The organism is Streptomyces sp. NPDC054813 (assembly GCF_053611365.1).
In genome coordinates, this window is the sequence record NZ_JBSHAF010000008.1 from 231,745 (window position 1) to 275,928 (window position 44,184).

43 protein-coding genes and 2 pseudogenes (1 of these 45 only partly in view) are annotated in these 44,184 nt (G+C 71.2%); 25 read left to right on the forward strand and 20 right to left on the reverse strand.

Annotated elements, in window-relative coordinates:
- From ACWGJB_RS18470 to ACWGJB_RS18500, 7 genes are all read right to left on the reverse strand, one after another.
- Nucleotides 1–464 carry the beginning of a carbohydrate ABC transporter permease gene (locus tag ACWGJB_RS18470; RefSeq protein WP_453381196.1) on the reverse strand. Its footprint begins 475 nt before the window's first position, so 464 of the gene's 939 nt are visible here — the first part of the coding sequence; it begins with the start codon at nt 462–464; its stop codon lies off the left edge, out of view.
- On the reverse strand, nt 461–1,744 hold the full coding sequence (locus ACWGJB_RS18475; protein ID WP_453381197.1) for an ABC transporter substrate-binding protein: 1,284 nt from the start codon (nt 1,742–1,744) through the stop codon (nt 461–463). The genes ACWGJB_RS18470 and ACWGJB_RS18475 overlap by 4 nt, the downstream gene beginning before the upstream one ends.
- A 64-nt stretch (nt 1,745–1,808) precedes the next feature.
- Nucleotides 1,809–2,570, reverse strand: coding sequence for a cupin (locus ACWGJB_RS18480; RefSeq protein ID WP_453381198.1), 762 nt, complete (start codon nt 2,568–2,570; stop codon nt 1,809–1,811).
- 20 nt (nt 2,571–2,590) lie between these two features.
- Complete coding sequence (locus tag ACWGJB_RS18485; protein ID WP_453381199.1) at nt 2,591–3,523, reverse strand: DUF6807 domain-containing protein; 933 nt, start codon at nt 3,521–3,523, stop codon at nt 2,591–2,593.
- Complete coding sequence (locus tag ACWGJB_RS18490; protein ID WP_453381200.1) at nt 3,520–4,638, reverse strand: Gfo/Idh/MocA family protein; 1,119 nt, start codon at nt 4,636–4,638, stop codon at nt 3,520–3,522. Before ACWGJB_RS18490 ends, ACWGJB_RS18485 begins: the two co-directional genes overlap by 4 nt.
- 486 nt (nt 4,639–5,124) lie before the next feature.
- The gene (locus tag ACWGJB_RS18495; protein WP_453381201.1) at nt 5,125–6,972 is read right to left on the reverse strand and encodes a stealth family protein; all 1,848 of its coding nucleotides are present in this window, start codon (nt 6,970–6,972) and stop codon (nt 5,125–5,127) included.
- A 15-nt stretch (nt 6,973–6,987) separates the two neighbouring features.
- Entirely contained in the window at nt 6,988–8,685 is a 1,698-nt protein-coding gene (locus ACWGJB_RS18500; RefSeq protein WP_453381202.1) for a stealth family protein, read from the reverse strand.
- A 273-nt stretch (nt 8,686–8,958) separates the two neighbouring features.
- Here ACWGJB_RS18500 and ACWGJB_RS18505 point away from each other — a divergent pair, with 273 nt between their 5' ends.
- Nucleotides 8,959–9,756 (forward strand): GNAT family N-acetyltransferase, encoded by a 798-nt coding sequence (locus tag ACWGJB_RS18505; RefSeq protein ID WP_453381203.1) that lies wholly within the window; start codon nt 8,959–8,961, stop codon nt 9,754–9,756.
- Nucleotides 9,757–9,785: 29 nt separating this feature from the next.
- On the opposite strand, the gene ACWGJB_RS18510 is transcribed toward ACWGJB_RS18505, so the two are convergent.
- Nucleotides 9,786–10,526: an SDR family NAD(P)-dependent oxidoreductase gene (locus ACWGJB_RS18510; protein WP_453381358.1), complete on the reverse strand. Its 741-nt coding sequence runs from the start codon at nt 10,524–10,526 to the stop codon at nt 9,786–9,788.
- Between the two features lie 234 nt (nt 10,527–10,760).
- On the opposite strand from ACWGJB_RS18510, the gene ACWGJB_RS18515 reads away from it, so the two are divergent.
- Nucleotides 10,761–11,294, forward strand: a complete 534-nt coding sequence (locus tag ACWGJB_RS18515) for a GNAT family N-acetyltransferase (protein ID WP_453381204.1) — start codon at nt 10,761–10,763, stop codon at nt 11,292–11,294.
- 37 nt (nt 11,295–11,331) lie between these two features.
- On the opposite strand, the pseudogene ACWGJB_RS18520 reads toward ACWGJB_RS18515, so the two are convergent.
- A pseudogene (locus ACWGJB_RS18520) lies at nt 11,332–11,784 on the reverse strand (flavin reductase family protein); the annotation flags it as partial.
- Between the two features lie 64 nt (nt 11,785–11,848).
- On the reverse strand, nt 11,849–11,992 hold the full coding sequence (locus tag ACWGJB_RS18525) for a hypothetical protein (protein ID WP_453381205.1): 144 nt from the start codon (nt 11,990–11,992) through the stop codon (nt 11,849–11,851).
- Between the two features lie 36 nt (nt 11,993–12,028).
- Between ACWGJB_RS18525 and ACWGJB_RS18530 the strand changes: the two genes are divergently transcribed.
- Nucleotides 12,029–12,763: a cation:proton antiporter domain-containing protein gene (locus tag ACWGJB_RS18530; RefSeq protein WP_453381206.1), complete on the forward strand. Its 735-nt coding sequence runs from the start codon at nt 12,029–12,031 to the stop codon at nt 12,761–12,763.
- Nucleotides 12,764–12,818: 55 nt separating this feature from the next.
- Here ACWGJB_RS18530 and ACWGJB_RS18535 read toward each other — a convergent pair whose 3' ends face one another.
- A complete protein-coding gene (locus ACWGJB_RS18535; RefSeq protein WP_453381207.1) occupies nt 12,819–14,678 on the reverse strand; it encodes a glycoside hydrolase family 76 protein in 1,860 nt (619 codons plus the stop codon).
- A 355-nt stretch (nt 14,679–15,033) separates the two neighbouring features.
- Here ACWGJB_RS18535 and ACWGJB_RS18540 point away from each other — a divergent pair, with 355 nt between their 5' ends.
- Nucleotides 15,034–17,937, forward strand: a complete 2,904-nt coding sequence (locus tag ACWGJB_RS18540; RefSeq protein ID WP_453381208.1) for an alpha-L-rhamnosidase-related protein — start codon at nt 15,034–15,036, stop codon at nt 17,935–17,937.
- 53 nt (nt 17,938–17,990) lie between these two features.
- Here ACWGJB_RS18540 and ACWGJB_RS18545 read toward each other — a convergent pair whose 3' ends face one another.
- Both ACWGJB_RS18545 and ACWGJB_RS18550 read right to left on the reverse strand, forming a co-directional pair.
- Nucleotides 17,991–18,326 carry a hypothetical protein gene (locus ACWGJB_RS18545; protein ID WP_453381209.1) on the reverse strand — a complete coding sequence of 112 codons (336 nt, stop codon included), beginning with the start codon at nt 18,324–18,326 and terminating at the stop codon, nt 17,991–17,993.
- Nucleotides 18,327–18,567: 241 nt separating this feature from the next.
- Nucleotides 18,568–18,879, reverse strand: coding sequence for an SDR family oxidoreductase (locus ACWGJB_RS18550; RefSeq protein WP_453381210.1), 312 nt, complete (start codon nt 18,877–18,879; stop codon nt 18,568–18,570).
- A gap of 6 nt (nt 18,880–18,885) precedes the next feature.
- Here ACWGJB_RS18550 and ACWGJB_RS18555 point away from each other — a divergent pair, with 6 nt between their 5' ends.
- From ACWGJB_RS18555 to ACWGJB_RS18570, 4 genes and pseudogenes are all read left to right on the forward strand, one after another.
- Nucleotides 18,886–19,233, forward strand: coding sequence for a hypothetical protein (locus tag ACWGJB_RS18555; RefSeq protein WP_453381211.1), 348 nt, complete (start codon nt 18,886–18,888; stop codon nt 19,231–19,233).
- 98 nt (nt 19,234–19,331) lie between these two features.
- A pseudogene (locus ACWGJB_RS18560) lies at nt 19,332–20,293 on the forward strand (phosphotransferase family protein).
- Between the two features lie 336 nt (nt 20,294–20,629).
- Nucleotides 20,630–21,712, forward strand: coding sequence for an NlpC/P60 family protein (locus ACWGJB_RS18565; RefSeq protein WP_453381212.1), 1,083 nt, complete (start codon nt 20,630–20,632; stop codon nt 21,710–21,712).
- A gap of 4 nt (nt 21,713–21,716) precedes the next feature.
- Nucleotides 21,717–22,631: a hypothetical protein gene (locus ACWGJB_RS18570; RefSeq protein ID WP_453381213.1), complete on the forward strand. Its 915-nt coding sequence runs from the start codon at nt 21,717–21,719 to the stop codon at nt 22,629–22,631.
- 30 nt (nt 22,632–22,661) lie between these two features.
- On the opposite strand, the gene ACWGJB_RS18575 is transcribed toward ACWGJB_RS18570, so the two are convergent.
- On the reverse strand, nt 22,662–23,480 hold the full coding sequence (locus ACWGJB_RS18575) for an SDR family NAD(P)-dependent oxidoreductase (RefSeq protein WP_453381214.1): 819 nt from the start codon (nt 23,478–23,480) through the stop codon (nt 22,662–22,664).
- A 135-nt stretch (nt 23,481–23,615) separates the two neighbouring features.
- On the opposite strand from ACWGJB_RS18575, the gene ACWGJB_RS18580 reads away from it, so the two are divergent.
- Nucleotides 23,616–24,188 (forward strand): TetR/AcrR family transcriptional regulator, encoded by a 573-nt coding sequence (locus ACWGJB_RS18580; RefSeq protein ID WP_453381215.1) that lies wholly within the window; start codon nt 23,616–23,618, stop codon nt 24,186–24,188.
- 115 nt (nt 24,189–24,303) lie between these two features.
- Here the strand turns inward: ACWGJB_RS18580 and ACWGJB_RS18585 are convergent, their stop codons facing one another.
- The gene (locus ACWGJB_RS18585; RefSeq protein ID WP_453381216.1) at nt 24,304–24,993 is read right to left on the reverse strand and encodes a M24 family metallopeptidase; all 690 of its coding nucleotides are present in this window, start codon (nt 24,991–24,993) and stop codon (nt 24,304–24,306) included.
- Nucleotides 24,994–25,263: 270 nt separating this feature from the next.
- Here ACWGJB_RS18585 and ACWGJB_RS18590 point away from each other — a divergent pair, with 270 nt between their 5' ends.
- Both ACWGJB_RS18590 and ACWGJB_RS18595 read left to right on the forward strand, forming a co-directional pair.
- The gene (locus ACWGJB_RS18590; RefSeq protein WP_453381217.1) at nt 25,264–25,683 is read left to right on the forward strand and encodes a TOBE domain-containing protein; all 420 of its coding nucleotides are present in this window, start codon (nt 25,264–25,266) and stop codon (nt 25,681–25,683) included.
- Between the two features lie 189 nt (nt 25,684–25,872).
- Nucleotides 25,873–26,460 carry a molybdopterin-dependent oxidoreductase gene (locus tag ACWGJB_RS18595; RefSeq protein WP_453381218.1) on the forward strand — a complete coding sequence of 196 codons (588 nt, stop codon included), beginning with the start codon at nt 25,873–25,875 and terminating at the stop codon, nt 26,458–26,460.
- A 191-nt stretch (nt 26,461–26,651) separates the two neighbouring features.
- On the opposite strand, the gene ACWGJB_RS18600 is transcribed toward ACWGJB_RS18595, so the two are convergent.
- Nucleotides 26,652–27,521 carry a winged helix-turn-helix transcriptional regulator gene (locus ACWGJB_RS18600; RefSeq protein ID WP_453381219.1) on the reverse strand — a complete coding sequence of 290 codons (870 nt, stop codon included), beginning with the start codon at nt 27,519–27,521 and terminating at the stop codon, nt 26,652–26,654.
- A gap of 92 nt (nt 27,522–27,613) precedes the next feature.
- Between ACWGJB_RS18600 and eno the strand changes: the two genes are divergently transcribed.
- The gene (gene eno / locus ACWGJB_RS18605; protein WP_453381220.1) at nt 27,614–28,897 is read left to right on the forward strand and encodes a phosphopyruvate hydratase; all 1,284 of its coding nucleotides are present in this window, start codon (nt 27,614–27,616) and stop codon (nt 28,895–28,897) included.
- A gap of 114 nt (nt 28,898–29,011) precedes the next feature.
- Here the strand turns inward: eno and ACWGJB_RS18610 are convergent, their stop codons facing one another.
- Nucleotides 29,012–29,533 (reverse strand): winged helix-turn-helix transcriptional regulator, encoded by a 522-nt coding sequence (locus tag ACWGJB_RS18610; RefSeq protein ID WP_453381221.1) that lies wholly within the window; start codon nt 29,531–29,533, stop codon nt 29,012–29,014.
- Nucleotides 29,534–29,552: 19 nt separating this feature from the next.
- Between ACWGJB_RS18610 and ACWGJB_RS18615 the strand changes: the two genes are divergently transcribed.
- Nucleotides 29,553–29,708: a hypothetical protein gene (locus ACWGJB_RS18615; RefSeq protein ID WP_453381222.1), complete on the forward strand. Its 156-nt coding sequence runs from the start codon at nt 29,553–29,555 to the stop codon at nt 29,706–29,708.
- 114 nt (nt 29,709–29,822) lie between these two features.
- Here the strand turns inward: ACWGJB_RS18615 and ACWGJB_RS18620 are convergent, their stop codons facing one another.
- On the reverse strand, nt 29,823–30,320 hold the full coding sequence (locus ACWGJB_RS18620) for a PaaI family thioesterase (protein ID WP_453381223.1): 498 nt from the start codon (nt 30,318–30,320) through the stop codon (nt 29,823–29,825).
- A gap of 93 nt (nt 30,321–30,413) precedes the next feature.
- On the opposite strand from ACWGJB_RS18620, the gene ACWGJB_RS18625 reads away from it, so the two are divergent.
- Together ACWGJB_RS18625 and ACWGJB_RS18630 are read left to right on the forward strand one after the other, a co-directional pair.
- On the forward strand, nt 30,414–30,884 hold the full coding sequence (locus ACWGJB_RS18625; protein WP_453381224.1) for a winged helix-turn-helix transcriptional regulator: 471 nt from the start codon (nt 30,414–30,416) through the stop codon (nt 30,882–30,884).
- A 175-nt stretch (nt 30,885–31,059) separates the two neighbouring features.
- Nucleotides 31,060–31,896 carry a hypothetical protein gene (locus ACWGJB_RS18630; RefSeq protein ID WP_453381225.1) on the forward strand — a complete coding sequence of 279 codons (837 nt, stop codon included), beginning with the start codon at nt 31,060–31,062 and terminating at the stop codon, nt 31,894–31,896.
- 33 nt (nt 31,897–31,929) lie between these two features.
- On the opposite strand, the gene ACWGJB_RS18635 is transcribed toward ACWGJB_RS18630, so the two are convergent.
- Entirely contained in the window at nt 31,930–32,436 is a 507-nt protein-coding gene (locus tag ACWGJB_RS18635; protein WP_453381226.1) for a cupin domain-containing protein, read from the reverse strand.
- Nucleotides 32,437–32,574: 138 nt separating this feature from the next.
- On the opposite strand from ACWGJB_RS18635, the gene ACWGJB_RS18640 reads away from it, so the two are divergent.
- The 10 genes from ACWGJB_RS18640 to ACWGJB_RS18685 all read left to right on the forward strand — a co-directional run bounded on the left by ACWGJB_RS18640 (nt 32,575) and on the right by ACWGJB_RS18685 (nt 42,498).
- Nucleotides 32,575–33,009 carry an RrF2 family transcriptional regulator gene (locus ACWGJB_RS18640; RefSeq protein WP_453381227.1) on the forward strand — a complete coding sequence of 145 codons (435 nt, stop codon included), beginning with the start codon at nt 32,575–32,577 and terminating at the stop codon, nt 33,007–33,009.
- Nucleotides 33,006–33,908, forward strand: a complete 903-nt coding sequence (locus ACWGJB_RS18645; RefSeq protein ID WP_453381228.1) for a DsbA family oxidoreductase — start codon at nt 33,006–33,008, stop codon at nt 33,906–33,908. The genes ACWGJB_RS18640 and ACWGJB_RS18645 overlap by 4 nt, the downstream gene beginning before the upstream one ends.
- A 521-nt stretch (nt 33,909–34,429) precedes the next feature.
- Nucleotides 34,430–35,992 carry an ABC transporter substrate-binding protein gene (locus tag ACWGJB_RS18650; RefSeq protein ID WP_453381229.1) on the forward strand — a complete coding sequence of 521 codons (1,563 nt, stop codon included), beginning with the start codon at nt 34,430–34,432 and terminating at the stop codon, nt 35,990–35,992.
- A gap of 41 nt (nt 35,993–36,033) precedes the next feature.
- Nucleotides 36,034–37,065 (forward strand): ABC transporter permease, encoded by a 1,032-nt coding sequence (locus ACWGJB_RS18655; protein ID WP_453381230.1) that lies wholly within the window; start codon nt 36,034–36,036, stop codon nt 37,063–37,065.
- Nucleotides 37,066–37,067: 2 nt separating this feature from the next.
- A complete protein-coding gene (locus ACWGJB_RS18660) occupies nt 37,068–37,973 on the forward strand; it encodes an ABC transporter permease (RefSeq protein WP_453381231.1) in 906 nt (301 codons plus the stop codon).
- Nucleotides 37,973–38,842, forward strand: a complete 870-nt coding sequence (locus ACWGJB_RS18665; RefSeq protein WP_453381232.1) for an ABC transporter ATP-binding protein — start codon at nt 37,973–37,975, stop codon at nt 38,840–38,842. The genes ACWGJB_RS18660 and ACWGJB_RS18665 overlap by 1 nt, the downstream gene beginning before the upstream one ends.
- Entirely contained in the window at nt 38,839–39,669 is an 831-nt protein-coding gene (locus ACWGJB_RS18670) for an ABC transporter ATP-binding protein (RefSeq protein WP_453381233.1), read from the forward strand. Before ACWGJB_RS18665 ends, ACWGJB_RS18670 begins: the two co-directional genes overlap by 4 nt.
- A 45-nt stretch (nt 39,670–39,714) precedes the next feature.
- The gene (locus ACWGJB_RS18675; RefSeq protein WP_453381234.1) at nt 39,715–41,055 is read left to right on the forward strand and encodes an LLM class flavin-dependent oxidoreductase; all 1,341 of its coding nucleotides are present in this window, start codon (nt 39,715–39,717) and stop codon (nt 41,053–41,055) included.
- 98 nt (nt 41,056–41,153) lie between these two features.
- Nucleotides 41,154–41,924: an alpha/beta hydrolase gene (locus ACWGJB_RS18680; protein WP_453381235.1), complete on the forward strand. Its 771-nt coding sequence runs from the start codon at nt 41,154–41,156 to the stop codon at nt 41,922–41,924.
- Between the two features lie 58 nt (nt 41,925–41,982).
- Complete coding sequence (locus ACWGJB_RS18685; RefSeq protein WP_453381236.1) at nt 41,983–42,498, forward strand: flavin reductase family protein; 516 nt, start codon at nt 41,983–41,985, stop codon at nt 42,496–42,498.
- A gap of 104 nt (nt 42,499–42,602) precedes the next feature.
- On the opposite strand, the gene ACWGJB_RS18690 is transcribed toward ACWGJB_RS18685, so the two are convergent.
- On the reverse strand, nt 42,603–43,556 hold the full coding sequence (locus ACWGJB_RS18690) for a hypothetical protein (protein WP_453381237.1): 954 nt from the start codon (nt 43,554–43,556) through the stop codon (nt 42,603–42,605).
- Between the last annotated feature and the right edge of the window lie 628 nt (nt 43,557–44,184).

The window sequence follows — 44,184 nt, forward strand, 5'->3', positions numbered from 1 at the left end:
TGGGACACCGTGCCGCCGTCGTTGAAGATCGCCCGCCAGACGAGAGCGACGGACATGGAGGCGCCGAGCAGCGAGGGGGCGTAGAACGCGGACCGGTAGAAACCCTTGCCTCGCTTGACGGGCTTCAGGGCGAGCGCGACGCCGAGCGCGAGCGCCAGTTGCAGGGGCACGGCTATCACGACGTAGGTGAGGGTCGTGAGGACCGAACGCCAGTACCGCGGGTCCTGGGTGAACATCTGGGTGTAGTTGCGCAGGCCCACCCAGTGCGGCGGGTCGAAGAGGTTGTAGTCGGTGAACGACAGGTACAGCGAGATGGCCATCGGCAGCAGCGTCAGGACGCTCGCACCGAGGAGCCACGGGGAGAGGAACACCCAGGCGGCGCCCTGGCGTTCGCGCCTGGACCGGCGCTTCGGGGCCGCGGTGGTGGCGGGCTTCGCCGGTGTCGGGATCGCGGTGGTGGTCATGACCTCAGCTCCGCCTTCGCCTCGGTGATGTAGTCCTTGGCCGCCTTGGCGGGCGACATCAGGTCGAAGGAGACCTGGTCGTAGTCGCGCTGGAAGGTGGTCTGGAGGGAGTTGTCGCCGGGCGGCGGGGCCTGCGGCGGGTCGTCGAGGGTGCCTTCGACGGACGCCTGGTAGTCGGCGATGGTCTTGTCGAAGTCCTTCAGCAGCGGCGTGGTCTCCTTGCGGATGGCCTCGTTGACGGGGATGCCGCGGGTGGCGCCGAGGAACTTGGCCGCGTCCTCGTCGTTGATGAGGAAGTCGACCAGCTCGGCCGCCGCCTTGGCGTGGGCCGTGTGGGCGGAGATACCGAGGAACATCGACGGCTTGTAGTACTGGCCGGGTGTGCCGTCCGCGCCGGACGGCATCGGCGCGAGCGCGATGCCGGTCGGGACGAGCGCGAGATAACCGCTCGTCGGCGCGTCCCAGTTGGTGTCGGCGACCGCCTTGCCGCGGCCGAGCGGGGTGTTCTCGACCGAGCCGTCGAGCTGGGTGTTCTGCTCGGCCGGGGAGACGGCTCCCTCCCGCTGCAGCCCCTTGGTGAAGGTCCACCATCTGGCGAGATCCTCGGCGCCGAAGCCCAGTTGGCGGTCCGTGGTGTACAGGGACTTGCCCTGCCCGCGCAGCCAGACCTCGAAGGCGTCCTCGCTCCAGCCGGGGTCGGTGCCGCCGGGCTTGCCGGTCGCCTTGGCCAGGGCCCGCATGTCGTTCGCCCAGTCGTCCCAGGTCCAGCCCCGCCTGGGGAGGGGGACCCCGGAGTCCTTCCACGCCTTGACGTCGTACACGACCGTCTCGCTGCCGCGGCCCTGCGGAACGGCGTACTGGGCGTTGTCCACGCGGCCGGTGGCGAGCAGGCCGGCATCGATCTCGGAGGTGCGCAGCACGGCCTTCTGCCGGGCCAGGTCGAGCAGGACGCCACCGGAGGCGTACTGGTCGATCTGCCGGTAGTCGAGCTGCATCACGTCGGGTGCGTCGCCGCCCGTGGCCTGGACGGCGAGCTTCTGTTTGTAGGCGTTGTAGTCCGAGAACGACGTCCGCACCTGGATGTCCGGGTGCCGTTTCTCGAAGAGTGCGAGCGCCTGGTCGGTGCGCTCCGCGCGGTCGGGGTTGCCCCACCACGTGTAGCGCAGCACGACCTTGCCGCCGCCGGCCGATTCTCCGGCTCCTCCACAGCCGGCCAGCACGGTGCAGAGCACCAGTGCGAGGGCCGAAGCGCAGAACCCCTTTGTCCTGTGTTCGGGCATGCCGAGGTCACCTCATCCCTTCCTCGGTCTTCTTGACGCCCCCCATGTCCCCCTGGGAAAGCTGCTACTCGCCGCCGTAGGGGAGCGTCGTCCCCGGCAGGTTGTACTCGTCGCGGCGGCCGCACATACCGAACCCCCCGAGCCGCGTGGGCGCGGCCTCGTACGCGGTCGCCTCGCCGAGATACGACGGCTCGCCGGCCAGCAGCGCGTCGAGCTGGGCGCCGGTGCGCTCGGCGGTGGCCAGCGCGCCGGCCCGCCACAGCTCACGCCAGCGGGGCACCTTGTCGTGCACCAGCCGGGCGGCGGCCCGCTGGAACTCCGCGTACGGACCGTTGTCCCCGGCGACCAGCGCCTCACGCAGGCCGAGGTAGCCCTCGACGGCGAGGTCCCGGCGCCTGCGGGCCGCCTGCTCCACCTCGACTCCCGTGCCGGGCGGCAACGTTGCCACGGCCGCGTATCGCCCGGGGTCGGCGAGCACCTCGGGTGGGAAGGTGAAGACGGCATCCCCGGCTTCTGGCAGCCCGCTGTTCTGCATCAGCACGGTGATGCGCAGATCACCGCCCTGCACCATGCGGTGCACGGTGCCCGGCGTGAACCAGGCGACGGATCCGGGCTCCAGCGGGATGTCCCGGTAGCCGTCCGGACTGAGCGTCTGCACGGCGCCCCGGCCGCCGGTGACGACGTAGGCCTCCGTGCACACCAGATGCAGATGCGGACTGCCGCCGCAGACGCCGTCGGCCGCCTCCCAGTCGTAGGCGCTGAGGTGGGACAGCCCGACCGCGCCGGGCAGCGGGTGCGGGAGGGCGGGCTTGGGTCCGTCCGCCACGGCGGCCCCTTCAGGGGTGTTCACCACGGCAGGCCCTCCAGGTGTGCGGCGACGCGGTCGGCGTCCCAGGCGCCGTCGGCGAAGACGATCCGGTATCGGTAGGCGAAGGACTCGCCGGGCGGCAGTTCGAACTCCTCGAAGAACGCCCACGAGAACGCGGCCGTGGGGATCGGTTCGGCGCGCACGAACCAGTGCGACTCGTGGATCGCCGTCCGCGCGTCCAGGTTCTCGGGCGCGTGGGCGAAGACGATCGTGGAGTGCCCGTCCGCCTCGTCGTGCTCGGTGGTGTAGGCGAGCCAGGGGCCCTGGGTGCCCATCAGCTTCTCGGCGCCGGAGTCGGCGCCGGAGTCCGGGCCGAACGCGGTGCCGCCGGTGAAGTCACGGGGTCCGCGCCACTGGAGTCCGGTGTACCCGGCCATCTCGCGGCCTTCGGTGGTGGGGGAACCGAAGGTCAGCGGCTCGTCGCGGACGTTGGTGAGGCGGATCGACCAGTCGAGCGCCCAGGCGCCGGCCCGCTCGTCGACGGAGTGGACGGTGAGCCCGCGCACCTCCCGCGCCCACTCCGTGCCGCCGTTCTCCACCCAGGTCAGCTCCTCGGTGAAGGCGAGCCGGTCGTCCGCGACGGCGAACTCGGTGAAGCCGTCGTGCCGCATCGAGCCGACGCGCTCCGGCAGCACCAGGTAGCCCTGGCCGTGGACGTAGGTGTTGCCGCCCCAGAAGTTCTGGCCGGACAGATGGCTGGCCGTCATCTGGAGGCCCTTGTGCCAGCGGTGGTCGCTCGGCCGGTAGCCGGTGACGGTCCGTCCGGCGAGGGTGCGCACCGGGTGGGCGTACGGCTTGCGCGCCTCGTACGCCTCGGGGTCGGGGCGGTAGACGTAGCGGAGGATCTCGGTGCCGTCCGCCGCCGCGACCGCGATGTGCTCGCCGTGGACGTGGGTGACGCGGATGCTCATGCGCGCTCCTCGGTGGGGGCCCAGTGAGGGTGGTCGCCGTGCATGGCTGCGTAGTAGGGGTCGCCGGGGCCGATCTCGCCCGCGTGCACGGGGCGGCCCGTGAACGCCGACTTGTAGAGCGCGGCGGCGAATTCGAGGGTGGCGCGGGCGTCCGGGCCGCTGCCCGGCGGCCGGGCGCCGGCGTCGTGGGCGTCGAGGAGGGCGCCGAGTTGCGCGGTGTGCGAGCTGGGCACGTCCGCCTCCGGGGTGCGCCAGGCGTCGGCGCGCTCGGCGGGGACGTGCGGGGCCGGGGTGTAGACCCAGTCCTCGTTGCGGTGCCCGTACAGGTGGGTGAGTTGGACGGTGGCGTCCGCGCAGTCGACGCGGATGCGGCTCACCTCCTGTGCGGACAGCACGCTGTTGACGACGGTGGCGAGCGCGCCGTTCGCGAAACGCACGAGGGCCGTGGAGACGTCCTCGCTCTCCGTGTCGTGGACCAGGCGCGCCGCCATGGCCCGGATCTCCGTCCACGGGCCGAGCAGGTGCAGCAGCAGGTCGTACTGGTGGATGCCGTGGCCCATGGTCGGGCCGCCGCCCTCGCCGGCCCAGGTGCCGCGCCACGGTACGGCGTAGTAGGCGGCGTCCCGGTGCCACGTGGTCTGGCAGTGCGCGACCAGCGGGGCGCCCAGCTCGCCGCCCGCGACCAGCTCCCGGGCGTGCACGGCGCCGGAGCCGTAGCGGTGCTGGAAGACCACGGAGGCGTAGGCGCCGGATGCCTCCTCGGCCGCCGCGATCTCGTCGTACTCCGCGAGGGACAGGCACAGCGGCTTCTCGCACAGCACCCAGGCACCCGCCTTGAGCGCGGTGACCGTCTGCTCGCGGTGCAGGGACGGGGGTGTGCCGACGAGGACGAGGTCGGGCCGTACGGCGTCCAGCATGGCCTCGACGGAGGTGTACCCGGCGACCTGGCCGCCGGCGAGTTCCCGGAAGGCGTCGAGCCGGGCCTGGTCGACGTCGACCGCGGCGACCAGTTCGGCACGGTCGGCGTGGGCGGTGAGGGCGGGCAGATGGCTGCCGCTGACGATCGAGCCGGTGCCGACCACGGCGACACGGCGGCGGGTGTGGTGGGGGGACATGCGGTCCTCCTAGGAGTTCCGGGGACCAAGACGCGGAGAAAGCGCTTGCTCTCGGAGGGACCCTAGGTCCGGAGGAATGTCAGGACAACCCCCCGCACCGCGATGGCCGAGAGAAGCTCTTGGAAAGGTCCTGTGCCTCGGTCCTGGTCGTCTCGTGCGCTCCGGACACGACGGTGCCCCGCGAAATGGTGCAGGCGGTCGAGCGTCCGAATCGCGCGGGTCTCTGCCCGGGACGTGCGTCCGTTGCCGGTGAGTGCCCCCTGAACATGGGCAGGCCAACGCGCAAGTCTCCCTGGTGAACAGAGAGTTCGGCCCAAGGGACGCACGACGGCCTTGTCCCGGCCCGGCCTGACGCGGCTGCCGGAGGTGTCTGCGTACGGCCGACGGAGTCGAGCGACGTCTCCCGCTCCGCGGCCGGCGGCCGGCGAGTGTTCCGCTCGGCGGCCGGCGGCCTCGGGTGGGGTCCGGGCTCGGTTCCGGGCCTGTTCACTCGCGGCGCTGTGCTTCCTCCCGCGTCGGCTGGGAGGGGACTTTCGTCGTGAGCGGTGCGACAGGGCGGACGGTGCTGCGGGGTGCTCCTTCGAAGCGGCTCGGAAACGGGTACTTCCGGTCCAGGAACGTGCGGATCGCGGCCTGGGCGGCCGGTCTGGTCTCCGGGGGCGTGTCCACGTCGTTGAGGCAGAAGAAGTCGATGTCCTCGCCGGCCGTGAGGCGGGCCAGCCGGCGGCGCATGTCCGGTGTGCCCAGCTGGACGTAGCGGAAGCGGTAGTCGGCGGGGACGGCCCGGCCGGTTGCCATCGCCCAGTGGTGATGGAGCGTGGACGCGGGGGCCACGTCGGAGGTGGAACGGAAGCGCGAGTAGGCGGTCCGTTCGAGTTCCTCGATTCCGAGGCTCTCCATCTCCCGCATGACCGAGAGCAGCTGGGGATGCGGGGTGTGCAGCGACTTGTGCGTGATGTGTCTGCCGTGGAAGCGCCTGATCACCTCGCGGGCGTTCTTGCCGGCGGAGTTCGGGGCCGGTTCGAGTGGGTGCGGGGCGCCGACTCCGAGTTTCAGAGGGGACAGCGGGATACGGGCGATGCCGTTGCCGTGGAAGAAGTGCTCGGGTCCTACCGGGCGGTTGATGAAGACGTCGTCGTTGAAGTAGAGGTAGTGCTCCGACAGGCCGGGGATGCGGTGCAGGCCGCTTTCTATGGCGTGGGAGTTGAAGACGGGGAGCGCGTCGGCCGGGAGGATGTCCCGATGGTCGATCACCGTCAGGCCCTCCGCGTCAGCGTTCAGCCACGCGGGGATCTGGGAGTCGGTCACGAGGTAGACGCGCCGCACGAACCCGGCGTACATCTCCAGTGAGCGCAGCGCGTACTTCAGTTCGTCATGGCTGGTGTAACGGGAGGCGCCGGTCTCGCGCGGAGCGATGACGTTGTCGGAGAGTTCCTGATGGGCGCGGCGCTTCGCGGCCATCGCCGGGTCGTCCCCGTCGACCCAGGTGTACACGGCGTCGACGGGGAACAGCACCTCGTCGATGCCCGGCTCGGCGAACGGGGCGAACGTCGGGACGGTGCGGTGGCGCCCCGCTGCCGGTTGCCGCGCGGCCACCGGCAGCACTTCCGCCACGGGGTTGCGGCGCGGGGCGACGAGCGCCGGGCCGAAGACGTCCGGCAGCCGGCTGCCGGGCACGGTGAGCCAGGCGGGATCGGTGCCCGCGGCCGTACCCGGGGCGATGCCCGCCGCCGTGTCCGAGACGGCGCCGAGGTCCCGGCCGTGCCGCCAGAACTCGATGTCGCACCCCGTTTCGAGGCCGCTGAGCACCTGCCCTCCCGGGCCGAGGCGCACCACACCGGTGCGGAGCACCGCGGCCCGCCTCAGGGCCCGCGGCAGCCGGCCGTCGGCCCACAGCACCGCGGTCGTCACGGTGCCGTCCGGCCCGACGGCACCGACGTACCCGGCGGTGCCCGCGAAGCGCTGGGCGGCCCGGGCGAGGACCGCGCCTCGGTACGACTCCTCGACGCCCACGATCTGCCGCGGCGCGCCGTGCCCGTGGTCGGAGGGAACCAGGAAGTACGGGACCTGCAGCCCTTCCAGGAGCGTGCAGACGCGTTCGAGATCGGCTTCGACGGCGTCCGAGGCGGTGTACGCGGCGACCGTACGGCCGTACAGCCGCGTCGGTCCGAGGGTGATCCTCCGCGTTCCGGGGACGGCGGCCCGCAGGCGTCGTCGGGCCCGGGTCGTGCGCAGCGCCCAGAGCCTGGCCGACAGCCGGGTCCACAGGCGTACCAGAAGGCTGCCGGCGGCGCGCAGGCCCGCGGGCGCCGTGAGACGGTGACGGATGTCCATGCCCCCCGACCCCCGTCAGTCCTGCTTCTCGAAGGGGCTGGCGAAGGGGAAGTAGTCCTCCAGGAACTCACTCATCCGGACGCCGACCCGCTCCCGCTCCTCGGGCGGCACGTCGACGTCGTTGAGGCAGAAGAAGTCGAAGCGGCGGTTGCGGCGCAGATCGGCCAGGCGGGCCTCCGCGTCCGGGCGGCTGATGTTGACGTACCGGAAGCCGAACCGGCCCGGCACGCCGTGACCGGTCATCAGCGCGTACTGGTAGAGCAGCGGGGCCGTCAGGGCGATGTCCTGCGGCGAACGGAAGCGGGACGCCGTGGTGCGGCGGATGTCCTCCGGGAAGAGCTCCTCCAGGGCCCGCAGTGTCTCCCGCTGCTGCGGCAGCGGGGTGTGCATGAAGTTGTTCGTGGTCATCCGCCCGAACCTCTCCAGCAGCAGCCGGCGGACGTTCTTGCTCGCGGAGTTGGTCGCCGTCTCCTCGGCGTGCGGCTTGCCGACGCCGATCTTGAGCGGGGACACCGGGATCTTCATCAGACCGCTGCCGTGGAAGAAGTGCTCCGCGGTGACCCGGCGGCCGACGAACACGTCGTCGTTGAAGTAGAGGTAGTGCTCCGACAGGCCGGGGATGTGGTGCAGCCGGGTCTCGATCGCGTGCGAGTTGAACACCGGCAGGACGTCCGCCGGGAAGATGTCGCGGTGGTCGACGACCGTGATGCCCGGGGCGGTGTCGTCGAGCCAGTGCGGCTTCTGGCCGTCGGTCACGATGTAGATGTGCCGGACGAAGTCGGCGTACATGGCGAGCGAGCGCAGTGAGTACTTCAGCTCGTCGTGGCTGGTGTAGCGGGAGGCGTTGGTCTCCTTGTCCAGGATCTCGGCGGTGCCGCGCTCCTGGTACCGGGCGCGCTTGGCGCGCATCTCCGGCTCCTCGCCGTCCACCCAGGTGTATACGACGTCGACGGGGAAGGTCACGTCGTTCACGGTCGGCTGGGTGAGCGCGACGAAGCTCGGCAGTTCCCGGTCGCCGATCCGCACCATGGCCGGCTTCTGCTCGGACGCCGGCAGTACGTCCGTGATGCCGTTGTTCCGCGGCGCGACGAGGGACTCCGCGAAGATGTCCTCGGACGCCTGCGGCTGGACCGCGGCCAGGCGCCGGGGGCCCTTGTCGGAAGCGAGGAGTTCCGCCCCGTCCTCCCAGAACTCGACGTCGCAGGCGAGCTCCGGCCCGGCGAGCAGCTGGCCCGCGGGGCCCAGGAGGTTCTCCCCGACGCGCAGGACCGGGGCCGTACGCAGCGGGGCCGGCAGGACACCGTCCATGAACAGGGCGGGGTGCTTGAGCTTTCCGCCGGGCAGCGGTCTGCCGATGAACACCGCCTTCCCCGCGTTCCGCGCCTCGAGGGCGGTGAGGAAACGCTCCCGGTCGAGGGCGTTCACGCCGAGGGTGTGGCGTGTGCGCGAGGCCGGCACCAGGAAGTAGGGGATGCCCTCCTGCTCCAGCGCGGCGAGGACCAGGCCGAGGTTGGCGGCGGCCGCCTCGGCTGCGGTGAACCGGGTCACCACCCGTCCGTAGAGCTGCTGGCCGCGCACCGCCACCGGGCGGAGCACCGGGTCCGTGACCGCTGCCCTGCGGCGGCGCCGCAGGGTACGCAGCTGCCACACCTTCTCGGCGGCCTTCCGCTCGACTCGCGGTCGCACCCGCCGGGCAAAGGAACGCACCGTCACGTTCTGAGCTCCTCTACATCAACCTCTAGACACCCTTGCGTTAACCAGACGGACACCTAGGGCGGATGGTTGTAGAAACTTTCTCAGAGAATTAAGGAAACACGGATCTTGCACACACCCGCCTCATACATGTATGTGCTAAAGGTCACTGGCCCCACCGCCACCGGTGGTGGCGAGCGGCGTTTCCCGGCCGGGCCGAGCGGGGTCATGGGGGTACCTCCCGCCCGGGCGAAGCCGAGAGTGGGGGGCGTGCCGCTGCGAGGAGGCGGAGGCGTGGCCGGTCAGCCGCTGCCGCGGCGGGCGACGCGGTGCGGGCACCCCTCCGATGCCTGGGGAAATCCGGATGCGGCGGCCGGGCAGGCTGGCTACCGTCCGGGCGTGGCCCATACCTATCCCCCGCTGAACGTCGAAGTCCGCACGCCGCGTCTGACGCTGGCCGGCGCGTCCGACGAACTGCTGGAACGTCTTGTGCCGCTCGTGCGGGCCGGGGTCGCCGACGCCGAGCCGTGGCCGTTCGACGACCCGATCTCGTTCTACGCCGACAGCCCCGAACGCGAATGGCAATGGCTGCGCGCCATCTGGGCCGGCCGCGCCCGCGTGAGCCCGGACTCGTGGCGGCTGTACTTCGCCGTGCTCGTCGACGGCGAACCGGTCGGCATGCAGGACCTCATCGGCAGGAACTTCACGCGGTTCGGCACGGTGTCCAGCTTCTCGTGGCTGGCCCCCGGCAGCCGCGGACGGGGGCTCGGCAAAGAAATGCGGTCGGCGGTCCTGCAGCTGGCCTTCGCCGGGCTGGGCGCACGCGAAGCCGGCAGTGACGCCTTCATCGACAACGAAGCGTCCAACCGCGTCTCCCGTGGCCTGGGCTACGAACCGAACGGCACGGACTGGGACACCCGCCGCGGTGAGCCCGCGCGGATCCAGCAGTGGCGGCTCACTCGGGGCGCGTGGGAGCGGATCCGCCGGGACGACATCGAACTGACCGGCGTCGAGGAGTGCCTGCCCGTCCTGGGCATCGGCCAGTACGACGCCACCATCGGTGCCGAGGTGTCCGGTGGTGCAGGCACGTAGGTGATCGCGGACCGCATCGGCGTCGCAGGTCAGGCGGTGAAGCCGCCGTCGACATGGATCGAGGCTCCGGTGATGTACGCGCCGTCCGCACTTGCCAGGTGGGCGACGGTGGATGCGATCTCGGCCGGTTCCGCATAGCGGCCCACAGCCGTGAAGCCGGCGATCACCTCGGCGTTCGGCCCGTCGGCAGGGTTGGTATCCGTGTCGGTGGGGCCGGGATGCACCAGGTTGACGGTGACTCCACGCGGACCGAGTTCTCGGGCCAGGCCCTTCGTCATCCCGACCAGAGCCGTCTTGCTCATCGAGTACAGCGCCAGTCCGGGGAAGACCGCACGCTCGGCGACATTGCTGCCGATGCTGATGATGCGGCCGCCCTGGCCCATGTGACGCGCTGCCGCCCGGGACGCCGCGAACGGCGCCCGGACGTTCACCGCCAGGGTGCGATCGATCTCTGCCGGCCCCAGGTCCTCGAGTGGCCCGACGAGGAAGACCCCGGCGTTGTTGACCAGGATGTCAAGTCCGCCGAACATCGCGGCTGTCTCGTCCACCGCGGCGGTGAGTGCCTCGGGGATGGCGCTGTCGGCCTGGATGGCCAGTGCCCGGCGCCCTCCGGCCTTGATCTGCTCCACCACCCGGGTGGCGCGTTCCGCGCTGTTCTCATAGGTCAGGACGACGTCGGCGCCTTCTTCGGCCAGCCGTAACGCCACAGCGGCACCGATGCCCCGGCTGCCGCCCGTGATCAAGGCCGTGTTTCCTTCGAGTCGGTTCATGCCGTTGAGCATTGCCGTCGTCAGCGCCGCAGGCTGGCGGTAATCCGACCTTGCGTTCGGATCGTCGGTCGCGAACACCGCCTGGAACAGCTGCCGCTCGCATCGGACGCCCTCCGCCGGCGTTCTCACCCACCCGAAGCTTCCGTGAAATCCGAGGTCAAGGCCGTCCCGGAGCGGCAGTACGGGTTGGTGTCGATTACCCATGAGGCCGTCGCCTTCGGCAGGATGAGGGGCATGACCGAGATCCGTACACCCCGCCTTCTCCTCCGTCGCTGGCATGACGACGACCTCGCGCCCATGGCGGACATCGACGCGGACCCCCGGGTCATGCGCTGGATCGACGACGGCTCGGTACGCGACCTGGACCAGACCGCGGAAGCCATCGAGCAGTGGGAGGAGGAGTGGGACGAGGAAGGCTTCGGGCTCTTCGCCGTCGAGCTACTGGCTTCGGGTGAGCTCGCCGGCCTCACGGGTCTGTCCGTGCCCGAATTCCTGCCGGAGGTACTGCCCGCCGTGGCGATCAACTGGCGGCTCGGCTCACAGTTCTGGGGCCAGGGGTACGCATCCGAAGCCGCCCAGGCCACGCTCGAATTCGCGCTCCAGGACCGTGGCCTCGACCGCGTCATCAGCATCACCCGCGCCGGTGACGACGCCTCCGAGAACGTGATCCGCAAGCTCGGCATGGTGCCGGAGCGAGAGACGGCGCACCCGGTGTACGGCTATCCGCTGCGCGTTCACACCATCGATCTCACCGAGTTCCAGGCGTGAGCCGGCCGAGCCGTCGATCACCACGACCACCAGATCCTCACGAAGACACCGCTCGCTCTCCGTTCCGGTCGAGGGCGGCGTACCTGCTCCGGTAGTAGAGCAGCGGGTTGCCGTGCGGCGAGGCGGCGAGATCGTGGACCGCGGCCACGACGACGGTGTGATCACCCCCGGCGTTCTCGGCGGCGACGGCGCAGTCGAGCCAGGCGAGCGCACCGCTGAGACGCGGTGCGCCCAGGTGGGTGGTGTCCCATTCGACGTCTGCGAATTTGTCGGTGCCCGAACGAGCCATCTGCCCGCTGAGCCGCTCGTGCTCCTCCGCGAGGATGTTGACGCAGAAGTACCCGATCTCCCGCATTTTCGGCCAGGTCGTCGAGTTCCTGGAAGGGCTGATCAGGATGAGCGGTGGGTCGAGGGACAGCGAAGCGAAGGACTGGCAGGAGAAGCCCAGCGGCCCATCGGGTCCCAGCGCCGTGATGACGGTCACTCCGGTGCAGAAGGTGCCGAGGACGGAACGGAAGGCAGCGGGGCCGACGGCCCGCGCCGAGTCGGCGCGCTCATCGGTCGGCCGCTTCGCGCACGGCGGGCATGACGGTCGTCGCGAACGCGTCCAGGTTGGCCTTGGCCTCTTCAGGAGTCAGGTCGCCGAACGCGAGTGTCGCCTCCAAGTAGTTGACCGAAGCCCGCCGAACCTGCTCCACGAGCAGATCGCGGACCGTCGCTGCCGAGTACGGGCGTTGACCTCCGTCTCTTTGGTACAGGCGGCGTTCGCCGCCCTCGCCGTGAGCGTCGCCGTGATCGGGACCCGGATCGCCTGGTTCTACTCGGTCCCCTATCTCGTCAGGCTCGTGGACCGGCGTCCCCGGCAGCGCGAGCGTCGGATCACCGGACGCCAGCGGCTGCCGCTGGCGTGGGCGGGGATGCGTGGCGCCATCTCGCTGGCCGCCGCGCTGACCGTGCCCGCCACGACCGCCGGGGGACATGTCGTCGGGCAGCGTGACGCCGTGGTGTTCCTCACGACCGTCGTCATCGTCGTCACCCTCACGGTCCTCGGTCCCACGCTGCCGGCCATGGTCCGCCGGGCCCGCTTCCCCGAGGACACGGACAAGACCGCCGAACTCACCCTCGTCCGCTGCCGCATGAGCAGTGCCGCACTGCACGCCCTGCCGGAGCTGGCGCAGCGGTTCGGGGTCCCCGAGCGGGACACCCGGCGCATGGTCCAGGACATCGAGGACCGTACGGCCCCCGCTCCCGGCACCGCGCGGCGCCAGGAGAGCGTACGGCGCCTCGAACTCGCCCTGCTCCAGGTCAAGCGGAACACCCTCACGGACCTGCGCGACGCCGGCCGCATCGACGACATCGTCCTGCGGACCGTCCAGCGCATGCTCGACGTGGAGGAGGTCCGGCTGACAGGCAGGGCGAATCCCACGGCCGCATCACCGGCCTCCCCGGACGAGCCCCTGCACCCATGAAGGACCCCTCCGCGGCCGGGTCTGAAGTGCGCCCCGGCGCCGACCGGTTCCGTCCTCACCCGGCGGCGGTGAGCGCTCCGAGGGCACTGGCCTGGGTCCGCCAGTCGGTCTGGTTCGGGCTGGTCCCGGCCCAGCGCTCACCGAGGGCGTTGAGGGAGGTCCGGTCCTGTGCCCACAGGGTGTCCGCCTGCTTCTGCACATAACTCCGGTACACGCTGGAGCCGGTGACGGTCGCCAGGTCGGCGAAGTTGCGCATGAAGATGCCCTTGAACTGCTTCTGGTTGTCGTCGCAGGATGCCGAGCCGACGTCGCAGGACTCGGTGAGCACTCCGCCGACCGTCAGCGCCGGACGGCCGACCGCGGCGTCGGCCAGGGTCCGCGCGGTGGTCAGCAGCGAGCTGTCCCCGGTGGACTTCCACAGTTCGGTGAAGCCGCCGATGGCCAGCCCCTGGTTGTAACTCCACACGGTGGAGCCGTTGTTGGTGCACGACGAGGTCAGGCCGTCGTTCACCAGACCCGACGAGTCGATCATCCCGCTGGCCCGGTACCAGGCGGCGGACGTCTTCGCCCGCTGGAGCCACACGGTGTCGCCCGGGATGCGCTGGTGCAGTGCGGTGGTCAGCCACAGGTACTGGCCGTTCGTCACCGCGTTCTTGTAGGTCCGTTCACGGTCCCACCACACGCCACCGCCGCAGGTGCCGGTGTCCCAGTATTGCTGGACGTAGTCGGCGATGGTGACGGCCTCGTCGAGATACCGGGAGTCGTGGGTGTAGTCGTACGCGTCGATCCAGGCGATGGCCCACCAGCCCGAGTCGTCGATGGACCGGCTGATGAAGTCGCCCTCGATCGCGTCCGAGCTGCGCACCCCGGCGGCGAAGACACCCTTGTTCTGGTCGAAGGTGCGCGCGACGACCCAGTCGTAGTCGTGCGTGCCGGTGGTCTTCGCGAAGTCGATGAGGGAGGTGAGCGTGGCCGCCGAGTTCCACCAACTGCTCGGCCACCAGCCGTTGTAGGGGTCGTAGGACGTCATCAGCGCGTCCGCCGCCGCGCGCGCCCGGGTCGGCGCGGGCCTGACCCAGGCGGTGCAGCTGCCCTCGTTGTGGCTCGCCTCCCGCCCGCAGGCGCGGACCGCGCCGCCGTAGAGGAGGCCGCGCGGGTCACGGGTCGCGTACATCGCGGTACGGGTGCCGGTGGCACCGGACGGGGTGGCGGTTCGGCCGAGGGAGGAACCGTCCGGCCAGGTCGAGCCGCCGTCCCAGGAGCGGTCGAGCCAGATCTCGTCACCGGAGCCACCGGTGTCGATGCTCGCCCAGGCCATCGAGTTCCGCTGGTCGAGGTGGAGCCGGATCGTGCGGCCGTAGAGGGTGGTGGACGGTACCGGCTGGTCGTCGCCGGCCGCCTGGCCCGCGCTCGTGCCGTCGCAGAGGGTGTCGCAGACGGTGGGATAGACCCAGTTCGTGCAGCCCACGCCTGCCGCGTCACCGCAGGCCCGGACCAGCCCTCGGCGGTGGTTGCGGGGGTCGGTGATGTTGTACATCAGGGTCCTGGTGCCGGTCCAGGTGCCCGGGACGCTCGCCTTGCCGAGCAGTCCCTCCCAGGTGGCGCCGCCGTCCCAGGAGCGGTCCAGCCACACCGAGTCCCCGGTCACGCCGTCGTCGATGCTGGCCCACGCCATGTCGTCCGCGTCGGACACGTGCAGTTCCAGGCGACGACCGTTGAGGTCCTTGTCCGGTACCGGGAAGGTCTCCTGGCGGGCCTGCGAGGGGTCGAGCGTGTCGCAGGCCAGTACGCAGACCTGGGTCGCGGCGGACGCGGGTGTCGCGGCCGGGACCAGGGCGGCGAACGCGAGCGCGGCCGCCGGCAGGAAGCCGAGCAGGCGTGATCTGACAACGATGTCTGAGCTGTGTGAGGACACCGGGACTCGCCTCGATTTCACGATGGGGGACGACGGTCGACGCGCGTGACGGGGGCCGGTGGCTCTTGTCGAGCCGGGCCGGATTCGAGCACTGGTCCATACCTGTCTGCGAGGCAGTGAACCGGCTTGGCGGGGCCCTGTCAATGCCGCAAGGGAGCTCTGTTCCACGGGAGTCGAGGTGTGGCCGCAACGGGTTGACACCCCGTTTCCCGGCGCCCATCATCGGTGGAACTTCGGCGATGCTCCTCGTACATCCAGCTGCCACAACAGGCAACAGGCCTCGTGCGGCACGAATTTGAATCGTTTCATAAATCGCGCCACCCTGGCACCCGCACCCCCCACCCAGGAGGTTTCCATGCGCCGTCGCTCCCCGCTGAGCAGACCGCCGGGCCGGCATCATCTGCTCGGCCTCGCCGTCGTCGCGGCCACCACGCTCGCCGCGGGCCCCGCCCCGGCCGCCGGCACCGCCGCACCGGCATCCGCCGCGGTGACCCCGAGGGGCGCCCGGGCGGCGGCGGTCGACCCGCTGAACTACTCGCCGACCTCACGCACCCTCGAGCCGACCGCCGTCTACCGGACGTCCGGCAGCGTCGCGAACCCGCAGAACGTAATGAGCGGACAGCCGACCCGGATCTCCGGCTCCCAGTCGGCCATCACGCTCGACTTCGGCAAAGAGGTCGGCGGTGTGACAACGTTGTCCTTCGGGAGTGCGAGCGACAGCGGTCAACGGGTCGGCCTGGCCTTCAGCGAATCGTCCCTGTACGCCGGCAACAACAGCGACCGCAGCAGCGGCCGCGACGGCGAGGACGGGGCCCTCTACGCCACGGCCTCCGCCAACGGCACCTACACGCTGCCCACCGCTCAACTCCGCGGCGGATTCCGCTACTTGACCGTCTTCCTCGACACCTCGGGCTGGGTCGACCTCAAGGGCGTCAGCCTCGGCTTCACGGCGGCACCCGGGAAGTCCGACCCGGCCGACTACCCCAACTACTTCCACTCCGGCGACGACCTGCTCAACCGCATCTGGTACGCCGGGGCCTACACGGTGCAGCTCAACACGATCGCCTCGCACCAGGGCCGCGCCTGGCCCCCGCCGTCCTCCGCGTGGGACAACAGCGCGACCGTCGGGGTCGGTGACTCCGTCCTGGTCGACGGCGCCAAGCGCGACCGCACGGTGTGGCCCGGCGACATGGGCATCGCCGTACCCACGCAGTACGCGTACTCGGGCGACCTCACCTCGACCCGCAACGCGCTGACGACGATGTACGACGCACAGTCGGCGGAGGGCGAAATCCCCTGGTCGGGGCCGCCGTTCAACCTCACCGGCTCGGACACGTACCACACCTGGACGCTGCTGGGCACGTCGACGTACTACACGTACACCGCCGACCGGGCGTGGCTGGACTCGGAGTGGGCCAACTACAAGCGCGGGATGGCCTTCATCACCAACAAGATCGACGGCAACAGCCTGCTCAACGTGACCCGTACCCAGGACTGGGCCCGGGTCGGCCAGGGCGGTGAGAACATCTCCGCCAACGCGCTGCTGTACGCGGCGCTCAAGGGTGGCGCGACCCTGGCCACGGCCGAGGGCGACACAGCGCTCGCCGCGAGCTGGACCGGCAAGGCGGACGCGATCAAGGCCGCGGCCAACTCCCGTCTGTGGGACGCCTCCAAGGGCCTGTACAAGGACAACCCCACCAGCGGCCTGTACCCGCAGGACGGCAACTCCCTCGCTGTCTGGTACGGGTTGACCGATTCCGCGGCCAAGGCGAAGAGCGTCGTCGCGGGGCTCGGGAAGAACTGGGGCGCGTACGGACCCACCACCCCCGAATGGGGCGGCAACGTCTCGCCCTTCGCGGGCGGCATGGAACTCAACGCCCGCTTCACGGCGAACGACGACTACACCGCCCTGGACCAGATCCGCCGCACCTGGGGTCACATGCTCGACAGCGGCATCGGCACGAAGAGCACCTTCTGGGAGGGCGTCAAGGCCGACGGCGGGCTCGCCTACGGCGGTTCGTTCATGAGCCTGGCCCACGGCTGGTCCACCGCGCCCACCTCCACGCTCACCTTCGACGTGCTGGGCACCGCACCCGAGTCGGCGGCCGGCGCCTACCGCTTCGTCCCGCACCCCGGCGACCTGACCAGCGCCGAGGGCCGCATCACCCTGCCCCAGGGCGCCGTCAGCGCATCCTGGACCCGCGACCCCGCCGCCGGCACCTACACGGCGCACCTGACCAGCCCGTCCGGCACCAGTGGCCGTATCGGCGTCCCGAAGTTCGGCGGCGGCGACGTCTCGGTGTCCGTGAACGGCAGCGTCGTCTGGCGCGGCGGATCCTTCACGCCCGCCTCCGGCATCACCGGCGCGAGCCAGGACGACACGTACGTCTACCTCACCGGCGTCGCCCCGGGGAGCTACACCGTGACCGCCACCGGCCTCGGCAACCCGGCCGCATCGGCCGACCCGGCCACCACCGGTGCACTGCGCGCGGGCTACACCCGGTGCGCGGGCGAGGGCGGCAGCTGCTCCTTCAGCGGCACCCGTTCGGTGGCCTACGGCGCCGGGACCTACACGTACCAGACGGTGACCGGAAGCACCGCCTGCACCAGCGACTCCTTCGGCGGCGACCCGGCGCCGAACCTCGTGAAGTCCTGCTACGTCGCCGACGCGGGCGGCCCGCCGGGCTACACCGCCTGCGCGGCCGAGGGCGGCACCTGCGCCGTGCCCGGCTACAACCGTGACGTCGTCTACGGCGCGAACGGCAACTTCGTGCACCAGGTCACCAACGGCTCCGTCACCTGCTCCAACGCCCACTTCGGCGATCCCGTCGACGGTGTCGCCAAGTCCTGCTACCTGCCGTCCGCCGGAGCACCGGCGGGCGGCTGGACCAAGTGCGCGGACCAGAACGGCACCTGCCCGGCCGCCGCCGGACAGCCGGTGACGTACGGCGCGTTCGGAGCGTTCACCACGCTCAGGGCCACCGGCGACACCCCGTGCACCGACGCGACGTTCGGCGACCCGATCCCCGGCGAGTCGAAAGCGTGCTACACCGCCACCGGCGGCCCGGCCGGGTACGCCACGAACTGCTCGGACGAAACCGGGACATGCGCCTTCGGCGGGCAGCGGACCGTGGCCTACGGCGCGCGGGGCACCTTCGTCTACCGGACGTTCACCGGCGGGACCGGTTGCACGACGGCGGCGTTCGGCGGCACCGACCCGCTGCCGGGCGTCCGGAAGGGCTGCTACCTCACCCCCTGAGCAGCACGGCACCTCCGGCAGCCCGCCCGGGCGCGGTGCGCGGGCTGCCGGATTCACTCGGGGTGCGCCACCGTCTCCTTCTGCAGCTGCACCGCCGCGAGCAGGCTCAGTTTCGGCTCCGCCTGCCGCAGCGCCTTCACCGCGGCGACGGAGGTGATGTCCCCGGTGAAGCCGACGGCGGCCAGCCGGGAGCGGACCCAGCGGGCGCGCAGCCCGATCTCGGTGGCGGAGGCGGTGGCCGCCACGAGTGCGGCTGCGCGTTCCAGGCCCGGGCGTTCCTCCGGCGAGGCTTCCGCCAGTGCCTGGCGCAGGGCCGCCGCGACCACGTCCGCGTCCCGGATGGCCAGCACGAAGGTGTTCTTCTTGCTCAGTCCCGTGATTCCTGTCATGAGGCTCAGCCTGACGGCCATGTTCGCCGCACACCAAGCGACTTGAGGAGCCTCAGAGGTGCCATCGCGGCCCACGGTTCGCCGGGCCCGCCGTAGCGGTGGAAGAACGGCCGATCTGGCCGGCCAGGGCGCGGGTGAGGCCGGAACACTCCTCCGGCAGCCGCGCTCCCGGATCGAGATCGCCGACGTGCACGGGGTCGAAGCCGGCGTCGCCGATGAGCCGGGCGGTGACGTCCTTGACCTAGACGGCCTGGGCGGTGGGCAGGATGGTGATCTCGGTGAGGTTGACGTGGCGGGGGACGGCGGCCATGAAGGCGACGGTCTCGGCGACGTCGGCGCTCTGCAGGACGTCGAAGTCGTGGATGAGGTCGGCCATCAGCTTGGAGGCGTCGGGGTCGGTGACGTGGTCGGGCAGCTCGGTGTCGACCATGCCGGGCTCGATGGTGGCCACACGGACCATCTTGGGGCCGAGCTCGACGCGCAGCAGCCGGGTGAGGTGGCTGATGTACGCCTTGGTGCCGGAGTGGCTCCTGCCTACAGGAGGTACTGCCACTTGGTCATGCGGTCCTTCAGGTCGATGGTCGGTCCGTCGAGTGTCAAGAACGCCTACCGGTTCGTCGAGGGTCACCGGACGTCGACGGAAGGACATGTTCACTGCGAATGGGACGGCCCGTGCCGGGGCGCGTGGCGTCTGCCCGGCGGGCAGCAGGGGCGGCGTGAGATCGAAGGCCTGTCCTTCCAGGACGACGAAGAGCTCGTGACGGGCATACCGCTCTACGCGGGCCGGGACTGGGCCGTGGCCGACCGCTCCGACCTGCTGGTTCGTGCGGCCCAGGAAGTCGGCGGCGCTGTGATCGGCGCGGCTCTGGTGCTCTCGGTCGCCTGGATCAGGTCCAGAGATCTCTGACCGTGCGGGTGACTCGCCGGCACCGAAATCCGCAGTGTGGCCGTCGCCTCCGGGGAGAGCCTTTGCGCGGGCCGTCGTCCGGATGATGGGGTGGCCGGGTGACCGACCACGATGAGGCGGGGGCCGTCCGACCGTTGACCCTGGCTTGGGTGAGCCGGCAGCTGAAGGCCGGCGAACGGATCGTCAGAACCCAGGCGCTGCACGGCGGCATCACCGCCGAAATGCGGCGGCTGACCATCGGCACACGGCACGGAGACACCCGCGACCTGGTACTGCGGACCTTCGTCGACCCGTCCTTCGTGGAGCACGCCGAGGACCTGCTGAACCGGGAGACCGGTGCCCTCACCCTCCTCGCGGGGACCCGCGTGCCGGCTCCAGGACCGGTCGCGGCCGATCCCACCGCCGCGCAATGCGAGTATCCGTCGCTCCTGATGACACATCTGGCGGGCCGGACGGTCCTTGACGACCAGGGACTGGAGACGCGCCTCCCCCTGCTGGCCCGTCAGCTCGTGGCCCTTCACGCACTGCGACCTGCCGAGCGTCCCCGGACGTACCAGGCATGGACGACCGCCGACGCCGTCGCCCCTCCCAGCGGCGCCGACGCGACCGCGTGGGCCGCGGCGGCCGACGCGATCCGCAAGCCTGCGCCGCCCTACGAGGGACGGTTCCTGCACCGGGACTTCCACCCCGGCAACGTGCTGTTCGACGCAACGTCCGCGAGCCCGGCGGGTCCCCGGATCACCGGGGTCGTCGACTGGGTGCAGACCTCCTGGGGCCCGGCGGACCTCGATGTGGCGCACTGCTCCACCAATCTCGCGCTGCTGCACGGCCCGACATGGGGTCTGCGGTTCGCCGAGGCGTACGAGGAGGCCGGTGGGGTGCTGGCCGCGACCGCGAACGAGCGGTTGTACTGGCGGCTGCTGGACGCTCTGGCGTTCGCGGGGATGTGGCGTGGGTGGCCCGGCCGTGGCGGGAGGCGGGTAGGGCGGAACTGACGACGCGGGCCGTGGAGAAGCGGCTGGATGCCTACGTCACCGCCCTGATGGACGCGCTGGGCTGAGCCCGGACAGCCGAGAGCTTCGAGACGAAGCTCACCACAACGCGGCGTTTCTGTACCGGTGTTCACCTTCGTGTCTCTCTGCTCCCCTGTCCCGGCAACCAGTTGCCGGTTGAGTCGTTGAGATCCCGGGGCTCCGGGAGTGACTGCCGGGCGGCCGGCACCCGATCAGGCGCTGTGTGCTGTTTGCGACACGTGTGGGGATACAAGGGGCTGCCGTTCAAGGGGAGGTAGTGTGTTCGAGGCTCGAACGGTCCTCCGTGAGAACCGCGGTGGCAACCGCGATGGGCAAGTCACCTGTCCGAGCCGCCCCGCACGCGACCTCTGAAGATGGAGCCGATGAACGTGTCGACCGGCGGCAGACGGCTGCGCAGCCGTGCCGCCATAGCAGCCCTCGTCTGTGCGATCACGCTGTTACCCGGCCCGAGTTACGCGGCCCCGGGTACACCCGATCCACGGAACGACCAGTCGATCGAGGACATCCACAACGAGCTGAACGGCCTCTACCGCCAGGCGGAGGTGGCCACGGAGGCGTACGACACCGCGAACGTGAAGGCGGCCGCGCAGGAGAAACGGCTGACGTCGCTCCGCAAGGACCTGGCCCGCACCCAGAGCCGGCTGGACGATCTGCACGCCCTCGTGGGTGTGGCCGCCCGGACGCAGTACCGCGGGGGCAATCTCGACGCCACGGGCATCCAGTTGCTGCTCGGCGACCACCCCGACCAGGCCCTCGACGAGGCTTCCCAGGCCCGCCAGGCCATGCGGAACCTGGTCAACGTCTCCGAGACGCAGCAGAGCGCCCACGCGGAGCTGGACCGGCAGACCGACGCCGCCGCCGAGAAATTGCGGGAGCTGAGGAGCAGCCGCGCGGACAAGGCCGAGGCCAAGGGGAAGATCGAGAAGAAGATCGCCGAGGCCGAGCAGATCGAGGCGGGACTCAAGAAGGAACAGACCCGCAAGCTCGCCCAGTTGGAGAAGGAGGAGGCGCAGGAGGCCAAGTCCAAGTGGACGGGACCCGATTCCGGCGGCACCTCGACCGGTACCGGCTCGGGCAGCGGTGGGTCGAAGGCGAGCGGAGCGGCCGCGAGGGCCGTCGACTTCGCGATGGCGCAGATCGGCAAACCGTACGTGTGGGGTGCCGTGGGCCCCTCGTCGTACGACTGCTCGGGACTCACCTCCACGGCCTGGGCGGCGGCCGGGCACCCCATACCCCGTACCTCGCAGGCACAGTGGCAGGGGCTGACCCGGGTCGGCCTGGCCTCCGTGCAGCCGGGGGACCTGATCATCTACTACGACGCCACGCACGTGGGCATGTACATAGGGGACGGGCAGATCGTGCACGCCCCGCGTCCCGGACGCACGGTCACGATCGCGCCGGCCGCCTCCATGCCCATCCTCGGTGTCGTCCGACCCGGAGTCTGAACGGATGACCTACTCGCTGACCCCCCGTGACGGGGGAAACCTGCCCGCGCTCAGCGCACCGCCGCTGATCCGGCTCGACGCCTATGTGGCCGAGGACGGGTCGACGGTGGTCAACGGCCATCTGCTGGAGATGGGCGGCACCCGGCCACCCAACGAGGCGATACTCGACGCCATCGCCATGTTCGCCCGCACCCTGCGGGCACCGGTGGCGGCCACCGTCATCGACCGGACCGTGCAGCAGGTGGCACGGCTGCGTGTGTACCCCGACGGCTCCAGCCGGACCATCGCCGACGAGGAGGACCTGCCGCCCGGGCGTGAACGTACGGCCGCGGAGGAGGAGTCGTTCCCGCCGCTCGCCCGTGTCGAGCGGATCATCCAGCACGCGCAGCGCGAGGAGCTGCACGCCGCGTTCGTCCTCGCCAGCGCGCTGCGGGAGCACCTCACGCTGCGCAGGGGCGCGGAGGACGAACTCTCTCTGGAGGCACGGGCGATCGAGGCGTACCTCGCGTACCAGCGCGGCGACTACATGCTCTCCACCGTCCTCGCGCTGACCGTCGCGCGCATCCGCTGCCGCACCGATCTGAACCGGGCGGCGCCCGAGGTGGCCCGCGCCACCGCGGCATGGCAGCGGCTGATCGACGAGGGCCAGGTGGCCACCCGGGGGCAGGAGTTGCTGCACATGTGGGAGCACCTGTCGACGGAGGGCCTGTTGCTGGAACCGTCCCATCAGGCCATGGCCCAGGCCGTCCGGAGCCGGCTCGGCCGGGGCGGCCGGTCCGTACCGGCATCGGCCACGGTTCCGGCCGTGACCGCGGGCCAGGGGCCGGTCGCTCCCGAGGACAAGCCACTCAAGCCCACGCGGCGGGGGCTCAGCCGCTTCACCCGGTGGCCCGGCCGGTCCACCGAGCCATCGCCGTAGGCCGGCCGGGGCGCGCCGCCGAGGAACGGGTCAGCCCTGGGCGGTGCGGGAGACGTGCTGCCAGTCGGCCCAGGTCTGCAGGCGCTCGGCGTACAGGGGCGCGAGGATCTCGATGGGCTCGGTGCCGAACAGCACCCGCAGCGGCGGGTTCTCGGCGTCGACGATCTGCAGCAGGGCGGTGCCGGCGTCGGCCGGGTCGGCGTACCGGGCGTCGCCGAACCGGGCCGCGATGGCCGCACGGACCTCGTCGTAGGCGGGGTTCGGCTCGGCCCACACGCCCGAGGAGCCGCCCCAGTCGGTGGAGAAGCCGCCCGGCTCGACCACGGTTACCTTGATCCCCGCGCCCGCGACCTCCTGCGCGAGGGCCTCGCTGAAGCCCTCCAGCGCCCACTTGGACGCGTGGTACCCGCCGAGCGAGGGGAACGCGGCGACACCGCCGACGGAGGAGATCTGCACGATGTGACCGCTGCCCTGGGCCCGCATGACCGGCAGGGCGGCCTGGGTGACCCAGAAGGCACCGAAGAGGTTCGTCTCCATCTGGTCGCGCAGCTGCTGCTCGCTGATCTCCTCGACCATGCCGAACAGGCCGTAGCCGGCGTTGTTGACCACCACGTCCAGGCGGCCGAACTTCTCGTGCGCGGCGGCCACCGCGGCGGTCACGGCCGCCCTGTCGGTGACGTCCAGCGCGACGGGCAGCACCGCGTCCTCGCCGTACTTGGCGACGAGGCCGTCCAGCGAGGCGACGTTCCTGGCGGTCGCGGCGACCCTGTCCCCGCGTTCCAGGGCGGACTCGGCGAACGCGCGGCCCAGACCGCGGGACGTACCGGTGATGAACCAGACCTTGCTCATGGTGTTCTCCTTCGGGACCGGCCCCGGGACAGACCTCCCGGGGCCGACTGCACTGTAGCCCAGAACTTAGACGAGTCCAAAAATAGAAGAGTCCAGAGTCCGGGACGTACGATGCCCCTGGGAGAAAGAGGTGCGATGAACCTGCGGGAGCGCAAAAAGCTCGCGACCTGGCATGCCATCCGGTCGGCCGCGCTGCGGCTGTTCGACGAGCAGGGCTACGAGGCAACCACCGTCGAGCAGATCGCGGCCGCGGCGAACGTCTCGCGTGCCACCTTCTTCAACTACTTCGCGGGCAAGGAGGCCGTCGTCTTCGACCAGGCCCCCGACGAACGGCACGCCTGGCAGGACCTGATGGCCGACCGCCCCGCGGACGAGCCGCTCTGGGACTCGCTGACCGCGATCCTCACCGGCTTCCTGGAGAACCTGCGGGACCGCATGCCCATGCAGCGCCGCCTCAAGGCGCAGTCCCCCGCCCTCGCCCAGTCCGGCCAGAACTTCGGCGAACGGTTCTTCACCGAACTCCGCCAGTGGGTGGCCGCCCGCGCCGCCCACGGCGACGAACTGACCGCCACCCTGCAGGTCAACCTCGCCCTCGCCGCCGCCGAGACCGCCTACCAGACCTGGCCCGACGACCAGCCCTTCGACGACTTCCTGGAACGCCTCGACCAGTGCCTCCGCCAGGCACGCCCCGGCACGGCCACCGACTGACCCCGGCCGGGCGAGCCCATGACGAACGACCCGGCGAGCCGGGAAGCGCGGTACGCGGTCCCTGCCGAAGCCCCGCGGAGGCAGGACGGGGCTCGGCGACGCCGCCCGAGTCGGCTCAGAGCGTGAGCAGCTCCTCGTAGAAGCCGCCGAACTCCCGCTGCCGGTCGATGAGATGGATCTCCAGGATCCAGTGGCAGGTACGGCCCGCCTTGTCGGTACGGCGCAGGGGCGTGTCGTTGGCGGGTGCGATGTACGACTCGGTGTCCGCGCCGTCGATCTTCTCGTGCGGGAACTCGCCGACCAGGTGACCGGCGTGCCAGCCGCCCAGTTCCCAGCCGGCCTCGGTGGCCAGCCGCTCCACCTCGGCGTACAGCCGCTTCCCGGTGATGTCCGGATCGGCCTCGAAGAACCGCTTGCCGGCGGCGAAGACCTTCGCCAGGTCGTCGCGCAGCCGTCGCTTGACCGGGTCGTCGCCGAGTACGAAGGTCCGCCCGAAGTCGGCCTCGTACTCCTCGAAGATCGGCCCGAAGTCGGCGAACACGATGTCGTCCGCTCCGATCAGGCGGTCCGGCGGGTTCTCCCGGTACGGCTTGAGGGTGTTCGGGCCCGAGCGCACGATCCGCTTGTGCCAGTGCCGGGTCGTACCGAAGAGTTCGTTCGCCAGGTCACGGACGCGGTCGCTGACCGCCCGCTCTCCTTCGCCCGGCGCCACCAGCCCCCGCTTCTCCATCTCGGCGAAGAGCCGCTCGGCCTTGACCTGGGCGTCCAGCAGCCGGGCCGCCCGTGTGGGTTCGTCATGAGCCATAGCAGCGAAGGTAAGTTTCGCTGCACTCGCGAGTCAATCAGATTGAACTTCGCCTGCCCTGTGCGCGGCCGGCTCGGTCGAGGACTCCGTTTCGGCGCCTTCCCGGATTTGCCAGGGCCGGGCGGGCAGGCGGGTGGCGGATGAGACAGGGGGCGCAACGGGCGTTGCCGAAGCGGGCTAGTTTATGGACTCACGACCGACGCAAAACCCGCCAATTCACCCCCATCCCCCACTCCCGTCCCCTTTTCTGTTTCTGTGAGGCGCCTAGTCATGAGCCTGAGCATCCGCAACCAGATCCCCGGTACCGTCACCGCCGTCACCCCCGGCGAGGTGATGGCGACCGTGAAGGTACGCCTGGACGGCGGCCAGGACCTCACCGCCGCGATCACCCTGGAGGCGGTCAAGGACCTGGGGCTCGCCGAGGGGTCGGCCGTCCGGGCCATGATGAAGGCCACCGAGGTCGCCCTCGCCACCGGCCCGGTGACGGGGCTGTCCATCCGTAACCGGCTGCCCGGCACGGTCAGCGATGTCGCCGTGGGCGGGGCGATGGCCACGGTCAAGGTCACCGTCGACGGGGGCGAGCTCACCTCGGCGATCACCAAGGACGCGGTCGCCGACCTCGGCCTGACGGCCGGATCGCCGGTCGTGGCCCTGATCAAGTCGACCGAGGTGTCCCTCGCGACCACGTGACCCCGGCCGAGGCTCGTCGGGCGGTGACCCGGCCTTGGCTCGTCGTAGGCGACGCCGGTGGCCGGCGCGGTGTGCAGGGCCGGGACGTCGACGTCCGGTTCATGGCCGAGGAAGCCCTGCTCGGTGAGGGGCCGGGCGAGTACACCCCTACGGCCTGTCCGGCCGCCGTATCGCCGTGTCCGCCGGCTCGTGCATGATCGCGAACCTCCTCGCTGGCCGGTCTCGCACTACGGTCCGGTCCCCCGCTTCCGCCCCGAGCGCTGGAACCTGCGGGTCTTCGGCGCCACCGCCTCGGGCGAGACCCACGAGTGGCACTTCGACGACCTGGCCACACTCCCCCATGTCACGGTCGTCGCCGATCTGCACTGCGCGAGCGGCCCCACCTCCACCGGCCACGAGTGGTACGGCATCCCCGCCGCCACCGTCCTGGACCGGGTCCCGCCCGCCCCCGGGGTCAGCCACGTCATGGCCTGGGCGGAGTACGGCTTCTCCGCCAACCTGCGCCTGAGCGACTTCACCTCGCCGCACGCCCTCATGGCCACCCACCACAACGGCGAACCCCTCACCGCCGAACACGGCTTCCCGCTCCGCCTGGTCGTCCCCCACCTGTACGGCTACAAGAGCCCCAAGTGGCTGCGTGGCATCGAGTACATGACCGCCGACCGGCGTGGTTTCTGGGAGGAGCGGGGCTACCACAACATCGCCGACGCCTGGAAGCAGCAGCGCTACTCCTACCAGGAGGCGGAAGCCGACGGACCGACACCCGCGGCTCCCTAGCCCCACCCGCGCGCCCGGCCAACTCCGCCTGCTGGAGGAGCCGTTGCCCACTGCCAGGCACGGCCGCCCACGACACGCCCGGCGTGCCGTACAGCCGGACCGGCGGCCTGGCGGCACGCGACACCGTCAACGTCGGCCACCGGCTCCTGGTGGCGGACGTCTGAGCCGCTTCGGCGAGGAAGGAGTCCGGTTCATGTCGCGCGGGCGCGGTTCGCCGTCAGTCGCAGGGTCTCCGTGACCGCGTGCGGGATGTCGTCGACGGGGAACAGCGTGTGCCGTACGGTGCGTTCGGCGTCGACGACCAGGATCAGGCGCTTGTGGCGCAGCCGGCCCGCGCCGCGGAAGGTCGGCAGCCGCAGGGCCGCCGCCAGTTCGTGGGCGGCGTCGGAGAGCAGGGGGTACGGGATCTCCTCGACGCGGGCGAACTCCTGTTGCTCGTGGACGAGTTGGGTGCTGATCCCACGTACCTCCACGCCCGCCTTCCGGAAGTCGGGCCAGGCGTCCCGGAAGAGCCGGTTCTCCAGCGTGCAGCCGACGGCACCCGGGATCGGCGGCTCGCCCCATTCGACTCCGGTGCCGGGGTAGGTGAACAGCACGGTCGCCGGGGCGTCCGGGGAGACCAGGGGCACCTCGGCGCCCTGGGTGGCGGGCAGTTCGAGGCCGTCGGACAGGCGGGTGCCGACCAACGCGTGGACACGGGCGTGTTCCGCGCCGTCCTCGGCCGCCGTCGCGGTGAGGCTGCCGTCGCCCAGCACCCAGCGGTCGCCCCAGTCCTGCATCGCGACGAGCAGCGGCAGCAGCCCGGCACCGGCGTCGGTGAGCAGGTACTCGTAACGTACCGGCCGCCGTTGGTAGAGGCTGCGGTGCAGGACACCGTGGGCGACGAGCCTGCCCAGCCGCTCGGTGAGCACCTTGCGGGACAGGCCGATCTCGGCGGCCAGTGCGTCGAAGCGGACATGGCCGCGGGCGACCTCGCGCAGCACCAGAACGTTCCACCAGTCCCCCAGGACCATGGCGGCCTGGGCGGTCCCGCAGGTCTCGTCAGCGTTGTGCATCCTCATGCGCCCATAGTAAGTTCCCTTTCGGGACTCACTTTGTTTCATGATGGAACTTACTGCCCGTCAGTGCACGGGCCCAGCGTGAGGAGTACACCGTGACCGCCATCAGCCGGGTCGTCGCACGCGAGATCATCGACAGCCGGGGCAACCCCACCGTCGAGGTCGACGTGGAACTCAAGGACGGCTCACTGGGCAGAGCCGCCGTCCCCTCCGGCGCCTCCACCGGCGCCCGCGAAGCGGTCGAACTGCGCGACGGCGACCCGACCCGCTTCCACGGCAAGGGGGTTCGGCGTGCCGTCGACGCCGTGAACGAGAGCATCGCGGACGCCGTGACCGGGCTCGACGCCGAGGACCAGGCGACCGTCGACCGTACGATGATCGAGCTGGACGGCACGGAGACCAAGTCGCAGCTCGGCGCCAACGCCCTGCTCGGCGTCTCCCTGGCCACCGCCAAGGCCGCCGCGGCCGCGCATCGGCAGCCGCTGTACCGCTACGTCGGCGGAGTCGACGCCCGGCTGCTGCCGGTGCCGATGATGAACATCGTCAACGGCGGCGCCCATGCCGACAACCCGCTGGACTTCCAGGAGTTCATGATCGCGCCCATCGGTGCGGCCACCTTCGCCGAGGCGGTCCGTATGGGCTCGGAGGTCTTCCACACCCTGCGCGGCAACCTGCTCGCCGCCGGCCACAGCGTCAACGTCGGCGACGAGGGCGGCTTCGCCCCCGACCTGCGCACCGCCGACGAGGCCCTGGACTTCGTCGTACGCGCCGTCGAGCAGACCGGCTACAAGCCCGGCACCGACATCACGCTCGTCATGGACCCGGCCAGCTCGGAGTTCTTCCACGACGGCGTCTACGACTACACGGGCGAGGGCGTCCGCCGTACCCCCGCCGAACACGCCGACTACCTCGCCACCCTCGTCGACCGCTACCCCGTGGCCTCCGTCGAGGACCCGATGGCCGAGGACGACCACGCCGGCTGGCGTGACCTGACCGCCCGGCTCGGCGACCGCTGCCAGCTCACCGGTGACGACGTCTTCTGCACCAACGAGACGCTGCTGCGCGCCGGTATCCGCGACGGCATCGCCAACTCCGTCCTGGTGAAGGTCAACCAGATCGGCACCCTCACCGAGACCCTCGGCACGGTCGCCACCGCCCACCGCGCCGGGTACACGGTCGTGATGTCCCACCGCTCCGGGGAGACCGAGGACACGACGATCGCCGACCTCGCCGTCGCCACGGGCTGCGGCCAGATCAAGACCGGCTCACTGTCCCGCTCGGACCGCACCGCCAAGTACAACCAGCTCTTCCGCATCGAGGAGGAACTGGGCACGCAGGCACGCTACGCGGGCCGAGAGGCACTCGGGCTGCGCCGCTGACCCGGCGGTGACAGGTGGGGGCATGGCTGCGAGTACCGGTGGGCGAGGACGCGGAGCGGTGGGTCATACGGACGGGCCGCCGCCGCGTCCGAGCGACGAGCCGGGGTGCCGGGGTCAGGAGTGCGCGTCGGGCGGCTGCGGGAAGAGCGACTCCGGGGTGATGTCCCCCTCGCAGTGCCGGCACCCGGACTCCATTTGCAGGGGGTGACCGCACTCGTGCCGGAAGGCGACGCCAGGGGTGTCCACCGCCCACCTGTCGCCCCATTGCAGCAGGCCGATCATGACGGGGAAGAGCTCCTGTCCCGCCTGCGTCAGGTGGTACTCGTGGCGGGGCGGGTGCTCGCTGTACTGCCGCCGCTCGATCACACCCGCCGCCTCGAGCTTGCGCAGCCGGTCGGCGAGGATGTCGCGCGGTGCGCCCGTGTAGCCGGCGATCTTCGCGAAACGGTGCACGCCATAGGACATCTCCCGCAGCGCGAGCAGCGACCACCGCTCGCCGACGATCTGCAGTGCGGCGGCGATCGAACAGGGCCGCACGCCCACCGGCATGCCTGCCATCACCAAGGTCAGCGGCTTGGCGACGGTCCCGGTGCCGCCCGTCCGCGACTCCCCGGCCTGCTGCGGTTGTACGTCCATGAGGCCACGTTACCCCTGGTTGGTTGTGTTTCACGACTCACTCGGGACAGCGCCCGGCCGGTCCGGCCCGCGGGTGATCGGCGCCTTCGTGCTCGCCGCGCTTCTGCTCCCGGCCTTCGTCCTGCGCGACCGCGCCACCGCACAGCCCGTGATGGACTTGGCGCCCGGCCGCTGAGGCCGGTCGGCCAAGGAGTCGAAGGAACGGTGTCGCGCGCCCTGGGGTCACCCCGGGGCGCGCTCGGCCCCGGGCGCCGCGAACCGGCACGCCGGGGCCGTTCCGGCTCGCCGCTCAGCGCGGGGGCGGCACCGGGAAGAGCATGCAGCTGCTGGTGGCATGGGCGAGCAACCGGTCCGTCCCGTCGACCAACTGCGCTTGCGCGAGGGCGGTTTGACGGCCCTTGCTGACCACCGTGCCGATGGCGCGCACCGTGCCGGTCTCCACGGTGATGCGACGCAGGAACTTCACGGTCAGGTCGAGCGAGGTGTACGCCATCCCCTGCGGGAGAGTCGACTGCACGGCACATCCCGCGGCCGAGTCCAGCAGGACGGCGAAGATGCCGCCGTGCACGCTGCCGATCGGGTTGTAGTGTTCCTCGCCCGGCGTCAGGGAGAAGACCGCCCGCCCCGGCTCCACCTCGTCCAGGGCGAAGTCGACGGTGTGGTTGATCGGCGAGCTCGGCAGCCGGCCCGCCTGCAGCTCACGCAGGAAGTCGATACCGGCCATACGTCCGGCGGCCTCCGCCAGGACCGCGGGATCGTCCCACTCATACGTACGCGTCCGTCCCACAGCACTGAACCCTTCCCTCTGACTTCTCCAAACGAAGCTAGCTTCTCGTTCACCTGACTGTCAATGACGAAGCCAGACCCCTACGATGGCGTCATGGAGTGGCTTGAGGCGAGCACGGAGAACTGCCCCGTCCAGCGCACGCTCGACGTGGTCGGAGAGAAATGGACGCTGCTGATCCTGCGTGACGCCGTCAACGGGGTCCGCCGCTTCGACGACTTCCACCGGCATATCGGCCTGTCGGAGGCGGTCCTCAGCGACCGCCTCCGGAAGCTGATCTCGGCCGGCGTCCTGAAGACCGTCCCCTACCAGGAGCCCGGCAGCCGCGCCCGCAACGAGTACCGGCTGACCCGCAAGGGCTGGGACCTGTGGCCCGTCCTCCTGGCGCTGACCCAGTGGGGCGAGACCTACGCCCTCGGCCCCGGGGAGAGCCCCCCGCTGGACGTCCGCCACACCGGCTGCGAGGCTCCGGTCCGCGTCGTCGTCCAGTGCTCCGCGGACCACTCCGCCCTCGCTCCCGGGGAGGTCACCGCCCGGCTGGGCCCCGGCGCCCGCCTCCGGTCGTAAGCCGTCGGCCCGCGGCTGACGGGTCCGGGCCGCCGGGCACCGGGCGTGCTCCGGAGCCGCCGGACGAGCCACCGGTGTCCCGCCGGGCGGATCGGGGGGGGCGGCGGGGCTCCCCGCCGGGAGCGTGCCACCATCGGCTGACCGCACCCGTGACCACCGGCCGAGGAGAAGCGCCATGCCGGCCCGCCCGAGCCTCCTGTACGTGACCGACCTCGCCTACCCGGCGCGCGGGCGTCGGTACGGCGACGAGGACGTGTTCCTGACCACCCGGCTCCGCGCGGACTTCGACATCGCCCTGTGCCATCCGCTGGACGCCGCGGCCCTGATGGACCGCTTCGACGCGGTCGTGGTCCGCAACAGCGGTCCGGTACTCCACTACCAGCGGGAGTACGACGCCTTCCGCGACCGGGCCAGGGCGTGCGGCACCCGGGTCTACAACCCGCTGCACGGGCGGGGCGACATGGCCGGCAAGGGGTATCTGCCGGACCTGACCGCGGCCGGATACCCGGTCATCCCCACCGTCGACCGGCCCGAGCTTCTGGACCGTCTGCCCGAGAGCGACCAGTACGCGGTCAAGCCCCGGACGGGAGCCGACTCCATAGGCCTGACCTTCGTGGCCCGGGACCGGCTGGCCGGCCTGGCCTACGGAGACATCCTGGTCCAGCCACGCGTCGACTTCCGCTACGAGGTGTCGTTCTACTACGTCGACGACGCCTTCCAGTACGCGCTGTACGCCCCCGACCCCGGCCGCCGCTGGGTCCTCGAACCGTACGAGCCCTCCGAAGCCGATCTTGTCTTCGCCCGGCGTTTCATCGACTGGAACACGCTCGACCACGGCATCCAGCGCGTGGACGCCTGCCGAACCCAGGAGGGTGCCCTGCTCCTGGTCGAGCTGGAGGACCTCAATCCCTATCTCTCCCTCGACCTGGTCACCGACCGGGCCCGCGACGCCTTCGTCACCCGCATGACCGCCTCGCTGCACGACTTCCTGGAAGCCGGTCCGCGCACCTGAGTCACGGCCCCGGGGACAGGGCGGGCGGGGCCGTCATCCTCCGTCGGCCGCAAGCGCGTACAGACCGGGCAGGTTGACCACGATCGCCTCCTGGGTGCTGCGCGCGATGACGACCACCGCCTCGTCGTCGGGATCCGGGTTCTCCTCCCGGTGCGGCACGAAGGGCGGGACGAAGATGTAGTCGCCGGGCGAGGTACGCAGCCGTACCTCCTCCGGCTCCGGGCCCGAGTCGTCCAGGAAGACGAACTCCGGGTGTCCGCTGACCACATAGATCGCGGTCTCGGACTCGCCGTGGTGGTGGTCGGACGACGCGGTGGCGGGCGCCACATGGGTCTGGCCCATCCACAGCTTCTCGGAACCGACCGTCTTCCCGCTGACGGCCGCGAACCTGCGCATGCCGCCGGTCTGGGCGGTGTCGCCGTCCAGGGAGCCGGCGCGGATGTGGTGCAGGCGGGTGCTCAGCGGCGCCGCGGGGTGGTCCGGGGTTTCGTGGAGGTGCGGGTGGAAGCCTTCACCGGGGGTCGTCAGCGGCTCGCTCATGGCCTGGACGCTAGGGCGGCCCGGAAAAGGATGTCAAGAGGTGTCCATTGCGTTTCACCTGCGGCAATGTTCCCGCAACAGAACGAGCGAGCCGCCTGGAGCGGCTCGCCGCGCCGGCTCCTCGGGCATGATGTGCGCATGCATATTTCCGCGAAGGCGGACTACGGCATCCGGGCGCTGCTGGAGCTCGCCCGTGAGCCTGCTCGTCCGCTGACCTGTGAGGCGATCGCCTCCTCGCAGGAGATTCCGTTCCGGTTTCTGAAGTCCGTGGTGGGCGAGCTGCGCAGAGCGGGCCTGGTGCGCAGCCAGCGCGGCTGCGAGGGCGGTTACTGGCTGGGCAGGCCCGCCGACGAGATCAGTCTGCTGGACGTCACGCGGGCGGTCGACGGCGAGTTGATCACCCTGCGCGGCGAGTCACTGACCGGGCTCGACTACCCCGGTCCCGCCGCGGGGCTGCCCGGGGTGTGGCGTGAGGTCGAGGCGGGTGCGGCGGCGGTCCTGGGCGGCGTGACCCTGATGTCGTTGCTGCCCGGGGAACCGGCCGAAAGGCTGGCCCGGACGGGCGCCGCGTGACGGGCGCTGCCGAACTGCCGCCGCCCGTCGAGGTGGTGGAGTACACCGACCCGCTCTGCCCCTGGGCCTGGGGCTCGGAACCGGCCTTCCGCAGGCTGCGGGCAGCACTGACCGGCCGGGTCCGCTGGCGGCGGGCGTACTCGATCCTCTTCGACCACGACGACGACCCGCCGCCGGATCCGGCGGCGGAGACAGCCTGGTACACGCGCTACGTCGAGGAGATCAGCTCGCACAGCGGGGCCCCTCGGGCGGTACGGCTGAGCCGGATGCCGGCCAGTTCCTGGCCCGCCTCGCTGGTCGCCAAGGCCGCCGAGCTCCAGGGCGACGAGGTCGCCGGGAGAGCGCTGCGGCGGCTGCGGGAGACCGTCTTCGTGCTCGGCGAACCGGCGGACACCGCCGCGTCGGCGCTGGCCACGGTCCGGGGAACGCCGGGGCTGGACATGGAGCGGCTGGCCTCCGACGCCGCGTCCGACGCGGTCCTGGAGCGGGTGCGCGCCGACCGCGCCGAGGCGCGCCGGCCCGTCCCCGAGGTGCGCTCGGTGGCGAGCGGCTCACCGCATCCGGGCGCGGCGAAAGAGACCGCCGACGGCGGATACCGGTACGCACTGCCGACCCTGCTGGTGCGTACGCCCGGCGGCCACCGGGCGGTGCCCGGCTGGCGGCCCTTCGAGGAGTACGCGTCCGCTGTCGAGGAGCTCTGTCCGGGGCTGTTGAACGTCCCGGCAGCCCTCTCCCCGGCGGAGGCCCTGCAACGTTACGCGAGCATGACGGAACCGGAGCGGCTGCTGCTGACCGAGGGCGCGTGGCCGCCGCCGCACGCCGTCCGGGTGGAGACCGGAAACGGCCCGCTGTGGCTGCACCCTGACGAGGCGTCAGCACGCCGGCCCACCGCCGGCTGACCGCCGGTGGGCCTCTGATCTGCGGACAGAGGCCGTCCCGCCGAATGAGACACCAATTGGTGTCCATTGACAGCCGGTCGCGGCTGCCCCCAGGATGTGCAGCATGCTCACGACGCACCCCGGTGTGGTGTGCCGCTACGTGGACCTGCGGCGCACCTGCAGCGCACTCTGTCGCTGACCTTCCGCCGTCCCCGGCTCTCAGCCGTCCGCCGCCTCCGGCCCGCAGCCGCCTGACCTCCGCACCTTGATGGTGCGGCCCCGGCCGCCGGCCGTCCGGCTCGACCGCGTCCCGCCGCTCTCCGCGCCCGCGTTCCCCGTCGCCTCCTTCCCAGCCCAAGGGCCCGCCCCCGCGAGGCCGCCAACTCCCCTTGCCCTGAGCGCCGCACGCTCCGACTGTGTGCCGGCGCTCGCCCCGGCATGCCCGTCCGGTCCCGGTCGACGGTCCGCGCGGATGTCCGGCCGGCCTTCCGCCCTGCTCCCTCCGCCCCGACCCAGACCGGGCCGACCACAGGAAGAACGAGATGCCCGCACACCACACCGCCCATCGCCCCGGACTCGGCCTCGCCCGGTCCGGCCCGCGCACCGCAGCCGTCGCCGGCACCCTCGTCGCCCTGCTCGCCCCGGCACTCACCGCATGCGGCTCCGGCACCGCCTCCGCGGGGAGTGGTGCCACGCTGAAGTGGACCTCCTCCTACTTCCCGGCCCACTGGGACCCGGTGGTCAGCGGCAGTGGCGCCCAGTTCCGCGAACTCGCCCTCACCTACGCGTCGTTGACCCGCACCGACGAGACCGGCAAGGCCGTGCCGGATCTCGCCAAGAGCTGGGAGTACAACAAGAAGGGTGACGAGATCACCTTCCACCTGCGGCCCAACCTGAAGTTCAGCGACGGCCAGCCGGTGAACGGCGCCGCCGTCAAGGCGGCCATCGAGCGGGCGCAGAAGCAGCAGAACTCGGCGCTCTTCGGTGATCTGACCTCCATCAAGTCGGTGGACGCCAAGGGGCTGGACGCGGTTCTCCACCTCACCCAGGTCGACTACCAGATACCTCAGTTGCTGGGTGAGCGGGTGCTGCAGATCGCCAGTCCCAAGGCGGCCGCGAACCCCACGAAGCTGGACCAGAACCCGGTCGGCGCGGGGCCGTTCATCGTCACCCAGCTGGTGCCGGGCACCAAGGCGGTCCTGAAGAAGAACCCCGACTACTGGGACGCCAAGAACATCCACATCGACAACGTCGAACTGACCTCGGCGCCCGACGCCTCCACGGTCGTCTCCGGTCTGCGCACCGGCGTCTACAACTTCGCCGATCTCGCCCCGAGCCAGGCGGCCGCCGCCAAGAAGGCCGGTCTGGACGTCTTCTCCCAGCCGGGCTTCAACGCCAACAACATCAGCCTCAACATCAACAAGGCGCCGTTCAACAACGACAAGGTCGTGGACGCCGTCCGCTATGCGATCAACCGTCAGGAGTTCGTGGACAAGCTCACGTTCGGATACGGCTCGGTGACCGACCAGCCGTTCCCGAAGGGCTATGTGGCCTACGACCCGAAGTCGGCGAACGACTACCCCTACGACCCGGCGAAGTCCAAGAAGCTGCTCGCCGAGGCGGGTTACCAGGCCGGTGACATCAAGCTCAACCTGGTCATCCCGGCCGAGGACCCCCAGGCCGAGCTGGTCCAGTCGCAGCTGGCCAAGGTCGGGATCACCGTCACCATCAAGATCGACAAGAACTGGGCCACCCCGTTCTTCGCCAAGGACCTGACGTTCTCGCTGTACGGGACCACCGGCCGGGACTCCGCCCTGCAGACGCTCACCGCCCACTTCGGCCCCAACGGCCCGCTGAACCTGAGCACCCCGTACGAGCCGGCCGGCTTCGAGGCGGCCGTCGCCAAGGTGCGTGCGACCCCGCTGGACTCGCCGGACTACGCCAAGGTCCTCCAGGCGGCCACCCGCGCCGGGTTGCGGAGCAAGGCGCTGGTCTTCACCTACTCCGCGCCGAACCTCATCGCCAAGAGCAAGTCGATCTCCGGCCTGCCGAAGAACCCGGCCCACATCGACTGGACCGGCGTGACCATCTCCGGCGGCAACTGACACCCCGCCACCCACTCCACTAGCAGAGAGGGGGCAACCCCATGACGACGACGACCGCGGTACCGGCCGGGCCTGCCCGCCGTCGCGGGGTCGCCGTGGCCAGGGCGCGGCACACGCTGGGCCGTGTCCTGGTCACCCTCGCCCGGTCGATCGCGATCATCGTGCCCGTCTTCGTGGTCGCGACGTTCGTGACGTTCGCGCTCCGGTCGCTGAGCGGACTCAGCCCGGCGCGGATCCAGCTGGGCGAGGAGGCGACTCCCGAGGCCGTCCACCGGGTCGAGTCCCAGTGGGGGCTGGACCGGCCCTTCCTGGTCCAGTACTGGGACTGGTTCACCGGCGTCCTGCACGGGCAGCTGGGCACCAGCTGGACCAACGGCGCCGACATCTCCACCCTCATCGGCCTGGGGCTGGGAGTCAGCCTCTCCATCGCGACGTTCGCCCTGATCATCGGCGTACTGCTCGGCTTCGTCCTCGGGACGGTGGCGGCGCTGCGGCGCACCACCTGGGTGGACCGGACGATCACCGGGTTCGTCACGGTGATCTCGGTGATGCCGGCGTTCGTCGTCGGGATCGTGCTCGTCGCGGTCTTCGCGGTCGGACTCCAGGTGTTCCCCTCCGCCGGATACATCCCGGCGGCCCAGGGGTTCGGCCCGTGGCTCGCGCACATCACGCTCCCGGCGATCGCGCTGAGCTTCGACGTCGTCGCCGACGTCGCCCGTCAGCTCCGCGGCAGTCTCGTCGCGGCCTATCGCGAGAACTACGTGACCGGCGCGGTGGTACGGGGACTGAGCCCACGGCGGATCTTCCTCACCCATGTGCTGCGCAACGGCATCGGTCCCGCGCTCGCCACCCTCGGCCTGAAGTTCCCGGCCCTGGTCGGCGCCTCCGTCGTGACCGAGTGGATCTTCGGACTGCAGGGCTTCGGCCGATTCGCCAACGACTCGGCGCAGGCCGGTGACGTACCGGCCGTGCAGGGCGTGCTGGTGGTGTCGATCGTCCTGGTCGTCCTCTTCAACCTGATCGTCAACCTGGTGCTGGCGCGTGTGACGCCCGCGTCCCAGCGGGGGGTCTGACCATGGTGCGCCGCGTTCTCTCCCTCACCTCCGGCCGGATCGCCCTCGGCATCCTCGCCGTGATCGCCCTCCTGGCGGTCCTCGGTCCGCTGCTCGCCCCGCAGAACCCCCTGGCCACCAGCACCGACACGCTCGCGCCGGTCTCGGGCGCCCACTGGCTCGGCACGGACTATCTCGGCCGTGACGTGTTCAGCCGGCTCCTCGACGGCTCCCGCGTCAGCGTGCTCGGCGCCCTCGAAGTCGCCCTGGTCGCCCTGGTCGTGGGTGCGGTGCCCGGCATCCTGTCGGTGTATCTCGGGCGGGTCTTCGAGTGGCTGACCCTGCGGCTGGCCGACACCCTGGTCGCGCTGCCGTTCCTGCTGTTCGCGGTCGCGGTGATCGCGCTGCTCGGCAACGGCATCGGCCAGGCGATGCTGGTCACCGGGGTGCTGGTCTCCCCGCTCTTCTACCGGGTGGGCCGGGCCGCGACCCTGTCCGTCGCCCGCTCGCAGTACGTGGAGGCGGCGATCGTCTCCGGCGCCTCGACCGGCTGGATCGTCCGGCGGCACGTCTGGGTCAAGGTGCTCCCGCCGATCGCCGTCGCGCTCGCCCAGACCATCGGCACCGGCTTCGTCATCGTGTCGAGCCTGACGTTCCTCGGCATCGGCGTACAGCCGCCCGCGCCCACCTGGGGCGGCCTGCTCGCCTCCGACCTCGGCTATCTCGAATACCAGCCGTGGGCACCGGTCGTCCCCGCCCTGCTGATCATGGTCACGGTCTGGGCCGGCAACCAGCTCGCCGACGCGATCCGCGATGTCTCCGGCGAGGCCGGCCGGGCCTTCGTCAACAACCGCACGGCCCGCGCCAACCGCCCGGACGGGCAGGGCGAGCGCGGTACGTCCGATGCCGTTCCCGCCGGAGGTGCGTGATGACCACCCTGTCCCAGAGCCCCGCCCCCGAGAAGACCCGGGCATCCGCCGGTACGGCCCCGGTGCTCGCCGTCCGTGACGTACACATCGGCGACCGGGTCGGGGACCGCGAGATCGTGCACGGGGTGAGCTTCGAACTCACCCCCGGGAAAACCGTCGGCATCGTCGGCGAGTCCGGCAGCGGCAAGACCCTCACCTGCCGGGCCGCCCTGGGCATCCTGCCCCCGCACTTCGAGGTCACGGCCGGCCAGATCGAGATCACCGGCACGGACATCGCCACGCTGACGCCCCGCGAGTGGACGGAGCTGCGGGGCGCGACGATCAGCGCGGTGTTCCAGGACCCCGCGTCGTACCTCAATCCGTCGATCCGGGTGGGCGCGCAGATCGCCGAGGTCGTCCGGGTCAAGAAGGGCCTGAAGCGGCGCGAGGCCCGGCGGCGCGCGATCGAGCTGCTCCACGCGGTGCAGCTGCGCGATCCGGAGCTGGTCTACGGCCAGTACCCGTACGAATTGTCCGGCGGCATGCTCCAGCGGGTCCTGATCGCGGCCGCCATCGCCGCCGACCCGAGGGTCCTCATCGCCGACGAGGCCACGACCGCCCTCGACGTCACGGTCCAGGCCGAGATCCTCGACCTGCTCGCCGAGTTGCGCGAGCGGGCCGGGCTGGCCCTGGTGGTCGTCTCCCACGACCTGGCCGTCGTCGCCCAGCTCTGCGACGAGGTCCTCGTGATGCGCGAGGGCGAGGTGGTGGAGCACGGCCCGACCGGCGAGGTGCTGCACCACCCGCGGCACGCGTACACGCGGCTCCTCGTCGCCGAGCACGAGGAGTACGGCCTGGAGAAGTTCCGCGCACCTCAGGAGGCATCGTGACCACCCCGCCCGCCGTCCTTGAAGTCACCGGCCTTCAGGTGCACTACGGCGCGCGCCGGCAGCGCCGCCGCGCCCTGCACGACGTATCGCTGAGCGTGGCGCCCGGCGAGACCGTCGGGATCATCGGCGAGACCGGTTCCGGCAAGTCCACCTTCGCCCGCGCCGTGCTCGGCCTGGTGGGCCGCTCGGCGGGCCGGATCGTCATCGGCGGCGAGGACGTCGGCTCGTACGGCAGGCGCCAGTGGCGGAGTCTGCGCCGGCGCGGTGTGCTCCAGTACGTCTTCCAGGACCCGCTGCGCAGCCTCGACCCGGACCTCACCATTGAGGAGTCGCTGATCGAGCCGCTGCTCGTGCAGGGCGTGCCGCGCAAGGAGGCGGCCGACCGGGCCCGTACGTTCCTCGCCCGCGTCCGGCTCTCCGAGGAGCTGCTCGACCGGCTGCCCGGGGAGCTGTCGGGCGGTCAGCGGCAGCGGGTCGCGGTGGCCCGGGCGCTGGTCACCGAGCCGAAGCTGGTCATCCTCGACGAGCCGGTCAGCGCCCTGGACTCCGCCAACCGGGTCCAGATCCTGCAGATCCTCAGGGAACTCCGCGACTCCGGCACCGCCCTGGTCTTCATCTCGCACGACCTCGGATCGGTCGCCGGCATCGCCGACCGGATCGCGGTGCTCTACCAGGGCGAGCTGGTCGAGGTCGGCGCCGCCCGGGACGTGATCACCGACCCGCGGCACGTGTACACCCGCCTGCTCGTCAGCTCCGCGCCCACCCTGCGGACGGCCTCGGCCGACCGGGCCGAACGTGAGGCCCTGCGCGCCCTGCTGCACGCCTGAGCCCCTGTCTTCCTCCAACTCCCGTCCCACAGAACGGACTCACCGATGTCTCGCAAGATCCACCTCGCCCTGCACCCCTACGGCGTCGGCGGCCCCGGCCAGCACGGTCTCTGGAAGGACCCGCGGGTCGCGAAGAACGCCAGCATCGACATCAACTACTACATAGCGCAGGCCCAGGCGGCCGAACACGCCCTGTTCGACGCCCTGTTCATCGTCGACAGCCAGTTCATCAACGCCACCTACCCGGCCCACTATCTCAACCGCCTCGAACCGCTCACCCTGTTGTCGGCGGTCGCCACCCACACCCGGCACATCGGCCTGGTGGGCACGGCGAGTTCGACGTACAACTCGCCGTTCAACCTGGCCCGCCGGTTCGCCTCCCTCGACCACATCAGCGGCGGCCGCGCCGGGTGGAACGTGGTGACCAGCTTCGACACCGGCACCTCCAGGAACTTCGGGCTCGACGAACACCTCGACTACACCACCCGGTACGGCCGTGCGCTGGAGTTCGTCCAGGTCGCCCGCGGCCTGTGGGACTCCTACGAGGACGACGCGTTCCCCGCGGACGTGGCGCGGGGTGTCTTCCTGGACGCCGCGAAGCTGCACGAACTCAACCACGAGGGCGAGCACTTCAGGATCGCGGGCCCGCTCAACCTCTCCCGCTCGCCGCAGGGCCAGCCGGTGATCTTCCAGGCCGGCGTCTCCGAGGAGGGCCGTGCCCTCGCCGCACAGGTCGCCGAGGGCATCTACGCGCCGGGCGGCTCGCTCCAGCAGGCGCAGGATTACTACGCGGACATCAAGAAGCGCACCGCGTCCTACGGCCGCGACCCCGAGCACATCAAGATCTTCATCCACGGCGGCCCGGTCGTCGGCCGCACCGACGAGGCGGCCCGGCTCCGGGAGCGGGAGATCTTCGAGGAGGACAACGACTTCGAGCGCAACCTCGCGCTGCTCGGCCGTTCCTTCGGCGCGTACGACTTCAGCGTGCACGACCTTGACGGACCGTTCCCGGACGTCGCGCACCTCGCCGAGAAGGGCGGCCGCACCGGAGCGGCCAAGCTCATCGAGCGAGCCAGGACGGAAAACCTCACGCTGCGTCAAGTCGCCAACCTGGTAAGCGAGTTCCGGCAGTCGCCGTTCGTCGGGGCGCCGCAGACCGTGGCCGACACCATCGAGCAGTGGTTCGACGCAGGCACCTTCGACGGCATCAACCTCGCCTTCCGCACCAACGACGACCTGGAGCTCTTCGTGGACGGTGTCGTCCCGATCCTCCAGAAGCGCGGGCTGTTCCGCACCGAGTACGAGGCCGACACCCTGCGCGGCAACCTCGGCCTGCCGATCCCGGTCAACCGGCACACCGACGAGCGCCGGCTCGTGAACGGCTGACCGAGCCCCGTGAGAAGCACTCACCCGAAGACGCGATCCGGGACCGACCGCGCCCGCACCACAATCCGAACCCGCACCCGAACGCGCAGGAGCCCGAGATGACCGAGTACAGCGACTACCACGCCCCCGAGGGCCTCCTCACCCGCGGCACCGTCGTCGTGGTGCCCGGCCGGGGAGAGAGCCGTGCCACCTACGGCCGGCTCGGCAGGCGGCTCGCGTCCGACGCCTACCGCGTCCGGGTCGTGGACGGCCCCGCGGTCGACGCCGACGACCTGAACGGTTCGCTGGCCCGGTTCGGCGACCGGCTCGCCGCCGCCGTGGCGGGTACGGCGGCCGCCGAAAGCGGAGTGACCGGTCCACTCGTGCTGGTGGGCGCGGACTCCGGTGCCGCGGCCGTCGCTGCGCTGCTCGGCCTCGGCGGCTCCTCGACCGCCGTGCAGCCAGGGGCAGTCGTACTGGCGGGCCTCCCGGGCCGTACCGCCGGGACCGGCGGCGACTGGGACGACGAACTCGATGTCCGCACATCCTGCCCGACCCACCGAGGTGTGCTCAGCAACGACCCGGAGGCGCAACGGGGCACGCTCGACGCCCCGTTGCCCGGCGCGCTGCTCGACGCGGCCTACCACGCGGACCTCGCCGTCCCCGCCCTGCTCCTCGTCGGCGACGCGGACCCGCTCGCGGACCGCGACGCCCTGGCCCGTACCGCGAAGACGCTGTCCCGCTCCCGGCTGGCGGTGGTCCGCGACGCCCACCACGACGTCCTCAACGACCTCCAGCACCGCTCGGTCGCGGCCGAGGTCGTGACCTTCCTGGAGGCACTGCGCACCGGGCTGGTGCCCGCGGTCGCGGTGGAGTCGAGCGCCTGGTGACGGCCGCCGTCGCAGGTCCCTCTCTCGCCCCTCCCCCCGCGTACCGAAAGGAATGGGCATGAGCGCCCCGCTCCATCGAAGCCCGTCGTCCACGGCCACCGCCCCCGACGGCGCGGACCTCCTGCGCGACACCCTGCGCCGGCACGCCGCCGGTGTCACGGTGATCACCTTCCCGGGCCCCGTCGGCTTCACCGCCACCTCCTTCACCTCCGTCTCCCTGCGGCCGGCCCTGGTCTCGTTCTGCATCGGCCTCGAAGCGTCCAGCACCCCCGCCGCGCGCCTCGCGGACCGCTTCGCCGTCCATGTCCTCGGCACCGCGAACGCCGGTCTGGCGAGGCAGTTCGCGCGCAGCGGGGTCGACCGGTTCGCCGGGGTGCGGTGGCGGGCGCAGCCGGACGGGCTGCCCATCCTCGACGACGTCACCGGCTGGCTGTCGGCCCGCATCACCCTGCGTCAGACCCTCGGTGACCACCTGCTGGTCGTCGGCGAGATCGACTCGGGCGCGGTGGTCGAAGAGGCACCGGCCCTCGTCCACCACAACGGATCCTTCGCATCGGCGCATCCGCTGGTGTGAGGCCCCGCCCCGTCTCGCATCCGCTGGTGCGAGGCCGCCTCCCGCGGGGCTGCCTCCCGGTCACCCGCCGGGGCTGTCGTTGGCCACCGGAAACGGCACGAAGGCTACCCGCGCGAGGCCGGACCCGGTGTCGCGGTCAGGTACCAGCGGCCCCGAACGGTGTCCTCATGGATGCGGTAGGCCACCGCCCGGTTGGTGGTGATCCGGTCGGCCCACTGCTCGCCCCGGTGCGCGAACGACACCGTCGCGGCCAGGACGTACCGGCCGTGCGGGGCGTTCGCCAGGTGTGCCAACGGCGTAGGGAGCTTGAGGGAGACCTCGCCGTCAGGAGTGACGCGGATGGTCTCGTTGCCGTACCGCTTCCCGGACTCGCCGTCGGCCTGGAGAAACCGTCGTGCGGCCCGCCACCGTGTGCGCCACTCCTCCTCGGTCAACTGGGCCTGCTCCAGGTGATGGCGGGTGGTCAGCAGGCGCTTGCCGCCGCGCACCACGCGCATGACACCTGCCTGCCAGTCGGCCCGTGCTGCCTGGAGTCGGTCTTCCAGGACGTGCAGACGCCGGGACTCGGCATGCCACTCCCTGCGCGAGCGGTAGCCGCCCGGAGCGTGCTTGCCGCCCTTCTCGCCCAGGGGCAGGGACAGCCGGTGGGCGATCGTCGCAATCCCCGCCTGAAGGCTCTGGATGTGCGCGAGCCGACCACGCCGGGCCAGCGCCCACTGGTCGTGGGTGGCCTTCGTGACCGAACCGGCCCAGCGGGAGGACGACTGTCCGGTCAGGACCTGCTTGCGCTGAGCCCACTGCTCACTGTCGTGGTCCAGCCCGGCCGCACACCGCGCCTTCAGATCACTGGAGGCGAGCGAACCCAGATGGTCACCGACCAGGCACAGCACCTTCACGTCCTCACTGGTCAGACCCCTGAGCCGGGTACCGATCGCAACCCCCGCAGGACCGGGCACCACGAACGGCGCCGCCATCACCCGCAGCCCGCCCACCCCACCCCCCATGCCGAAGAAACCCGTCACCACACCCAACGACCACCATCGGCGAAGGTCACGCATTCGACGCAAGAACCCCCGTTCCCCACCCCGGAGTGCGCCCGCCAGTGCCCGCAAGACTCACTCATGAGAGTCACTCATGCACGCCAGAACGCGTTCAAGCACCGTCGATCGCCACCTGTTCACAACCCCGACTGCGGCCTAAAGACCCGCGCCTGATCCGAGACCCGCGCCTCCCTGGAGAACCTGGTCAGCGCGGCCCGCACGGTCCGCGAGGAACTGCCGGCCTCCTGACACCACAGAACCCGCCGTCCGCTGTTCCTCGCTCCGGCGGTGCGCCGGCTCAGGGACCTGAGATGGGCGACGTGGATGCCGAAGGTGTCCACGCCGCGGAACCCGGGCTCGTTCTGGCAACACCGTTCATGCTCATGGGAATCGGGCCGCGGAACGCCGACTGGGCGATGCTGAGCCGGACATGGTGGACGGCGAGGCACGCGCCGACCTGGACGGTGGACCGCCAAGCCGGCCGGGCGTTCCGGGCCGCGGGCGGCTCGGGGTGGGGGCGATGCGGGGTGGGGGCGAGGTGGGGGGGGGGGGGGGCCGGGCGGGGGGGGGGGGGGGGGCGCGGGGGGGGCGCGGGGGGCGGGGGGGCGCGGGGGCGCGCGCGGGGAGTCGCGGTGGGGGGGTGGCT

Bases quoted from the DNA above. Each gene is read 5' to 3' on its own strand.
- ACWGJB_RS18475 (WP_453381197.1), bottom strand. From the start codon at position 1,744: ATGCCCGAACACAGGACAAAGGGGTTCTGCGCTTCGGCCCTCGCACTG.
- ACWGJB_RS18485 (WP_453381199.1), bottom strand. From the start codon at position 3,523: ATGAGCATCCGCGTCACCCACGTCCACGGCGAGCACATCGCGGTCGCG.
- ACWGJB_RS18490 (WP_453381200.1), bottom strand. From the start codon at position 4,638: ATGTCCCCCCACCACACCCGCCGCCGTGTCGCCGTGGTCGGCACCGGC.
- ACWGJB_RS18495 (WP_453381201.1), bottom strand. From the start codon at position 6,972: ATGGACATCCGTCACCGTCTCACGGCGCCCGCGGGCCTGCGCGCCGCC.
- ACWGJB_RS18510 (WP_453381358.1), bottom strand. From the start codon at position 10,526: ATGAACCGACTCGAAGGAAACACGGCCTTGATCACGGGCGGCAGCCGG.
- ACWGJB_RS18515 (WP_453381204.1), top strand. From the start codon at position 10,761: ATGACCGAGATCCGTACACCCCGCCTTCTCCTCCGTCGCTGGCATGAC.
- ACWGJB_RS18540 (WP_453381208.1), top strand. From the start codon at position 15,034: ATGCGCCGTCGCTCCCCGCTGAGCAGACCGCCGGGCCGGCATCATCTG.
- ACWGJB_RS18545 (WP_453381209.1), bottom strand. From the start codon at position 18,326: ATGACAGGAATCACGGGACTGAGCAAGAAGAACACCTTCGTGCTGGCC.
- ACWGJB_RS18555 (WP_453381211.1), top strand. From the start codon at position 18,886: ATGCGGTCCTTCAGGTCGATGGTCGGTCCGTCGAGTGTCAAGAACGCC.
- ACWGJB_RS18565 (WP_453381212.1), top strand. From the start codon at position 20,630: ATGAACGTGTCGACCGGCGGCAGACGGCTGCGCAGCCGTGCCGCCATA.
- ACWGJB_RS18570 (WP_453381213.1), top strand. From the start codon at position 21,717: ATGACCTACTCGCTGACCCCCCGTGACGGGGGAAACCTGCCCGCGCTC.
- ACWGJB_RS18575 (WP_453381214.1), bottom strand. From the start codon at position 23,480: ATGAGCAAGGTCTGGTTCATCACCGGTACGTCCCGCGGTCTGGGCCGC.
- ACWGJB_RS18580 (WP_453381215.1), top strand. From the start codon at position 23,616: ATGAACCTGCGGGAGCGCAAAAAGCTCGCGACCTGGCATGCCATCCGG.
- ACWGJB_RS18585 (WP_453381216.1), bottom strand. From the start codon at position 24,993: ATGGCTCATGACGAACCCACACGGGCGGCCCGGCTGCTGGACGCCCAG.
- ACWGJB_RS18590 (WP_453381217.1), top strand. From the start codon at position 25,264: ATGAGCCTGAGCATCCGCAACCAGATCCCCGGTACCGTCACCGCCGTC.
- ACWGJB_RS18600 (WP_453381219.1), bottom strand. From the start codon at position 27,521: ATGAGGATGCACAACGCTGACGAGACCTGCGGGACCGCCCAGGCCGCC.
- ACWGJB_RS18610 (WP_453381221.1), bottom strand. From the start codon at position 29,533: ATGGACGTACAACCGCAGCAGGCCGGGGAGTCGCGGACGGGCGGCACC.
- ACWGJB_RS18625 (WP_453381224.1), top strand. From the start codon at position 30,414: ATGGAGTGGCTTGAGGCGAGCACGGAGAACTGCCCCGTCCAGCGCACG.
- ACWGJB_RS18630 (WP_453381225.1), top strand. From the start codon at position 31,060: ATGCCGGCCCGCCCGAGCCTCCTGTACGTGACCGACCTCGCCTACCCG.
- ACWGJB_RS18635 (WP_453381226.1), bottom strand. From the start codon at position 32,436: ATGAGCGAGCCGCTGACGACCCCCGGTGAAGGCTTCCACCCGCACCTC.
- ACWGJB_RS18640 (WP_453381227.1), top strand. From the start codon at position 32,575: ATGCATATTTCCGCGAAGGCGGACTACGGCATCCGGGCGCTGCTGGAG.
- ACWGJB_RS18650 (WP_453381229.1), top strand. From the start codon at position 34,430: ATGCCCGCACACCACACCGCCCATCGCCCCGGACTCGGCCTCGCCCGG.
- ACWGJB_RS18655 (WP_453381230.1), top strand. From the start codon at position 36,034: ATGACGACGACGACCGCGGTACCGGCCGGGCCTGCCCGCCGTCGCGGG.
- ACWGJB_RS18660 (WP_453381231.1), top strand. From the start codon at position 37,068: ATGGTGCGCCGCGTTCTCTCCCTCACCTCCGGCCGGATCGCCCTCGGC.
- ACWGJB_RS18665 (WP_453381232.1), top strand. From the start codon at position 37,973: ATGACCACCCTGTCCCAGAGCCCCGCCCCCGAGAAGACCCGGGCATCC.
- ACWGJB_RS18675 (WP_453381234.1), top strand. From the start codon at position 39,715: ATGTCTCGCAAGATCCACCTCGCCCTGCACCCCTACGGCGTCGGCGGC.
- ACWGJB_RS18680 (WP_453381235.1), top strand. From the start codon at position 41,154: ATGACCGAGTACAGCGACTACCACGCCCCCGAGGGCCTCCTCACCCGC.
- ACWGJB_RS18685 (WP_453381236.1), top strand. From the start codon at position 41,983: ATGAGCGCCCCGCTCCATCGAAGCCCGTCGTCCACGGCCACCGCCCCC.
- ACWGJB_RS18690 (WP_453381237.1), bottom strand. From the start codon at position 43,556: ATGCGTGACCTTCGCCGATGGTGGTCGTTGGGTGTGGTGACGGGTTTC.